Origin of the sequence: Streptomyces sp. NPDC046876 (assembly GCF_040645035.1) — a bacterium.
GTDB lineage: Bacteria > Actinomycetota > Actinomycetes > Streptomycetales > Streptomycetaceae > Streptomyces.
The window spans coordinates 56843-102110 of the sequence record NZ_JBEYXK010000019.1 but is presented as its reverse complement, the minus strand read 5'-3'; the positions used below and the strand labels follow the sequence as shown (position 1 = coordinate 102110).

At 73.1% G+C, this 45268-nt stretch carries 31 protein-coding genes (1 of these 31 only partly in view); 12 read left to right on the top strand and 19 right to left on the bottom strand.

Annotated features, from left to right (window positions below; translation table 11 throughout):
• Window positions 1-142: 142 nt before the first annotated feature.
• From pyk to pta, 3 genes are all read right to left on the bottom strand, one after another.
• Window positions 143-1573 carry a pyruvate kinase gene (gene pyk / locus ABZ924_RS14165; RefSeq protein ID WP_361908068.1) on the bottom strand — a complete coding sequence of 477 codons (1431 nt, stop codon included), beginning with the start codon at window positions 1571-1573 and terminating at the stop codon, window positions 143-145.
• Between the two features lie 63 nt (window positions 1574-1636).
• On the bottom strand, window positions 1637-2854 hold the full coding sequence (locus ABZ924_RS14160; protein WP_361908065.1) for an acetate kinase: 1218 nt from the start codon (window positions 2852-2854) through the stop codon (window positions 1637-1639).
• A 73-nt stretch (window positions 2855-2927) separates the two neighbouring features.
• The gene (pta, locus tag ABZ924_RS14155; RefSeq protein WP_361908062.1) at window positions 2928-5024 is read right to left on the bottom strand and encodes a phosphate acetyltransferase; all 2097 of its coding nucleotides are present in this window, start codon (window positions 5022-5024) and stop codon (window positions 2928-2930) included.
• 225 nt (window positions 5025-5249) lie between these two features.
• Here pta and ABZ924_RS14150 point away from each other — a divergent pair, with 225 nt between their 5' ends.
• On the top strand, window positions 5250-6275 hold the full coding sequence (locus tag ABZ924_RS14150) for an ATP-dependent 6-phosphofructokinase (RefSeq protein WP_361908059.1): 1026 nt from the start codon (window positions 5250-5252) through the stop codon (window positions 6273-6275).
• Between the two features lie 25 nt (window positions 6276-6300).
• Here the strand turns inward: ABZ924_RS14150 and ABZ924_RS14145 are convergent, their stop codons facing one another.
• Entirely contained in the window at window positions 6301-6924 is a 624-nt protein-coding gene (locus tag ABZ924_RS14145; protein ID WP_361908090.1) for a helix-turn-helix transcriptional regulator, read from the bottom strand.
• Between the two features lie 399 nt (window positions 6925-7323).
• Between ABZ924_RS14145 and ABZ924_RS14140 the strand changes: the two genes are divergently transcribed.
• Window positions 7324-7743 carry a MerR family transcriptional regulator gene (locus ABZ924_RS14140; RefSeq protein ID WP_361908056.1) on the top strand — a complete coding sequence of 140 codons (420 nt, stop codon included), beginning with the start codon at window positions 7324-7326 and terminating at the stop codon, window positions 7741-7743.
• Entirely contained in the window at window positions 7740-8105 is a 366-nt protein-coding gene (trxA, locus tag ABZ924_RS14135; protein ID WP_361908053.1) for a thioredoxin, read from the top strand. The genes ABZ924_RS14140 and trxA overlap by 4 nt, the downstream gene beginning before the upstream one ends.
• On the opposite strand, the gene glgB is transcribed toward trxA, so the two are convergent.
• The 4 genes from glgB to ABZ924_RS14115 form a co-directional block, all read right to left on the bottom strand.
• On the bottom strand, window positions 8095-10422 hold the full coding sequence (gene glgB / locus ABZ924_RS14130) for a 1,4-alpha-glucan branching enzyme (protein WP_361908050.1): 2328 nt from the start codon (window positions 10420-10422) through the stop codon (window positions 8095-8097). The two genes, trxA and glgB, sit on opposite strands and share 11 nt — an antisense overlap.
• Complete coding sequence (locus ABZ924_RS14125; protein ID WP_361908047.1) at window positions 10419-11879, bottom strand: maltokinase; 1461 nt, start codon at window positions 11877-11879, stop codon at window positions 10419-10421. Before ABZ924_RS14125 ends, glgB begins: the two co-directional genes overlap by 4 nt.
• Window positions 11880-12079: 200 nt before the next feature.
• On the bottom strand, window positions 12080-13774 hold the full coding sequence (gene treS / locus ABZ924_RS14120) for a maltose alpha-D-glucosyltransferase (RefSeq protein WP_361908045.1): 1695 nt from the start codon (window positions 13772-13774) through the stop codon (window positions 12080-12082).
• On the bottom strand, window positions 13771-15765 hold the full coding sequence (locus ABZ924_RS14115) for an alpha-1,4-glucan--maltose-1-phosphate maltosyltransferase (RefSeq protein WP_361908042.1): 1995 nt from the start codon (window positions 15763-15765) through the stop codon (window positions 13771-13773). The genes treS and ABZ924_RS14115 overlap by 4 nt, the downstream gene beginning before the upstream one ends.
• A 548-nt stretch (window positions 15766-16313) precedes the next feature.
• On the opposite strand from ABZ924_RS14115, the gene glgP reads away from it, so the two are divergent.
• The gene (glgP, locus tag ABZ924_RS14110; RefSeq protein WP_361908039.1) at window positions 16314-18968 is read left to right on the top strand and encodes an alpha-glucan family phosphorylase; all 2655 of its coding nucleotides are present in this window, start codon (window positions 16314-16316) and stop codon (window positions 18966-18968) included.
• 54 nt (window positions 18969-19022) lie between these two features.
• Here glgP and ABZ924_RS14105 read toward each other — a convergent pair whose 3' ends face one another.
• Entirely contained in the window at window positions 19023-20036 is a 1014-nt protein-coding gene (locus ABZ924_RS14105) for an AsnC family transcriptional regulator (protein WP_361908036.1), read from the bottom strand.
• Between the two features lie 109 nt (window positions 20037-20145).
• Here ABZ924_RS14105 and ABZ924_RS14100 point away from each other — a divergent pair, with 109 nt between their 5' ends.
• Window positions 20146-21696, top strand: coding sequence for an MFS transporter (locus ABZ924_RS14100; protein WP_361908033.1), 1551 nt, complete (start codon window positions 20146-20148; stop codon window positions 21694-21696).
• A gap of 183 nt (window positions 21697-21879) precedes the next feature.
• Window positions 21880-22923 carry a hypothetical protein gene (locus tag ABZ924_RS14095; protein ID WP_361908030.1) on the top strand — a complete coding sequence of 348 codons (1044 nt, stop codon included), beginning with the start codon at window positions 21880-21882 and terminating at the stop codon, window positions 22921-22923.
• A gap of 99 nt (window positions 22924-23022) precedes the next feature.
• Here ABZ924_RS14095 and ABZ924_RS14090 read toward each other — a convergent pair whose 3' ends face one another.
• On the bottom strand, window positions 23023-25290 hold the full coding sequence (locus ABZ924_RS14090) for a M4 family metallopeptidase (RefSeq protein WP_361908027.1): 2268 nt from the start codon (window positions 25288-25290) through the stop codon (window positions 23023-23025).
• 383 nt (window positions 25291-25673) lie between these two features.
• On the opposite strand from ABZ924_RS14090, the gene ABZ924_RS14085 reads away from it, so the two are divergent.
• Entirely contained in the window at window positions 25674-27152 is a 1479-nt protein-coding gene (locus tag ABZ924_RS14085; RefSeq protein WP_361908024.1) for a sugar transferase, read from the top strand.
• Window positions 27153-27183: 31 nt separating this feature from the next.
• Here the strand turns inward: ABZ924_RS14085 and ABZ924_RS14080 are convergent, their stop codons facing one another.
• The gene (locus ABZ924_RS14080) at window positions 27184-28128 is read right to left on the bottom strand and encodes a GDP-L-fucose synthase (RefSeq protein WP_361908022.1); all 945 of its coding nucleotides are present in this window, start codon (window positions 28126-28128) and stop codon (window positions 27184-27186) included.
• A gap of 384 nt (window positions 28129-28512) precedes the next feature.
• Between ABZ924_RS14080 and gmd the strand changes: the two genes are divergently transcribed.
• The 3 genes from gmd (at window position 28513) to ABZ924_RS14065 (ending at window position 33285) form a co-directional block, all read left to right on the top strand.
• Entirely contained in the window at window positions 28513-29526 is a 1014-nt protein-coding gene (gene gmd / locus ABZ924_RS14075; protein WP_361908020.1) for a GDP-mannose 4,6-dehydratase, read from the top strand.
• Window positions 29527-29742: 216 nt separating this feature from the next.
• Window positions 29743-32520, top strand: a complete 2778-nt coding sequence (locus tag ABZ924_RS14070) for a LamG-like jellyroll fold domain-containing protein (RefSeq protein WP_361908017.1) — start codon at window positions 29743-29745, stop codon at window positions 32518-32520.
• A 90-nt stretch (window positions 32521-32610) separates the two neighbouring features.
• A complete protein-coding gene (locus ABZ924_RS14065) occupies window positions 32611-33285 on the top strand; it encodes a hypothetical protein (protein ID WP_361908015.1) in 675 nt (224 codons plus the stop codon).
• Between the two features lie 201 nt (window positions 33286-33486).
• Here the strand turns inward: ABZ924_RS14065 and ABZ924_RS14060 are convergent, their stop codons facing one another.
• The 4 genes from ABZ924_RS14060 to ABZ924_RS14045 form a co-directional block, all read right to left on the bottom strand.
• A complete protein-coding gene (locus ABZ924_RS14060) occupies window positions 33487-34866 on the bottom strand; it encodes a CoA transferase (RefSeq protein WP_361908012.1) in 1380 nt (459 codons plus the stop codon).
• Between the two features lie 559 nt (window positions 34867-35425).
• The gene (locus ABZ924_RS14055; protein WP_361908009.1) at window positions 35426-36073 is read right to left on the bottom strand and encodes a hypothetical protein; all 648 of its coding nucleotides are present in this window, start codon (window positions 36071-36073) and stop codon (window positions 35426-35428) included.
• Window positions 36074-36110: 37 nt separating this feature from the next.
• Window positions 36111-37232 carry a glycosyltransferase gene (locus ABZ924_RS14050; RefSeq protein ID WP_361908006.1) on the bottom strand — a complete coding sequence of 374 codons (1122 nt, stop codon included), beginning with the start codon at window positions 37230-37232 and terminating at the stop codon, window positions 36111-36113.
• Window positions 37229-37783, bottom strand: coding sequence for a WcaF family extracellular polysaccharide biosynthesis acetyltransferase (locus ABZ924_RS14045; protein ID WP_361908003.1), 555 nt, complete (start codon window positions 37781-37783; stop codon window positions 37229-37231). Before ABZ924_RS14045 ends, ABZ924_RS14050 begins: the two co-directional genes overlap by 4 nt.
• A gap of 203 nt (window positions 37784-37986) precedes the next feature.
• On the opposite strand from ABZ924_RS14045, the gene ABZ924_RS14040 reads away from it, so the two are divergent.
• Window positions 37987-39405 (top strand): hypothetical protein, encoded by a 1419-nt coding sequence (locus ABZ924_RS14040; RefSeq protein ID WP_361908087.1) that lies wholly within the window; start codon window positions 37987-37989, stop codon window positions 39403-39405.
• Between the two features lie 398 nt (window positions 39406-39803).
• On the opposite strand, the gene ABZ924_RS14035 is transcribed toward ABZ924_RS14040, so the two are convergent.
• From ABZ924_RS14035 to ABZ924_RS14025, 3 genes are read right to left on the bottom strand one after another with little or no spacing between them, the layout of a single operon-like run.
• Window positions 39804-41015 carry a hypothetical protein gene (locus tag ABZ924_RS14035; protein WP_361908000.1) on the bottom strand — a complete coding sequence of 404 codons (1212 nt, stop codon included), beginning with the start codon at window positions 41013-41015 and terminating at the stop codon, window positions 39804-39806.
• On the bottom strand, window positions 41012-42769 hold the full coding sequence (locus ABZ924_RS14030) for a lipopolysaccharide biosynthesis protein (protein WP_361907997.1): 1758 nt from the start codon (window positions 42767-42769) through the stop codon (window positions 41012-41014). The genes ABZ924_RS14035 and ABZ924_RS14030 overlap by 4 nt, the downstream gene beginning before the upstream one ends.
• A complete protein-coding gene (locus ABZ924_RS14025) occupies window positions 42766-43971 on the bottom strand; it encodes a glycosyltransferase (protein WP_361908084.1) in 1206 nt (401 codons plus the stop codon). The genes ABZ924_RS14030 and ABZ924_RS14025 overlap by 4 nt, the downstream gene beginning before the upstream one ends.
• 172 nt (window positions 43972-44143) lie before the next feature.
• Here ABZ924_RS14025 and ABZ924_RS14020 point away from each other — a divergent pair, with 172 nt between their 5' ends.
• Entirely contained in the window at window positions 44144-44629 is a 486-nt protein-coding gene (locus ABZ924_RS14020) for an adenylyltransferase/cytidyltransferase family protein (protein ID WP_361907994.1), read from the top strand.
• Here ABZ924_RS14020 and ABZ924_RS14015 read toward each other — a convergent pair.
• Window positions 44610-45268, bottom strand: the 3' portion of a protein-coding gene (locus ABZ924_RS14015) for a CDP-alcohol phosphatidyltransferase family protein (RefSeq protein ID WP_361907991.1). The gene runs 64 nt beyond the window's last position; the window shows 659 of its 723 coding nt (coding positions 65-723); its start codon lies beyond the right edge, outside the window; its stop codon occupies window positions 44610-44612. The genes ABZ924_RS14020 and ABZ924_RS14015 overlap by 20 nt on opposite strands.

Here is a 45268-nt window from a genome sequence, read left to right as displayed (position 1 = left end):
CGGGTGGGGGCGCCCGTCCGGGCCGGCTTTTACACCGCGGGCCCCTATCGGGGCGGCCCCCCCTCACCCCCCCGCGGGCGCCCCCCCGGATCCCCTTCAGGATCCGGGTGCCCGCCCTCGGTCTCTGTGCGGCAGAGTCGGGTCAGGAACCCGCGGTGCCGCCCAGGTGGTGCACCCGGACCATGTTGGTCGTGCCGGGGACGCCGGGGGGCGAGCCGGCCGTGATGACCAGGGTGTCGCCTGCGTCGTAGGCGCTCAGCTTCACCATCTCGGAGTCCACCAGCTCGACCATCGCGTCGGTGTTGTCCACGTGCGGGACGACGTACGACTCGACGCCCCAGCTCAGGGTGAGCTGGTTGCGGGTGTTGACATCGGTGGTGTACGCCACGATCGGCTGCGCCGCGCGGTAGCGCGAGAGCCGGCGGGCGGTGTCCCCGGACTGGGTGAAGGCGACCAGCGCCTTGCCGTCGAGGAAGTCGGCGATCTCGCAGGCCGCGCGGGCGACGGAGCCGCCCTGGGTACGGGGCTTCTTGCCCGGGACCAGCGGCTGCAGGCCCTTGGAGAGCAACTCCTCCTCGGCCGCGGTGACGATCTTCGACATCGTCTTGACGGCCTCGATCGGGTAGGCGCCGACCGAGGACTCGGCCGACAGCATGACCGCGTCCGCGCCGTCGAGGATGGCGTTGGCGACGTCGGAGGCCTCCGCGCGGGTCGGGCGGGAGTTGGTGATCATCGACTCCATCATCTGGGTGGCGACGATGACCGGCTTGGCGTTGCGGCGGCACATCTCGATGAGCCGCTTCTGCACCATCGGGACCTTCTCGAGCGGGTACTCGACGGCCAGGTCGCCGCGGGCCACCATGACCGCGTCGAAGGCCGCGACCACGGCCTCCATGTTCTCCACGGCCTGGGGCTTCTCGACCTTGGCGATGACCGGGACCCGGCGGCCCTCCTCGTCCATGACGCGGTGGACGTCCTTGACGTCGTTGGCGTCGCGGACGAAGGACAGCGCGACCATGTCGCAGCCCATCCGCAGGGCGAAGCGGAGGTCGTCGACGTCCTTCTCCGACAGGGCGGGGACGTTCACGGCGGCACCGGGCAGGTTGATGCCCTTGTGGTCCGAGATCACACCGCCCTCGATGACGATGGTCTTCACCCGCGGGCCCTCGACCTCGGTCACCCGCAGCTCGACGTTGCCGTCGTTGATCAGGACCTGGTCGCCCTTGGCGACGTCGCCCGGCAGCCCCTTGTAGGTGGTGCCGCAGACGGACTTGTCACCCGGGACGTCCTCGGTGGTGATGGTGAACTCGTCACCGCGCACCAGCTCGACCGGGCCCTCGGCGAAGGTCTCGAGACGGATCTTCGGACCCTGGAGGTCGGCGAGGACGCCGACCGCGCGCCCGGTGTCCGCGGAGACCTTCCGGACGCGGTCGTACCGCTCCTGGTGTTCTGCCTGGGATCCGTGGCTGAAGTTGAAACGGGCCACGTTCATACCTGCCTCGATGAGTGCTTTCAGCTGCTCATACGAGTCGACGGCGGGGCCCAGCGTGCAGACGATTTTGGAACGGCGCATGGAGCGGATCCTATCGGGTTTGTTTCGAAGCGGAATATTCCGTCTGGTGGAAACCACAAGTGACTACTGGGTAACCAGCGCGTACGCCTGCGCGGCGATCTCCAGCTCCTCGTCGGTCGGGACCACGGCCACGGCCACCCGCGAGTGCTCCGCGGAGACCAGCCGCGCCTGCGGCGAGCGCACGGCATTGGCCTCGGGGTCCAGCACGAGGCCCAGCTCCGCCAGGCCGTCGATCGCGGCCTCGCGCACCGGGTGGGCGTTCTCGCCGACCCCGGCCGTGAAGGCCACCGCGTCCACCCGGCCCAGCACCGCCGCGTACGCGCCGATGTACTTCTTCAGGCGGTGGACGTACGCCGCGAAGGCGAGCCGCGCCGCCTCGTCGCCCTCGCCCGCGCGCCGCAGCACCTCGCGCATGTCGTTGTCGCCGCACAGCCCCAGCAGACCGCTCTTCTTGTTCAGGAGCGAATCGATCTCATCCACCGAGAAGCCGCCCACCCGCGCCAGGTGGAAGATGACCGCCGGGTCCAGGTCGCCCGAACGGGTGCCCATGACCAGGCCCTCCAGCGGGGTCAGTCCCATCGAGGTCTCCACGCACACCCCGCCCCGCACGGCCGAGGCCGAGGCCCCGTTGCCCAGGTGCAGCACGATCACGTTGACCTCCTCGACCGGCCTGCCCAGCAGCGCGGCCGTGGCCCGCGAGACGTAGGCGTGCGAGGTGCCGTGGAAGCCGTAGCGCCGGATCGCGTACTTCTCCGCGGTCGCGGCGTCGATCGCGTACCGGGCCACGTGCTCGGGCATCGTCGCGTGGAAGGCCGTGTCGAAGACCGCCACCTGCGGGACGTCGGGGCGCAGGTGGTGGGCCACCTCGATGCCGGTCACGTTCGCCGGGTTGTGCAGCGGGGCCAGCGGGATCAGGCTGCGGATCTCCGCCAGCACCTCGTCGTCGATGACCGTCGGGGCGGTGAACCGGGTCCCGCCGTGCACCACGCGGTGCCCGACGGCGGCCAGCTCGGGGGAGTCCAGGCCCATCCCGTCGGCGGCGAGCTCCTGCGCGACCGCCTGCAGCGCGGCCTCGTGGTCGGCGATCGCGCCCACCCGCTCCCGCCGGCCGCCCGCGGCGCCCGGGCCGGCCAGCGGCTCGTGCACCAGCCGCGAGGTCGTCTCGCCGATCCGCTCCACCAGGCCGACGGCCAGGCGGGAGGAGTCCGCCATGTCGAGCAGCTGGTACTTCACCGACGAGGAGCCGGAGTTGAGGACGAGGACGCGCGATGCGGTGGTCACGGTGGGAGGTCTTTCCTTCGGGTGGGTGACGTGGGGTGAGGGGGAGCGGGAGGGCGTACGGGACGGCGTCGGGTCAGGCGCCGGGGGCCGGCGCCGGTGCGCCCCCGCCCTGCGCCTGGATCGCGGTGATCGCCACGGTGGTGACGATGTCCTGCACCAGGGCGCCGCGCGAGAGGTCGTTGACCGGCTTGCGCAGGCCCTGGAGCACCGGGCCGACCGCGACGGCGCCCGCCGAGCGCTGCACGGCCTTGTAGGTGTTGTTGCCCGTGTTGAGGTCGGGGAAGATCAGCACGGTCGCCCGGCCGGCCACGTCCGACCCGGGGAGCTTGGTCGCGGCGACCGACGGCTCGACGGCGGCGTCGTACTGGATCGGGCCCTCGACCGGCAGGTCGGGCCGCCGGGAGCGGATGATCTCGGTGGCCTTGCGGACCTTGTCCACGTCCGCGCCGCTGCCCGAGGTGCCGGTCGAGTACGACAGCATCGCGATCCGCGGCTCGACGCCGAAGGCGGCCGCGGTCGCCGCCGACTGCACGGCGATGTCGGCGAGTTGCTCGGCGTTCGGGTCGGGGTTGACCGCGCAGTCGCCGTACACGAGCACCTGGTCGGCCAGGCACATGAAGAAGACGGAGGAGACGATCGAGGCCTCCGGCTTCGTCTTGATGATCTCGAAGGCCGGGCGGATGGTGGCCGCGGTGGAGTGCACCGAGCCGGAGACCATGCCGTCGGCCAGGCCCTCCTGGACCATCAGGGTGCCGAAGTAGTTGGCGTCGGTGACCACGTCGGCCGCCAGGTCGACCGTCATGCCCTTGTGGGCGCGGGCCCGGGCGTAGAACTCGGCGAACCGCTCGCGCAGCGGCGAGGTCGCCGGGTCGATCAGCTGCGCCGCCGAGATGTCGACGCCCAGGTCGGCGGCCTTCTTCAGGATCGCCTGCTCCTCGCCCAGCAGGGTCAGCTCGCACACCCCGCGGCGCAGCACCACGTCCGCGGCGCGCAGCACGCGCTCCTCGGTGCCCTCGGGCAGGACGACGCGGCGCCGGTCGGAGCGGGCCCGCTCCAGCAGCTCGTGCTCGAACATCATCGGGGTCACCCGCTCGGAGCGGGCCACCGACAGCAGCCTGCGCAGCTCGGCGGTGTCCACGTGCCGCTCGAACAGGCCGAGCGCGGTCTCGAGCTTGCGCGGGGTCGCGGTGTTCAGCCGGCTCTGCAGAGAGAAGAGCTCGGCAGCGGTCGGGAAGCTGTTGCCGGACACCGACACCACGGGCGTGCCCGGCGCCAGCTTCGAGGCGAGGGTCAGGACCTCCTGGCTCGGCCGCTCGTTCAGGGTCAGCAGGACGCCCGCGATCGGCGGCGTGCCCGAGGTGTGCGCGGCGAGCGCGCCGACGACCAGGTCGGAGCGGTCGCCGGGGGTGACGACCAGGCAGCCGGGGGTCAGGGCGTTCAGGAAGTTCGGCAGCATGGCGCCGCCGAAGACGAAGTCGAGGGCGTCGCGGGCCAGTCCGGCGTCGTCGCCGAGGAGCACCTCGCCGCCGAGCGCCCTGGTGATCTGGGCGACGGTCGGGGCGGAGAGCGACTTGTCCTCCGGCAGCACGTAGCAGGGCACGGGCAGCCGGGCGGCAAGCCGCTCGGCTATGCGGTCGCGGTCCTCGGCGGCCACCCGGTTGACCACCATCGCCACGACGTGGCAGCCCAGGCTCTCGAAGGCCCGGTGGGCACTGCGGGCCTCGGCGCCCACCGCCTCGGCGGGTGCCTTGGCGCCGCCGACGACGGGTACGACGACGGCCCCCAGCTCGTTGGCGATGCGGGCGTTGAGCGCCAGCTCGTCGGGGAGGTTGGTGTCGGCGTAGTCGGTGCCGAGGACGAGCATGACCTCGTAGTCGCGGGCCGCGCGGTGGTAGCGGTCGACGAGCCGGGAGACGAGCTCGTCCGTGCCCTTCTCGGCCAGGATGGCCGAGGCCTCCCGGTACTCCATGCCGTACGCCGTAGAGGCGTCCTGGTCCAGGCGGTAGCGGGACCGCAGCAGCTCGAAGAGCCGGTCGGGTGCGTCGTGCAGCAGCGGCCGGTAGACGCCGACGCGCGCCGTCTGGCGGGTCAGCAGCTCCATGATCCCCAGCTCGACGACCTGCCGGCCGTCCCCCCGCTCGATACCGGTCACATACACGCTGCGCGTCACGCGGGCTCTCCGTCCGTCGTCCTCGTCGATTTTCCCCGATAGGGTGGTCTTTCCCTCTTGACAATACCCCCGCGGATGGATAGGGCGCCCCCCGGGAAAAGGGCCTTTCGGGGCGGGACGAAAGGCCCGGTAGGGGGTGCGTGGCGCCGCGGGCGCGTGGAACAAGTGGATACAAGTGGAAGAATCAGACACGCTTCACCAACCAGGAGCAGGAGACACAGGACGATGCGCATCGGAGTTCTCACAGCGGGCGGCGACTGCCCCGGCCTGAACGCCGTCATCCGGTCGGTCGTGCACCGTGCCCTGGTCGGGCACGGCGACGAGGTCATCGGCTTCGAGGACGGCTTCAAGGGCCTCCTGGACGGCCACTACCGCCCCCTCGACATCAACGCGGTCAGCGGGATCCTGGCCCGCGGCGGCACCATCCTCGGCTCGGCCCGCATGGAGCGCGCCCGCCTCCACGAAGCCGCCGAGAACGCCCGGGAACTGGCGACGCGGTACGGCCTGGACGCCCTCATCCCGATCGGCGGCGAGGGCACCCTGACCGCCTCCCGGATGCTGTCCGACGCCGGGATGCCGGTGGTCGGCGTCCCGAAGACCATCGACAACGACATCTCCGCCACCGACCGCACCTTCGGCTTCGACACCGCCGTCACCGTGGCCACCGAGGCCATAGACCGCCTGAAGACGACCGCCGAGTCGCACCAGCGCGTGATGGTCGTCGAGGTCATGGGCCGGCACGCGGGCTGGATCGCCCTGGAGTCCGGCATGGCCGGCGGCGCCCACGGGATCTGCCTGCCGGAGCGCCGCTTCGAGGTGGACGCGCTGGTGAAGATGGTGGAGGAACGCTTCGCCCGCGGCAAGAAGTTCGCGGTCATCTGCGTCGCGGAGGGTGCGCACCCGGCCGAGGGCTCCATGCCGTACGAGAAGGGCGAGATCGACGCGTACGGACACGAGCGCTTCGCCGGCATCGGCAACCGGCTCGCGGTCGAGCTGGAGCACCGCCTCGGCAAGGAGGCCCGCCCGGTCATCCTCGGCCACGTCCAGCGCGGCGGCGTCCCCACCGCGTACGACCGCGTCCTCGCCACCCGCTTCGGCTGGCACGCCGTGGAGGCCGTGCACCGCGGCGACTTCGGCAACATGACGGCCCTGCGCGGCACCGACATCGTCATGGCCCCGCTCGCCTCGGCCATCACCGAACTGAAGCGGGTCCCGGAGAACCGCATGTACGAGGCCGAGTCGGTCTTCTGACGCCCGTCCGGCCGTGGTGCGGGGTCTACTCCGCGCCCGAGGCGGAGGACCAGAAGCGGGTCACGATGTCCGCGAGGAACTCGCGGCCCGCGTCGCCCGTGGCGGCCTCGCCGGCGGCCCCGCCCCAGCTGAGGGTGGCCACCATCGTGGACTGGTACTCGGTGTGCAGCCGCTCCAGCACCGGCTCCAGGTGCTGCCGGGGCACCGGCAGCAGCTTGGCGAGCGGCTTGACGTACGCCTGCCAGCGCGTGGTGGCCGCGCTGCGCAGGATCTCGGCGAGCTCCTCCTGCTTGCCGGTGGCCGCCACGAACTGCGCCAGCGTCAGGCCGAGGACCTGGGCCAGGGCGACGGACTGCCGCTCGTTGCCCTTCCAGCGTCCGCTGTCCTCCATCTTCTGGTAGGAGCCCGTGTCCAGCCCGATGCGCCGGGCCAGTTCGTCCGCGGCGAGCCCCCGGGCCATCCGGTGCTCCCGCAGTGTCACCGGCTCGGCGAGCAGCTCCCCGGGCGCGCACCACAGCACGCCGGCGAGCGCGGTCAGCTCGGCGGAGCTCGGCGATGCCTCGCCGCGCTCCCAGGCCATCACGGTCTCGGGATCGACGGCCAGGCCGTACTGCGCGCGCAGGCCGTAGGCGACGTGGCCGGGTGCCATGCCCAGGGCCGCGCGCAGTCGGCGCGCGGCGGGGGCATTGAAGGGTGGGCTGGATTGCACACGGCACACCGTAGGAGTGGCCAAGGGGTGGCGACTACAGACCGTTCAAACAAGGACAGAACTCGTAGGAAACTCCTATGGAGTTCCGTGCATTCGTCCGGTTTCCCGGCGACTGTCCGGTAATCGGTGCCCCTCTAGATCCACTTCAGAGCGTACGGTTCCGGCCGCCCGCTGCGATACCCCTGTGCGCGATCTTCACCGATCCCGCGCACACTCCCCGTGAACCCGTGGCCCATTCCCTACGTGATCCATACCGGGGCCCTCGCATACGGGGGTGGCGAGGGCCCCGCCCCTCCTCGCCCTTGCCTTGACGTCCGCGTCAAGGATTACGGTCGCTGCATGCGCATCGGCGAACTGGCGGAGCGGGCCGGGACCAGCACCCGGACCCTGCGGTACTACGAGTCGCGCGGCCTGCTGCCCGCGCGGCGGGCGGCGAACGGCTACCGCAGCTACGACGAGGAGGACCTGCGCCTGCTGCGCCAGATCCGCATCCTCCAGGACTTCGGCTTCGACCTGGAGGAGACCCGTCCGTTCGTCGACTGCCTGCGCGCCGGCCACCCCGCCGGGGACTCCTGCCCGGCGTCCCTGGCCGTCTACCGGCGCAAGCTCGCCGAGCTCGACGCGCTGATCGGCCGACTGGCCGACGTACGCGAGCAGGTGGCGCACCAGCTCGCGGAGGCCGAGCAGGCCGCCGGGGAGGCCGCCGTGCCGCGCTGCGAAATGACCGTCCACACGACCGAGGGAAGAGGGAAGACATGATCCACGCCGCTGGTGTTGCGGAAGTGACCGACGCCGACTTCGAGGCGGAGGTGCTCGGCGAGCGCGGCCGGCCCGTGCTCGTCGAGTTCACCGCGGACTGGTGCGGGCCCTGCCGGCAGCTCGCCCCCGTGCTCTCCGCCGTGGCCGCCGAGCAGGCCGACCGGCTCAAGGTCGTCCAGATCGACGCGGACACCAACCCCGACACCGTCACCCGCTACGGGGTGCTGTCCATGCCGACCCTGATCGTCTTCCGCGACGGCGAGCCCGTGCAGCAGATGGTCGGGGCCCGGCCCAAGCGCCGCCTGCTCCAGGAGCTCGAAGCGGTGACGGCGCCGGGCCCGGCGGTGGCGGCTACGGCCTGAACCAGACCGTGGCCAGCGGCGGCAGCGTCAGGCGCAGGCTCGCCGGGCGGCCCTGCGCCGGCACCGGCTCGGGCCGCAGCGGCTGCGCATGGCGCACACCGCTGCCGCCGTAGAGCTCCAGGTCCGTGTTGAGGACCTCCCGCCACAGCGGCACCTCCTCCGGGACGCCGATCCGGTAGCCGTGCCGCACCACCGGCGAGAAGTTCGACACGCACAGCAGCTGCGAACCGTCGTGCGCGTACCGCAGGAAGGCGAAGACGTTGTCGTCCGCCGCGTCCGCGTCGACCCACGCGAAGCCCTCCGGCACGGTGTCCCGCTCCCACAGGGCGGGCGCCGCCGCGTAGGTCCGGTTCAGGTCGCGCACCAGGGTCCGCACGCCCTGGTGGTCGCCGGCCGCCGAATACGCGGGGTCCAGCAGCCACCAGTCCGGCCCGCCGGCCTCCGACCACTCGCTGCCCTGGGCGAACTCCTGCCCCATGAACAGCAGTTGCTTGCCCGGATGGGCCCACATGAAGCCCAGGTACGCCCGGTGCGAGGCCCGCTGCTGCCACCAGTCCCCGGGCATCCTCGACACCAGCGAGCCCTTGCCGTGCACCACCTCGTCGTGCGAGATCGGCAGCACGTAGTTCTCGCTGTACGCGTACACCATCCCGAAGGTCATGTCGTGGTGGTGGTACTTGCGGTGCACCGAGTCCTTCGACACGTACCGCAGCGTGTCGTGCATCCAGCCCATGTTCCACTTCAGCCCGAAGCCGAGCCCGCCCACGTCCGTCGGCCGGGTCACGCCCTCCCACGCCGTGGACTCCTCCGCGATCGTCACCACGCCCGGGCAGCGCCGGTAGACGACCGCGTTCATCTCCTTCAGCAGCGCCACCGCGTCCAGGTTCTCCCGCCCGCCGTGCTCGTTGGGCGCCCACTCGCCCTCGCCGCGCGAGTAGTCCAGGTAGAGCATGGAGGCCACCGCATCCACCCGCAGCCCGTCCACGTGGAACTCCTGGCACCAGTACACGGCGTTGGCGACGAGGAAGTTGCGGACCTCCTTGCGGCCGTAGTCGAACTCCAGCGTCCCCCAGTCGGGGTGCGCCGCCCGCCGCGGGTCCTGGGGCTCGTACAGCGGCCGCCCGTCGAACTCGGCGAGCGCCCAGTCGTCGCGCGGGAAGTGCGCCGGCACCCAGTCGACGATCACCCCGATCCCCGCCAGGTGCAGCGCGTCCACCAGCGCCCGGAAGTCGTCCGGGCCGCCCATCCGCGAGGTCGGCGCGTAGTAGCCGGTGACCTGGTAGCCCCACGAGCCGCCGAAGGGGTGCTCGGCGATCGGCATCAGCTCCACGTGCGTGAAGCCGAGCTCCTTGACGTACGCGGGCAGCTGCTCGGCCAGCTCCCGGTACGACAGCCCCGGGCGCCAGGAGCCCAGGTGCACCTCGTACACCGAGAACGGGGCCTGGTGCACCGGGCGGGCGCCGCGGGTCGCCATCCACTCCTCGTCGCGCCAGCGGTAGTGCGAGGCCGTGACGATCGAGGCGGTGGCCGGCGGGACCTCCGCGCGCTGCGCCATCGGGTCGGCCCGCAGGGTGTGGCTGCCGTCCGGGCGCGTGATGTCGTACTTGTACAGCGTGCCCTCGCCCACCCCCGGCAGGAACAGCTCCCACACCCCCGAGGAGCCGAGCGAGCGCATCGGCTGGCCCACCGGGTCCCAGTAGGAGAAGTCCCCGGTGACCCGGACGCCCTGCGCGTTCGGCGCCCACACCGTGAAGCGGGTGCCGGCCACCCCCTGGTGCTCCATCGGCCGGGCGCCGAGCGCCGTCCACAGCTCCTCGTGCCGGCCCTCGCCGATCAGGTGCAGGTCCAGCTCGCCGAGCGCGGGCAGGAAGCGGTACGGGTCGTGCACCTCGATCTCGTCGCCGTCGTACGCCACGAGCAGCCGGTAGTCCGGCACCTCGGCCAGCGGCAGCAGCCCCGAGAACAGCCCGTCGCCGTCGTCGTGGAGCCCGGCCCGAAGGCCCTTGGCGATGACGGTGACGGCCTTGGCGAACGGGCGCAGGACCCGGATGGCCACCCCGCCCCGCTGGGTCCGGGCCCCGAGCACCGCGTGCGGATCGTGGTGGCGGCCCTCCAGCAGCCGGGCTCGTTCCCCGTCGTCGAGCGCGGGCGCCGGCCGCACCCCGTGCGGCGGCGCGGCGGTCCGGCGGGCCCGGGGCGTACGGGGCGTACGGGCGGTGCGCGCGGGCGCGGGGGCGGACTCGGCTGCGTCCGGGGGCGCGGCCGCGGGTGCGGCCTCGGCGCGGACGGTCGGTGACGGCTGTCGTGCGGCGCTCACGAGAGCGGCCTCCTCGGGGGCTTCGGGTGGGGGTGGGGGGCGGGACTGCCGGGGGGCGGGGGCGGCGGCACGCGGTGGGCCGGGCGCTCCCGTTCGGCGAGGCGGCGGATGGCCGCCATCGGGACGTGCAGCCAGTCGGGGCGGTGCCGGGACTCGTAGCGGGCCTCGTACACCGCCTTGTCGGTCTCGTACGCGCGCAGCAGGACCGGGTCCTCGCGCGGGTCGCGGCCGGTGGTGCGGGCGTAGCCCTCGCAGAACGCGGCCCGGCAGGCGTCCGCCCAGGCCGGGGCGAAGGGGCGGTGGGAGCGGGCCGCGTAGTCGAACGAGCGCAGTATCCCGGCGATGTCGCGCACGGCGGGTTCGGGCCGGCGGCGGTCTGCGAGCGGCCGGGCCGGCTCGCCCTCGAAGTCGATCAGGGCCCAGCTGCCGTCGGCGGTGCGCAGGGTCTGGCCCAGGTGCAGGTCGCCGTGGATCCGCTGGGCGGGCACCCCGCTCCCGCGGGAGGCGGCCAGGGCGTCGAAGGCGCCCCGCAGCCCGTCCTCGTACGGCCGCAGCGCCGGCACCTCGCGGACGGTGGCCGCGAGCCGGGCCGTCATCCCGGCGGCGAGCCGGGCGGTCTGCTCCGGGCCCAGCGCGAGGGTGGGCAGGGCAGTGGCGAGCGCGCTGTGCACCTCGGCGGTGGCCCGGCCCAGGGCGTGCGCCTCGGCGGTGAAGTCGGCGCCCGCGCCGAGCCGGCGCAGCGCCAGCTGCCAGCCGTCGTCGGACCCGCGCAGGTAGGGCTGGAGCACGCCCAGGGTCAGCGGCTCGGCGCCGGCCAGCTCGGCCTCGTACCAGGCGACCGGCGCGGGAACGCGGGTGCAGCCGGCGGCGGCGAGTGCTCTGGGCAGCTCCAGGTCCGGGTTGACGCCGGGCCCGACCCGGCGGAAGACCTTCAGGATGTACGAATCCCCGTAGATCAGCGAGGAGTTGGTCTGCTCGCCGGACAGCGGCCGCGGGGTGCTCCCGTCGGGGATCAGGGCGGCCGGGTCCCGGTCGAAGCGGAGCGGTCCGTGGCTGCCGGGGGTGCGCAACCGTTCCAGCATCAGCGCGGCGAGCCGCGGGTCTCCGAGCCCCTCGTAGACGGCGTGGCCGGCGTACGGGCCCTGCTCGGCGTGGCCGATGAGGGCGGGCGCCAGGGCCGGCGGGAGCGGCGCGGGGCGCACCCCGAGCAGCAGCTGGTAGCAGTCCGCGGCCCCGTCGGCGCAGTCGACGCCGACGAGCAGGTGCAGCAGCCCGGGGGTGGTCCCGGGCGGCAGCAGCTCGACGGCGCTGACCAGGCGGAGCCGGGTGATCGCGCGCCCCTTGCCGGCGAACCAGCGCTGCCCGGGGAGCCAGGCCCGCAGCATGGCCTCCAGCGGTTTGAGCGGGACGGCGGCCAGGCTGCCCTGGCGGCTCCGGGCGGATGCAGCCTCCGACATGGCGTCGTCCTTTCCCCGGGCCGTCACAGAATGCGCAGAGTGTCCCGGATGGCGAGGGTTGCTGTCCGGTGGTGGGTGAGTGTCGGGTCAGGATGATCCGTACAGGGGCGGGCCGTTGACCCGTTCGTGTTGCCCGCCCCCTGTGGCGTGCGGCGCCGGTCCGTTCCCGCGGCGGTGCGCGTGCCGGCCGGCGCCCGCGCCTACTCGCCCCGCAGGCGGAACCAGTAGAAGCCGTGCCCCGCGAGGGTGAGCAGGTACGGCCACTCGCCGATCGGCGGGAAGCGCACGTCACCGGTGAGCTCCACCGGGACCCGCCCGTTGAACGACCGCAGGTCCAGCTCGGTGGGCTGGGCGAAGCGGGAGAAGTTGTGCACGCACAGCACGAGGTCGTCCCCGTACTCGCGCAGGAACGCCAGCACCGCCGGGTTGGACGACGGCAGTTCGGTGTACGAGCCGAGGCCGAAGGCCGGGTTCGCCTTGCGGACCTCGATGAGCCTGCGGGTCCAGTGCAGCAGGGAGGACGGCGAGGACATCGCCGCCTCGACGTTGGTGACCGTGTACCCGTAGACCGGGTCCATGATGACGGGCAGGTTCAGCCTGCCCGGATCGCAGGAGGAGAAACCCGCGTTGCGGTCGGGGGTCCACTGCATCGGGGTGCGGACCCCGTCGCGGTCGCCGAGCCAGATGTTGTCTCCCATGCCGATCTCGTCGCCGTAGTAGAGGATCGGCGAGCCGGGCAGGGACAGCAGCAGGGCGGTGAACAGCTCGATCTGGTGCCGGTCGTTGTCGAGCAGCGGGGCGAGCCGGCGCCGGATGCCGATGTTGGCCCGCATGCGCGGGTCCTTGGCGTACTCGGCGTACATGTAGTCGCGCTCTTCGTCCGTGACCATCTCGAGCGTCAGCTCGTCGTGGTTGCGCAGGAAGATGCCCCACTGGCAGCGGTCCGGGATCTCGGGGGTCTTGGCCAGGATCTCGGAGACCGGGTAGCGGGACTCTCTTCGCACGGCCATGAAGATGCGCGGCATGACGGGGAAGTGGAACGCCATGTGGCATTCGTCCCCGCCGGCGGCGTAGCTCCCGAAGTAGTCGACGACGTCCTCGGGCCACTGGTTGGCCTCGGCGAGCAGGACGGTGTCGGGGTAGTGCGCGTCGATCTCGGTGCGCACTCTCTTGAGGAACTCGTGGGTGCGGGGGAGGTTCTCGCAGTTGGTGCCCTCCTCGGCGAAGAGGTAGGGCACGGCGTCGAGCCGGAAGCCGTCGATGCCGAGGTCCAGCCAGAAGCGCAGGGCGGAGATGATCTCCTCCTGGACGGCCGGGTTCTCGTAGTTGAGGTCGGGCTGGTGCGAGAAGAACCGGTGCCAGTAGTACTGCTTGCGGACCGGGTCGTAGGTCCAGTTCGACGTCTCGGTGTCGACGAAGATGATGCGGGCGTCCTGGTACTGCTTGTCGTTGTCCGCCCACATGTAGTAGTCCCCGTACGGCCCGTCCGGGTCCTTGCGGGACTGCTGGAACCACTCGTGCTGGTCGCTCGTGTGGTTCATGACGAAGTCGATGATCACCCGCATGCCCCGCTGGTGCGCGGCGTCCACGAACTCCACGAAGTCGGCGAGATCGCCGAACTCGGGCAGCACGGAGGTGTAGTCGGAGACGTCGTAGCCCCCGTCCCGCAGGGGCGAGGCGAAGAACGGCGGCAGCCAGAGGCAGTCGACGCCCAGCCACTGCAGGTAGTCCAGCTTCTGCGTGAGCCCCTTGAGGTCCCCGACGCCGTCGCCGTTGCTGTCGTGGAAGGAGCGGACCAGGACCTCGTAGAAGACGGCCCGCTTGAACCAGTCGGGGTCGCGGTCCTTGGCTGGGGTGTCCTCGAAGGTGTCGTGGACGGGATCGTTGATCATCATGTGGTGGGTGACCCTCCGGTGGGCGGGGACGGTCGCAGAGCGGCCAGTACGTGCGCGGGTGTGCGGCCCGGCTCTAGGCGCACGTAGTTCGCCCTGCCCCAGTGATAGGTCTCGCCGGTGAGCTCGTCGCGCACCGCGAGGGACCCGTGCCAGTCGAGGCCGAGTGCCGGCATGTCCAACGAGACGGTCGCCTCCTGGGTGTGGTGCGGATCGAGGTTGACGACCACCAGTACGGAATTGGTGCCCGCCCGCTTCGAATAGGCGATCACCTGGTCGTTGTCGGTCGAGTGGAAATGGATGTCGCGCAGCTGCTGCAGGGCGGCGTTGCGCCGGCGCACCCGGTTCAGCGTGGTGATCAGCGGGGCGATGGTCGTGCCGTCGCGGTCGGCTGCGGCCCAGTCGCGGGGCCGCAGCTCGTACTTCTCGGAGTGCATGTACTCCTCGCTGCCCTCGCGGACCGGGGTGTTCTCGCACAGCTCGTAGCCGGCGTAGACGCCCCAGGTGGGGGAGAGGGTGGCGGCGAGGACGGCGCGGACCTCGAAGGCGGGGCGGCCGCCGTGCTGGAGGTAGGCGTGCAGGATGTCCGGCGTGTTGACGAAGAAGTTCGGCCGCATGACGGACGCCGAGCGGTCGTCGGAGAGCTCGGTCAGGTACTCGGTCAGCTCGGCCTTGGTGTTGCGCCAGGTGAAGTACGTGTAGGACTGCTGGAAGCCGATCGCGGCGAGTGCGCGCATCATGGCGGGCCGGGTGAAGGCCTCGGCCAGGAAGATCACGTCCGGATCCGTCTTGTTGATGTCCGCGATCACCTTCTGCCAGAAGACGACCGGCTTGGTGTGCGGATTGTCCACCCGGAAGATGCGGACGCCGTGGTTCATCCAGTGCCGCAGGATGCGGACGGTCTCCTCGACGATGCCGGCCATGTCGGTGTCGAAGTGGATCGGGTAGATGTCCTGGTACTTCTTCGGCGGGTTCTCGGCGTACGCGATCGTGCCGTCGGCGCGGTGGCGGAACCACTCGGGGTGCTTCTCCACCCACGGGTGGTCGGGCGAGCACTGGAGCGCGAAGTCCAGCGCGACCTCCAGCTGGAGCTCGCGGGCCCGGGCGACGAAGGCGTCGAAGTCCTCCAGCGTGCCCAGCTCGGGGTGGACGGCGTCGTGGCCGCCCTCGGTGGAGCCGATGGCCCACGGCACCCCCGGATCCCAACTTCCCGCCGAGAGTGTGTTGTTCGGGCCCTTGCGGTACGTGCTCCCGATCGGGTGGATCGGCGGCAGGTACACCACGTCGAAGCCCATCGCGGCGATGGCCGGAAGGCGCTCGGCCGCGGTGGCGAACGTTCCGCTCACCGGCGCGGCGCCGGGCTCGACGACGGCCCCCTCGGACCGCGGGAACATCTCGTACCAGGAGCCGAACAGCGCCCGCTTGCGCTCCACGAGCAGCGGCAGGCCCTTGGCGGCCGTGACCAGCTCCCGGTACGGGCGCCGGGCGAGCGCCTCCTCGGCCAGGGGCTCGAGGGCGGCCTCGTACCGCTCGGAGACCGGCCGGTCCTCGTCGCGCATCGCCTCGGCGGCGGCCAGGACGTGCGCCCGCCCGTCCCGCTTGGGGATCCTCGCGGCGGCCCGCTCGTACAGCTCGGCCCCCTCCAGCAGCGTCAGCCCCGGGTCGATCCCGGCGGGGATCTTCACCGCGGCGTGCGCCCGCCAGGTGGCCAGCGGATCGCTCCAGGCCTCGACGGTGTACGTCCACCTCCCCTCGACGTCGGCGGAGACCCGGGCCCCCCACCGGTCGGTGCCGGGGGCGAGCTCGCGCATCGGCACCGGCGGCCGCAGCTTGCCGCTCGGGTCCCGGAGCACGACGTGGGCGGCGACGGCGTCGTGGCCCTCGCGGAACACGGTGGCGGAGATCTCGAAGACCTCGTCCACCACCGCCTTGGCGGGTCTGGCACCGCAGTCGACGGCGGGGCGGACGTCCAGGACGGGAATGCGACCGATCATGATGGGATCACCTGGGGGCAGTTCGCAGGGCTCGGTGTCAACAGCCCGGCCGGGACGACGCCGGCCGGTAGTGCACGCTCTGTTCGCTCTGTTTCTAGCCGCTCGGAAGACGGCTCGGCTGCGGGCATGGCCGCTCCTGTCCGCGTTCACTCGGGTGGCGGGAGAGGGTTGGGCGAGGTGTGCCGTGCAGGTACGCGGGGAGCCCTTCCCACTCTCGACGCGCCCAATCCGCGCACTTGGTTAACTACTCGTACGTAGTCCTGAGGCCTCCACCAAGCCCTTGGCCGACTTCCGGCCAGGCTCCGTCAAGTCCATCGGGACTACCGGAGGTACGCCGGGAAAGCCCCCCGCATGCGCCGGGAACACAACCCGTCCCAGGGGCCACCGGAACCACACGAAGGAGCGAGCCTCGCAATGCGGTCGAGGGCCGCCCGAGGCGCCGTGGCAGCAGGACCGCGGCCGCGGCTAGCCTTCCGGGGGTGTTGTTGCGCGGGCGCACAGCGTGGTGCGGCCGCTCCTGTCCGCCATTGCCTGCGAAGGTGGAACGCGTGAAGGCTATCCGTCGATTCACCGTACGCCCCGTACTCCCCGAACCCCTGCTGCCGCTCGCCGACCTCGCACGCAACCTGCGCTGGTCGTGGCACACGGAGACCCGCGAACTCTTCCAATCCGTCGACCCCGAGGGCTGGCACGCAGCGGGCGGCGACCCCGTCCGGCTGCTCGGCTCCGCATCCGCCTCCCGGCTCGACGAGCTGGCCGGCGACCGGCGGTTCCTGCGCCGCCTCGCCGTCGCCGCCGCCGACCTCGACGACTACGTCCACGGCGCCCGCTGGTACCAGACCCACCAGGACGCCGCCGGCCTGCCCGCCGCCATCGCCTACTTCTCGCCCGAGTTCGGGATCACCGCCGCCCTGCCCCAGTACTCCGGCGGCCTCGGGATCCTGGCCGGCGACCACCTCAAGGCCGCCAGCGACCTCGGCGTCCCCCTCATCGGCGTCGGACTGCTGTACCGGCACGGCTACTTCCGCCAGTCCCTGTCCCGCGACGGCTGGCAGCAGGAGCACTACCCCGTCCTCGACCCCAACGAGCTCCCCCTGTCCCTGCTGCGCGACGGCGAGGGCACACCCGCCCGGGTGTCCCTGAGCCTGCCCGGCGGCCGGGCCCTGCACGCCCACGTCTGGCAGGCCCGCGTCGGCCGGGTCCCGCTGCTCCTGCTCGACTCGGACGTCGAGGACAACGACGCCGCCGCCCGCGAGGTGACCGACCGGCTCTACGGCGGCGGCAGCGACCACCGCCTGCTCCAGGAGATGCTGCTCGGCATCGGAGGCGTGCGCGCGGTGCGCACGTACTGCACCCTGACGGGGCACCCCGCCCCCGAGGTGTTCCACACCAACGAGGGACACGCGGGCTTCCTCGGGCTCGAGCGCATAAGGGAACTCGACGGGGAGCACGGCCTCGGCTTCGACGCGGCCGTCGAGGCCGTCCGGGCCGGCACCGTCTTCACCACCCACACCCCCGTCCCCGCCGGCATCGACCGCTTCGACCGGGCGCTGGTCGCCCGCCACTTCGGCACCGGCGCCGAGCTGGCCGGCCTGCCCGTCGACCGGATCCTCGACCTGGGCGCCGAGACCTACCCCGGGGGCGACCCGGGCGTGTTCAACATGGCCGTGATGGGACTGCGCCTGGCCCAGCGCGCCAACGGCGTCTCCACCCTGCACGGCGCCGTCAGCCGCGGCATGTTCGCCGGGCTGTGGCCGGGATTCGACCCGGCCGACGTCCCCATCACCTCCATCACCAACGGCGTCCACGCGCCGACCTGGGTGGCCCCCGAGGTCGTCCGGCTCGGGGCGCGCCAGATCGGCGCGGGCCGGACCGAGGACGCCCTCTCCGTGGGCGGCTCCCAGCGCTGGGACGCCGTCGCGGACATCGCCGACCAGGACATCTGGGACCTGCGCCGGGGACTGCGCGAGCAATTGGTGCTGGAGGTACGGGAGCGGCTGCGGGCCTCCTGGCGCCAGCGCGGGGCCGCCGACGCCGAACTCGGCTGGGTGGACGACGTCCTCGACCCGGACGTCCTCACCATCGGCTTCGCCCGCCGCGTGCCCTCGTACAAGCGGCTCACGCTGATGCTGCGCGACCCCGAGCGGCTGCGCGGCCTGCTGCTGGACCCCGACCGGCCCGTGCAGATCGTCGTCGCGGGCAAGGCGCACCCGGCCGACGACGGCGGAAAGCGGCTCGTGCAGGAGCTGGTCCGCTTCGCCGACGACCCGCGGGTGCGCCACCGCATCGTCTTCCTGCCCGACTACGGCATGGCCATGGCACAGAAGCTCTACCCGGGCTGCGACGTCTGGCTGAACAACCCGCTGCGCCCGCTGGAGGCCTGCGGTACGAGCGGGATGAAGGCCGCCCTCAACGGCTGCCTCAACCTGTCGGTCCTGGACGGCTGGTGGGACGAGTGGTTCGAGCCGGACTTCGGCTGGGCCATCCCCACCGCCGACGGGCTCGGCCGGGACGAGGACCGGCGCGACGACCTGGAGGCCGCCGCCCTCTACGAGCTGATCGAGCAGCGGGTCGCGCCCCGGTTCTACGACCGCACGGGCCGCACCGGACTGCCCGTGCGCTGGATCGAGATGGTCCGGCGCACCCTGGTCTCCCTCGGCCCCAAGGTCCTCGCCGGGCGGATGGTGCGCGAGTACGTGGAGCGGCTGTACGCGCCGGCCGCGCGCGCCCACCGGGCGCTGAACCCGGCGGCGGCCCGGGACCTGGCCTGGTGGAAGGGCCGGGTCCGGGCGGCCTGGCCGCAGCTCGCCGTCGAGCACGTGGAGGCGCTGGCCGCGGCTCCCGTGAACGGCACCGCCGAACTCGGCGCCACCCTCACGCTGCGGGTGCGGGTGGCGCTCGACGCGCTGGCGCCCGAGGACGTGGAGGTGCAGGCCGTCGCGGGCCGGGTGGACGCGCAGGACGTGATCCAGGGCGGGCGGCCGTTCCCGCTCAAGCCGGCCGCCGGACCGGACCTGGAGGGCCGCTGGACGTACGAGGGCCCGCTCGCCCTCGACCGCACCGGGCCCTTCGGCTACACCGTCCGGATCCTGCCCGCCCACCCGCTGCTGGCCTCCCCGGCCGAACTGGGGCTGGTCGCGGCCCCGGCGGACGCCGGCGCGGCCGGTGACGCGGGCGCGCAGGACGGCGTACTGCTGCGCTAGCCGGCACCGGCTCCGGCTGTAGCTCCGGTTGTGGCTGCGGCCTGGGCCGCGGTGTCAGGGGGCGGGCGGCGGGTCCACCAGCCGCCCGCCCTCCACCAGCATCCCGGCCCGCTTGACCGTCCGCAGGGTCGGGATCACCTCCACCTGCTGGATGCCGGGCACCGAGCCGATCCGCTCGGTCAGGTACGTGTACAGCGCGTCGGTGTCCCGGCACACCAGCGAGACCTTCAGGTTCGTCGCCCCCGTCACGGCCGCGGCGAACGCCACCTCCGGATGCCCGGCGAGGGCCTCGCCCACCTCCGCCAGCCGGGCCGGGGCCGCGGTCAGCATCAGCGAGGCCTCGGTCTCGTACCCGAACACCGCCGGGATCAGCTCCACGTCCAGGTACAGCGCGCCCTCCTCCCGCAGCCGCTCCAGCCGGCGCCGTACGGTCGACTCCGACAGGCCGGTGGCGCGCGCCAGTTCGGCGTGGCCCGTCCGGCCGTCCTGGCCCAGGACCGCCAGCAGCGCGAGCTCCTCCGCGTCCAGGGCGTACCGCTCGGACGAGGGCTGCGGAGCGGGCGGCTCCAGCGCGGCGACCTGGTCGGGCCGCAGCACGTCCAGGCCCTTCCAGCACGAGGCGCCGCCGCGGAAGACCCGCAGGATGGTCTGGGCGCTGACCCCGGTCACCCGCCGCGTGCGCGGCAGCTTCTCCAGCAGCAGCAGGTCGCGGTCCTGGCTGGTCCGCGCCTTGGTGAGGCAGTGGATCTCGGTGCCGCCGGAGGTGAGCTTCACCCAGGCGCTGTCCGGCCGCCGGGCCAGCGCCTCGGCGACGGCGACCGCGGCGTCGGGCGCGCACTGCACCCTCAGCCAGGACTCGAACAGCCCGACCCGGCGGCCCACCGGCAGCCCCACCACCCGTATCACGCCGGACGTCCGCAGCCGGCGGTAGCGCCGCACCACCGTCTGGTCGGAGACCTCCAGCACCTGGGCGATCCGGCGGAAGGAGGCCCGGCCGTCGACCATCAGAGCCTGGATCAGGGCTTGGTCGAGGACATCGAACTGCGCGGGATTCATGGTTTCCATCATGACAGGGCTCCTCGTGCGCGAAATCCGCCGGCGAGCGGGCCGCGGGTGGGTGATCCGGGGCGGCGCCCGCGAGGCTGGAGTCCTTCCCGTCCCACCCGAGGAGATCCGCATGCGCAAATGGCTGCCCCTGGCGGCGGTGTGCCTCGGAGCGTTCATGCTCCTGGTCGACGTCACGATCGTCACCGTCGCCCTGCCCGACATGGCCTCCGACATGGAAACCGGCTTCGCCGCCCTGCAATGGGTCATGGACGGCTACGCCCTGGCCCTCGCCGCCCTCCTGCTCGGCGCAGGCTCCCTCGCCGACCGGATCGGCCGGCGCTCCGTCTACCTGGGCGGGCTCGCCCTGTTCGCCGTCTCCTCGCTCGCCTGCGGACTGGCCGAGGGGCCCGGCGCCCTGATCGCCTTCCGCGCCGTCCAGGGCGTCGGAGCCGCCGCGATGTTCGCCACCACCATGGCCCTGCTCAGCCAGGCCTACCAGGGCCGCGACCGCGGCGTCGCCTTCGGCGTCTGGGGCGCGGTCAGCGGCGCGGCCGCCGCGGCCGGGCCGATCCTCGGCGGGCTGCTGACCGAGCAGTTCGGCTGGCGCTGGATCTTCTTCGTCAACCTCCCCGTCTGCGCGCTCGCCGTGTACGTCACCCTCAAGGCGGTCGCCGAGTCCCGCGCCCCGCACACCCAGGGCCTGGACCTGCCCGGCATGGCCGCCTTCACCGCGGGCGCGGGCCTGGTCACGTACGCGCTGATCCGGGCCGGGGAGGACGGCTGGAGCGCTCCCGTCACGCTCGTGCTGTTCGGCCTGGGCGCCGCCGCCTTCGCCGTCTTCACCGTCGCCGAACTGCGCAGCCCCCACCCGATGCTGGACCTCTCGCTGTTCCGCGACCGGACCTTCACCGGGGTCATGGCGGCGGCCCTGCTGCTGTCCGGCGCCGCGTTCTCGTACCTCATGTACGTGTCCCTGTGGCTGCAGTCCGTCGAGGGGATGGGCCCCGTGGGCGCCGGACTGGTGCTGGTGCCGCTCAGCCTGGCCGCGTTCCTCGTCTCCGCGGCGGCCGGGCGGCTGCTGCAAGGGGTCCCGGCCCGGCTGACCATCGGCGGCGGCCTGCTCCTCATCGGGGCGGGCGCACTGCTCCAGGGCTGGATGCTGGACGCGGGCGACGGCTGGCCGGCCCTGGTCCCCGGCCTGGTGCTGACCGGCGTGGGGGTCGGGGCGGCGCTCCCGCCGCTGGCCGCCACCGTGATGGGCTCCGTGGCCCCGGCCCGGGCGGGCATGGCCGGCGGTGCGCTGAACGCCGCGCGCCAGCTCGGCATGGCCTTCGGCGTCGCGGTCCTCGGCTCCCTCTTCCACACCGGGCTGGCCGACGGGCTCGCGGGCTCCGGCCAGGCCGACGGCACTGCCGAGGTGCTCGCCTCCGGCGGGGCGGGTCGGCTGCTGGCCGCGGCCCCCGCCGCGCGGTCCTGGATCGAGGAGGCCTTCGCGTCCGGGCTGCGGGACACCTTCACGGCCTCGGGCGTGATGGGTCTGCTCGGTGCGCTGGCCGTGGTCCTGCTCGTCCGCCCGCGGCCGGCGAACGGGGCCGGGGCCGGGGCGGCGCAGGGCGCCGGCGGTGCCGTGTCCGGGGCGCGGGAAGCGGCGGCCCAGGCGGGCGAACGCGCCGCCGCCTGACGGGCCGTACGGCCGATCGGGCGCGCCCCGGGCTGCCGTATGGGCCCATGGGGCGCGCCGGGCGGGTGAACCTGCGAACGCCTGCGCATGCCGAACCGATTTCGCGGTGGGCCGCGCTCCTACGCTGCCCGCTGGATGCCACCGGACCGGCATCCAGTGCCCACCAGAACGGATCGCCTCCCCATGCGCCTTCGCCCTACTGCCGTTGCGTTCCTCGGAGCCCTCAGCCTCGTCCTTCCCACAGCCGGCACCGCACTGGCCGGCGGTGACGACGGCCGCATCGCGGGCCGGCTGGAGTACATCGTCGACGACGGATTCCGGGAATACCGCGAGCTCCGTCCGGCGGACCACGACACCTGCTACGAGCTGAACGGCACCTCGCGCGAGCACCCCGCCACGGCGGTGCGCAACGATACGAACGCGATCGCGGTGCTCTACCGGGAGCGCGGCTGCAACGAGCGGTCGACGCGGACGCTGGAGCCGGGCGACGAGGTCCACAACGTGGCGGTCCGCTCGGTGTTCTTCCAGCCGCGCCACGTCGACGAAGACCGCCGCGACGACTACCGCTGGGACGACCGGTACGACGACCGGGGCGACGGCCTCTACGGCGACTACCGCAGCCGCGTGGCCCGGGTGAGCCCGGACTACCGCCCCGCGGGCATGGCGACGAAGATCATCGCAAAGGACGATGACGACGAGCCGCGCGAGGAGCACCAGGGCCAGGACCAGCCCCAGGGCCAGGACGACCAGCAGCGCCCGGAGGACCAGCAGGGCCGCGACGAGCAGCAGGGCTCCGAGGAGCAGCAGGGCTCCGAGGACCAGCAGGGCCGCGACGAGCAGCAGGCCCCGGAGGACCAGCAGGGCCGGGACGAGCAGATGGGCCCGGAGGACCAGCAGGGCCAGGACGAGCAGCAGGCCCCGGAGGACCAGCAGGGCTCGGACGAGCAGCAGGGCCAGGACGAGCAGCAGGGCCAGGACGAGCAGCAGGGCTCCGAGGAGCAGCAGGGCCGCGACGAGCAGATGCGCCCGGAGGACCAGCAGGGCTCGGACGAGCAGATGGCCTCGGAGGACCAGCAGGGCCAGGACGAGCAGCAGGCCCCGGAGGACCAGCAGGGCCGGGACGAGGAGCAGGGCTCCGAGGAGCACATGGGTCAGGACGAGCAGCAGGGTCCTGAGGAGGAGCACGAGGGCGACATGTTCGACTCGATCTTCAAGGCGATGCCCTGACGGTCGGCGTCCCACCGCATGGAACAGGGCCGTCCGGGAGGTTCCCTCCCGGACGGCCCCGCGTTGTGTCAGCCGTCAGGCCTCACCAGCCCCGAGGGGTCAGAAGGTGAGCTTCCAGCTGTTGATGTAGCCGGTGTCGAGGCTGGCGAGGTCCGCCACCCGCAGCTTCCAGACGCCGTTCGCGACCTCGGAGGAGGCGTTCACGGTGAAGCTCTGGACGATGTTGTCCGCGCTGCCGCCCGTGCGGTTGCGCAGATTGTACACGGTGCCGTCGGGGGCGACGAGGTCGACCCGGAGGTCACCGACGTAGGTGTGGACGATGTTCACGTCCACCTTGAGGGTGCTCGGGGCGTTGCCCGAACGCGACACGGTGATCGGCGACTCGACGGTGGAGTTGTCGTTGATCGTGTAGTCGTTCGTGTTCTCGAACACGTTCTGCTCGTTGGTGCTGACCGTCCAGGTGAAGGACGACGTGCCGGACTTGCCGGCGGAGTCGGTCACCGTCACGGTCACGTTGGACGTGCCCGTGGTGGTCGGCGTGCCCGAGATCAGGCCCGTCGAGGAGTTGATGGACAGGCCGGCCGGCAGGCCGCTCGCCGCGTAGCTCAGGGCGCCCGGGTTGGTGCTGGTCGCCTGGACCTGCAGGCTCACCGCGGTGTTGACCTTGGTGGTCTGGTTGCCGATCTGGGTGACCGTGACGCCGTCGTTGATGCGCGGGCCGACGGCGATGGCCGCCCACGCGTTCGCCGCGTTGTTGTACGTGGCCGAGCCGGCGCCGTACAGGTCGGCGGCGGCCTGGAGGGTCGCCGTACGGGCGGCCGCGTAGTTCGTGTTGGACTTGAAGTAGCCCACCGTCAGCGCGCGGAACCAGATCTTGGCGGCGGCGTCGCGGCCTATGCCGGTGACCGGCAGGCCGTCGGAGGTCGGCGAGTTGTAGCTCACGCCGTTGATGACCTTGGCGCCGGAGCCCTCGGAGGCCAGGTAGAACCAGTGGTTGGCCGGGCCCGAGGAGTAGTGGACGTCGATGCTGCCGATGCCGGAGTACCACGAGTCCTTCGACCCGCCGTCCTTGCTCGGCTTGTCCATGTAGCGCAGCGGGGTGCCGTCGCCGTTGATGTCGATCTTCTCGCCGACGAGGTAGTCGCCGACGTCCTGCGGGTTGTTGGCGTAGAACTCGACGGCCGCCGCCATGATGTCGGAGGTCGCCTCGTTCAGGCCGCCGGGCTCACCGCTGTAGGTCATGTTGCCGGTGACCGAGGTCAGGCCGTGGGTCATCTCGTGGGCGGCCACGTCGATGGACGTCAGCGGGTGGGTGTTGCTCGTGCCGTCGCCGTACGTCATGCAGAAGCAGGAGTCGTCCCAGAACGCGTTGACGTAGGCGTTGCCGTAGTGGACCCGGCTGTAGGGGGCCACGCCGTCGTTGCGCAGGCCGTTGCGGCCGTGGACGTTCTTGTAGTAGTCCCACGTCAGCTGGGCGCCGTAGTGGGCGTCCGCGCCGGCGGTCTCCTTGTTGGAGGCGCTGCCGTTGCCCCAGACGTCGGTGCTGTTGGTGAACAGCGTGCCGGTGCCGGAGGAGCCGCCGTTGAGGTTGTACGTCTTGTGGCCGCCGCGGCCGGCGTCGGTCAGCGTGAAGCTGCTGCCCGAGCCGGAGGTGCCCATCTGGACCTGGCCGCTGTACATGGTGTTGCCGGTGCCGGTCTCGATGGCCTGCCACTGGGTGATCTTCGCGCCGGTCTTGGCGTCGGTGACCACGTGCAGCTCGCTCGGGGTGCCGTCGTCCTGGAGGCCGCTGACGACGGTCTCGTAGGCGAGGACGGGCGCGCCCTCGGCCGCCCAGATCACCTTGCGGGCGCCCTTGGCGGGCTTGGACTGCTTGGAGCCGGCGGAGTTCGCCGCGGAGACCGCCTGGCCCTCGGCCGAGGCCGGGGTGACGGAGGCGTCGGTGTCCGCGACCTTGATCTCGTGCTGGGTGGCCTTGGTGACGCTCTTGGTCACGCCGCCCTTGGCGTGGACCGTCAGGTCGCCGCCGAGTACGGGCAGGCCGGCGTAGGTCCGCTCGTACGTGGTGTGGGTGGTGCCGTCCGCGTCCTTGACCACGTCGCGCACGACGAGCTTCTCCTGGCCGCCGAGGCCGAGGGCCTTGGCCGCCGCGGCGGTCGTCGAGTTCGCCTCGGTGATGAGCGTCGCACGCTCGGAGGGGCTCAGCTGGTACGGGGCCGCGCCCGGGTTGGACTTGGCGGAGGTCAGGCCCTGCGACGCGGTGGCGTCGGCGGAGGCGGTGCCGGCCTGGATGCCGACGGCGAGCAGCGCGGCCGCGGCGACGAGTGCGCCGGCCGCCTGGGCACGCCTGTGGGGGGTGGGACTCAACGCAGACTCCTTCTGCAAGGGGGGTTCCGGACGGCTGGGTGGGCCTCCGGGCAGAGCAGGGCTGGTGCGATGAACGGATCGAAGAGTGCCACCTGTCGGCTGCGATGTCAGGGCCGCGTCAAAAGATTGGCCGGAAAGGGTTCGTTGACCGTGCAGACGTATCCGGTATCCGAACCATTCACCTTCGTGTGGGAGCTTCCGCCGTCGAAATCCGGAACAACTGGTACCGGTTGTCGACGCCTGAGCAACAGGGGCACCCGTTCGGGCAATCGGTACATGGCGTAAGTCTGTTTGTCGTACTGTTTCCCGGTGCGCCATCAGCCCGGGCCAGGGGAAGCCACGGGCATGCGCCACCGTCACATGACCACGTGCCAGGGGGGCCCATGAGGCATGTCCATTTTCCTGCGCAAAGAGTGGCCGGAGCGGCGGCTGAGCCTGCTGCTGCCCCGGTGCGGCGAATCGGCGACAAGGCCCGCTGGTACCTGCCCGCCGCCGTCGCCGCCGACATCCTCGGCGCGGCCGTGCCCGTGGGGCTCGTCTTCCAGGCTGCGCAGCAGGTCCGGCCGTTGTACTGCGCCCTCGGCGCCGCCCTGGCGTGGACCGGTGTGCAGACCGTGCGCCGCCGCTACGCGAACCGGGCGCTCGGCGAGTCCCGCGGAGTGCTGCCGGTCCTCCACGACTGGCTGATTCTGATCGGTGTCCTGGCCGTCGCCCGCGTGGTCACCGGCGAGAGCACGCCACGGCTGGCCGCCCTCGGCGCCCTCGTGCCCGCCCTGCTCATCACCGTGGCCTGCCACAAACTGACCTACCGCCACCTCTCCGCGGCCCGCCGCGAGGCCCAGGCCGTCAGCCGGGTGCTGGTGATAGGGGAGCCTGCGGCCGCCGGATCCGTCATCTCCCACCTCGCCGCCCGCACCGACCACCCGTACGTCGTCGTCGGCGTCGTCCCGGTGGGCCCCGGCCCCCTCGACAGCGGCGTGCCCGTCGCGGCCCGGCTCCCCGCCCAGGCGCCCGGCGCCCCGGCCGCCGACGCCGACGCCGTGCTCGGCGCCGTCCGCAGCCACCACGCCGACCTCGTCCTCGTGGCCCCCGGTGCACGGATCGCGGGGGAGCGGCTGCGCCGGGTGGCGTGGGCGCTGCACGACGCGGGGCTGGACCTGGCCGTCTTCCCCGGCCTCGTGGAGGTCTCCGTCAAGCGGCTGGAGACCCTCTCCGCGGGCGGGCTCGCCGTCCTGCGCGTGGTGCCGCCGGTCAGCCGCGGCGTCCAGACCGTGCTCAAGTCCGCCCTGGACCGGGTCGGAGCCGCCCTCGGGCTGCTGCTGCTCTCCCCGCTCTTCCTCGCGATCGTGCTCGCGATCCGCTTCGGCTCCCGCGGCCCGGCGTTCTACCGCCAGCAGCGCATCGGCCGCGACGGCACCCCCTTCACCATGTGGAAGTTCCGCACCATGGTCGTCGACGCGGACCGGCTCAAGGACGAGCTCACCGGGGCCAACGAGAACGACGGCCTGATGTTCAAGATCCGGCGCGACCCCCGGGTGACCCGGGTCGGCCGGCTCCTGCGCCGCACCTCCCTGGACGAACTGCCGCAGCTGTTCAACGTGCTGACGGGGCACATGTCGCTGGTCGGGCCGCGTCCGCCGCTGCCGGAGGAGGTGGCCCGGTACGACGAGGTCGAGCTGCGCCGGCTGACCGTCCGGCCGGGCATGACCGGGCTGTGGCAGATCAGCGGCCGCTCCGACCTGTCCTGGGACGAGACGATCCAGCTCGACCTGCAGTACGTCGACAACTGGTCCTTCACCAGCGACATGGACGTCATGGGCCGTACGATCCGCGCCGTCGTCGACGGACGCGGAGCGTACTGAGGGCCACCGCCCGGTGCGTCCCGCCCCGCGCTCAGCCCTGCTCGCGCCACCACCGGTAGGTGGCGGCGATGCCGTCCCGCAGGGCGATCCGCGGCTTCCAGCCCAGCGCGGTGAGGCGGCCGACGTCCAGGAGCTTGCGCGGGGTGCCGTCCGGCTTGGAGGTGTCCCAGGCCAGGCGCCCCGCGAAGCCGGTCACCTCGGCGACGGTCTCGGCCAGCTCCCGGATCGTCAGGTCCTCGCCGCAGCCGATGTTGACCGGCTCGTCGCCGTCGTAGCCGTTCAGCAGCACCGCGCAGGCGTCCGCCAGGTCGTCCACGTGCAGGAACTCGCGGCGCGGGGTGCCGCTGCCCCACAGGGTGACCTCCTCGCGCCCCTCGGCGGCCGCCTCGTGGAAGCGCCGGATCAGCGCGGGCAGCACGTGCGAGGACTCGAGGTCGAAGTTGTCGCCCGGGCCGTAGAGATTGGTGGGCATCGCCGAGATGTACGAGGCCCCGTACTGCTTGCGGTACGACTGGACCTGGACGATGCCGGCGATCTTCGCCACGGCGTACGCCTCGTTGGTCGGCTCCAGCGGTCCGGTCAGCAGGGCGTCCTCGCCGATGGGCTGCGGGGCGTGCTTGGGGTAGATGCAGGAGGAGCCCAGGAACAGCAGCCGGCCGACCCCGGCGGCGTGCGCACCGCCGATGACGCTGAGCTGGATCTTGAGGTTGTCCTCCAGGAACTGCACCGGATAGGTGCTGTTGGCCATGATCCCGCCGACCTTGGCGGCGGCCAGCACCACCGCATCGGGGCGGACGTCCCGCAGGAATGCCCCGGTCGCGGCGGCGTCGCGCAGGTCGAGGTCGGCGCGGCCCCGGGTGAGCACCTCGTGCCCGTCGGCGGTCAGGCGGCGGGCGACCGCGGACCCCACGAGGCCGCGGTGGCCCGCGACGAAGACGCGGGCGTTCGGGGGCAGCAGCGGCAGCGAACTTGTCATACCGCCGATGATGCCAGTCCGCCGCCGCGGTTGATCCAAGCCCGCGCGGCGTTTGAGCGTTCCGGGCGCGAAGCGCCCGGAACGGGGGGACCGGAGCGGGGACCGGGGGCGGAGCCCCGCGGTTTCTGGGGGCACCTCCCAGCGGTAGCCGGGGGAGAAGGGGCGGGGAGGGGCGGCGGCCCCGCGCAGCGGCACCGCCCGAAGGCCGTGGCGCGGGGACGTGTACGGTACGCATCCAGCCCACGGGGCCGGGCCAACGGCCTTGTGCCCGACCGCGAGACCAGGCGGTACGGCGGTCCCGGCCTGCCGGACCGGAACCCGCCGGCCTCGAGGCGCCGCAGCCTCAGAACCACACATAGCAACGATCCCAAGGGGGGACCCCACATGGGCAAGACCGCACTGATCACCGGCGTCACCGGGCAGGACGGCTCCTACCTCTCCGAGCTCCTGCTGTCCAAGGGCTACACGGTGCACGGGCTCGTGCGGCGGTCCTCCAGCTTCAACACCGAGCGGATCGACCACATCTACCAGGACCCGCAGACGGCCAACCGGTCCTTCGTCCTGCACCACGCCGACCTGTCCGACGGCGTCGCGCTCGTGAACCTGCTCCGGGAGATCCAGCCCGACGAGGTCTACAACCTGGGCGCCCAGTCGCACGTGCGCGTCTCCTTCGACGCCCCCCTCTACACCGGCGACGTGACCGGCCTCGGGGCGCTGCGGCTGCTGGAGGCCATCCGCGCGAGCGGTGTGGACACCCGCATCTACCAGGCCTCGTCCTCGGAGATGTTCGGCTCCACCCCGCCCCCGCAGAACGAGGACACCCCGTTCCACCCGCGCAGCCCGTACGGCGCCGCGAAGGTCTTCGCGTACTGGACCACGGTCAACTACCGCGAGGCGTACGACATGTTCGCCGTCAACGGGATCCTGTTCAACCACGAGTCCCCGCGCCGCGGCGAGACCTTCGTGACCCGCAAGATCACCCGCGCCGTCGCCCGGATCAAGGCCGGCCTCCAGGAGCACCTCTACCTCGGCAACCTCGACGCCGTCCGCGACTGGGGCTACGCGCCCGAGTACGTGGACGCCATGTGGCGGATGCTCCAGCAGGACGAGCCGACCGACTACGTCGTCGCCACCGGGGTCGCCGCCACCGTGCGCGAGTTCGTCGAGTCCTCCTTCGCCCACGCGGGCCTGGACTGGACCGAGCACGTGCGCTACGACGCCAAGTACGAGCGCCCCAGCGAGGTCGACGCCCTCATCGGCGACGCCTCCAAGGCGCAGGAGCTGCTTGGCTGGAAGCCGACGGTCCTGGTGGCCGAACTGGCCCGGATCATGGTCGACGCCGACATCCGCCAGGTCGAGGACCAACTGGCCGGTGCAACCGTCCGTATCGACCGCTGAAGCCTTATATTTCGCCTACGATTTGCCGTGTCCCGGTCATCGTCACAGGTCTTCGCGTGCGTGACCGGGCCAAACCTGCCGTATGTCCGCAGTGCGCCCTCCCTGCCGGGGACGGGGGAGGTGACCGGGCTTCGCGTGAGCCGTAGTCTGCGCCAGTACATATGGCTGTTCGGATAGTTCCAGCCATCAGAACCGGGCGACAGCCCTGGGGGGTTCATGCGTAGATCCAGAGGGCTGACAGCTGCCCTCGTCCTGTCACTCGCCGGTGCCGGCACCGGGCTGGGCGTGGTGCTGATGCCCCAGGCCTCCGCCATCACCCCGCCCGTGGCGTTCACCGCCGACAGCCTGCCCACCTGGCAGCCCAACGGGGTCGTCTGGGCGATGGCCCAGGCGAACGGGACCGTCTTCGCGGGCGGCACCTTCTCGGCGGTCCGGCCGCCGGCCGGCGGCTCCGGCACCGAGCAGGAGGCGGTCAACTTCGTCGCGCTCGACGCCGCGACGGGCAACCCGACCCCCTGCAAGCTCGCCTTCACCATCGGCGACGGCACCGCCACCGTGCGCGCGCTGGCCGTGTCGAAGGACAAGAAGACCCTCTACGCAGGCGGCTACTTCGGCGCCGTCAACGGCACCCCGGTCTCCAGCGTCGCCGCGATCGACATCGAGAGCTGCACCCCCAAGGCCTCCTTCCACCCGGCCTTCCCCGCCACCGTACGGGCGCTCGCCGTCTCCGACGACACCCTCTACGCGGCCGGCGACTTCGGCACCGTCGAGGGCCAGACCCGCGAGCGGTTCGCCGCGGTCGACGCCGCCACCGGCGCGATCAAGCCCTTCACCGCCAACGCCGACGAGCCCGGCCGCGCGGTCACGCTCACCCCGGACGGCAAGAACGTCCTGCTCGGCGGCGACTTCTTCTCCGTCAACGGCTCCAACACCCACGCGCTCGCCGTGGTGGACGCCGCCACCGGCAAGGTCGCCAAGACCTACTCCACCATCCCGTCGAACTCGGTCGTCAAGTCGATCGCCACCGACGACGGCGGCTTCTACACCGCCAACGAGGGCTCCGGCGGCGGCGTCTTCGACGGCCGCATCGGCCTGCGCCTGAGCGACTTCACCGAGAAGTGGCGCGACCGCTGCCTCGGCGCCACCCAGTTCGTCCTGCCGTACGACGGGGTGCTCTACAGCTCCTCGCACGCGCACGACTGCTCCACCGAGCTGGAGTACCCCGACGGCAAGCGCCACCACCTGCTGGCCCAGCCGACCGACCACACCGGCGCCGCGCCCGCCCCCGTGGACGGCTTCGTGCGCGGCCCGCGCAAGCTCGGCTGGTTCCCCGACACCAACGACGGCCTCGGCGAGGGCATCGGCCCGCGCGTCATGGCCGTCGCGGAGAAGGGCGACACGAAGTACATGTGGGTCGGCGGTGAGTTCACCACCGTCAACGGCGCCGAGCAGCAGGCCCTGACCCGCTTCGCCTCCAGCGGCGACGTCGGCGCCCCGACCACCCCCGTCGCCAGCGCCGCCAGCGTCAAGCCCGGCGAGGTCCAGGTGCGCTGGCGCACCAGCTACGACGCGGACGACAGCAAGCTGACCTACCGCATCTACCGCAACGGCTCGTCCACGCCGATCCAGACGATGACCGCCGACTCCCTGGAGTTCGAGCGGCCGCAGGCCTCCTGGACCGACACCACCGTCAAGGCCGGCCAGACCTACACCTACCGGGTGACCGCCACCGACGGCGCGGGCAACACCAGCGCCCTGTCGGCCACCGCCTCCGTGACGGTGCCGGCCTCGGCGCAGGCGTACCCGAACCAGGTCCGCGCGGACGGCGCCCAGCTGTACTGGCGCTACGACGACACCTCCAGTCCGTACGTGGCCGACTCCTCGGACGGCGGCAACACCAGCGGCGTCCAGGTGAACGCCCCGGCACTGCGCCAGACGCCCGGCGCGGTCACCGGTGCCGGCACGGCCATGGGCTTCAACGGCACCAGCCAGCAGGTGTACAGCGACCACCGCCAGACGGTGGGCAGCAGCTACACCCTCGAGACCTGGTTCAAGACGAACACCACGCGCGGCGGCAAGCTGATCGGCTTCGGCAACAACACCACGCGCAACAGCACCTCGTACGACAAGCAGATCTACATGACCAACACCGGCCGTCTGGTGTTCGGCGTGTACAGCGGTTCGACCCGGACCGTCTCCACGGGCCTGCTCGACACGTACAACGACGACAAGTGGCACCACGTCGTCGCCACCCAGGGCCCGGCCGGCATGGCGCTGTACGTCGACGGCCAGAGCAAGGGCACCGCCGGCTACACCGACTCGGCGTCGTACGCGGGCTACTGGCACGTCGGCGGCGACAACCTCAGCACCTGGCCGACCAAGCCCACCAGCAACTTCTTCGCCGGGCAGATCGACGAGACCGCCGTCTACGGCAAGGTGCTCACCGCCGCCCAGGTCAAGAACCACTTCGACCTGGCCAAGGCCCCCGCCGACACGGTCTCCAAGGTCTCCCCGACCGAGGACACCTACGTCAACCAGGGCGCCCCGAGCGCCGCCAACGGCGCCGCCACCTCGCTCGCCGTCCGCGGCAACCCGGCGTACGAGACGTACCTGCGCTTCAACCTGCCGGCCGCACCGGCCGGCCAGGTCCTGAAGTCCGCCGCCCTCCAGGTCAAGACCACCACCCAGACGGGGGCCGGCACCGCCGACACCGTGTCCGTGGTCCCGGTCACCGGCACCTGGAGCGGCACGGGGACGTCCTTCACCACCAAGCCGACGCTCGGCACCACGCCGCTCGGCACGTTCGCGGCCATCCCGGACGGCTCGGCGGTCCAGAGCACCCAGCTCGACACCGCCGCGCTCTCCGCGGTCCTGGGCGGGAGCTACAGCATGGCCCTGACCAGCACCGGCACCGACCCGCTGTGGATCTGGTCCGCGGAGGCGACGGCGGCGGACGCGGCCCCGCAGCTCGTCCTCACCTTCGGCCCGAAGTAACCGCCCGACGGCACTGCGGGGCCCGGCCGCCCCTTCCGGGCCGGGCCCCGCACCGCCGTCACCCCACCGGCCCGTACGGGAGCCCCACTGATGTACCGACGCCCCGCCGCGGCTGCTGTCCTGCTGGCCGCAGCCCTGACCCTCACCGCCTGCAGCTCGGGCAGCGGCTCGTCCGACGACGCCGCCGCCAAGCCGAAGCCGCCGGCCTCCTCCTCGGCCCCCGACCCGGCGGACGCCTCCGCGGCGCCCGCGACGCCCGCGGCGAAGCCGACCGGGCCCGTCCTCCCGGACGCGAAGCTCACCCCGAAGACGGGCAGCTTCAAGCCGAACGAGAAGCAGTACCTCAGCGGGCGGGTCCCCGAGAAGATGGACCCGGCGGCGGTCCTGCAGACCGGGCAGGAGTCCTGCCAGCGGGTGGAGCGCACCGCCAAGCGGGACAAGGACGCGGCGACCGGGGCCGTCATCGCCGGGGAGATCCCGGGCGCGAAGGACGCCATCCCGTACCTGTGCCCGGAGCAGAAGCCGATCCTGGACGCGGCGGCGAAGGGCTTCCCCGACGGCACCCGCCCGGCCCCCGCCCCCGGCACCTACCGGGCGCTGACCCAGAGCCCCGCCTGCACCTGGGAGGCCAAGGGCAAGGACGGCGCGGTCCTGGCCTCGGGCCCGGAAACCACCCCGAAGCCGGGCGACAGGATCACGGCCACCATCCCGGCGGGCGCCACGGACTTCACCTCCACGGGCTGCTACGCCTGGCTCCCGGCGTAACGCCCATCCAGCCTCGCCGGCGTTTGAGGCTGGGGGTACCCCCAGCGGTAGCTGGGGGAGGGTCCGGGGCGGAGCCCCGGTCTTTGAGCCGCGCCGGCGATTGAGGCAGGCGGGGGCCGGGGCCGCAGGACCCGCCCGCGGCGAAGCCGCCATGGGACACAGCGGGAAGGGGCCGGGTGGGGAACCGGAAGGCACCGGCCGTCAGGCCGGGAGCCAGCGGGGCTCGTCCGTGCCCCAGCGGGACGGGCCCGTCGGCCAGTCGGCGGGGCCCACGGCCAAGGGCGGGGCGGCGTGGCGGAGCCTGCCGTACCCCGAATCCGCCTCCCGCAGCCACCGCTCCGCGTCGTACGCCCCGGACCCGGCGGCGGCGGAATCGGCCCCGGCCTCCCGCGGGATGTCGCGGACCAGCCAGGAGGCCGTACCCGCGAGGGAGAACCGGAGCACGCGGCCCCCGCCCTCCGCCAGCGCCCGCAGCACCCCGCCGGCCAGCAGATACCCGGTGCCGTGGTCCAGCGCCTGCGCGGGCAGTACCCCGGGCACCCCGTCGGTCCCGGCCTCGGCCGCCGCGATCCCGTACCCGGCCTGCACCAGCGAGTCGAAGCCGCGCCGCCCCGCCCACGGGCCGTGCCACCCCCAGGCGCACACCTGCGCGACGACCAGACCCGGCCGGTCCGCGACCAGCTCCTCGGCGGTCAGCCCGAACCGGTCCAGCGCCCCCGGCCGGTAGCCCGAGACCACCACGTCGGCCCCGGCCAGCAGCTCCCGGAACACCTCCCGGTCCGCCCGGTCGGCAAGGTCCAGCCGCGCCGAGCGCTTGCCGAAGCCGGTGTCCGCGTGCGCGTCGTCCGCCTCCGGCAGGCCGGGCGGGTCCACCCGCAGGACGTCGGCGCCGAGCAGCCCGAGCGTGCGGGTGGCCACCGGCCCGGCGATGACCCGGGTCAGGTCGAGCACCCGCACCCCCGAAGCGGGCAGCGCACCCGGGCCCAGCGCCCGCCCGCGCCCGCCCGTCTCCCGGATCTCCACCAGCGGTTGCGGCGCCCCGAACCCGTCCGCGACGGCCACGGCCAGCCCGCCCGCCGCGTACACCGCCTCCTGCACCTCCACCGTGGCCCGCCCGGCGAGCTCCGCCCGCAGCGCCTCCGGGGTCAGTTCCCCGCCGGTCGCACCGAGCGCCCGCTCCAACGCCGCGCGGTGGTGAGGATAGTTGGCATGCGTACGGAGCCAGCCGTCGCCGGTGCGCCAGAACCCCGACAGCGGTGCGAAGCTCACCGGGGCCCGCCCCTGCACCCGCAGATGCCGCTCGCTGACGAACGCCGTCGACACGGCCCCCTCGTCGACCACCAGCGGCGGCAGGTCCGCCGCGAGGGACCCCGGGCTGCCGCCGGCCCGTACGGTCGCCAGCTCGGCGGCGGCCAGGGAGCAGACCCCGACCGTCGCCCGGGCCAACTCCGCCACGGGCAGCCGGCCCGTACCGAGCACCCCGGTCCCCGTGTACCCCACCCGCCCGGCCGCCCCGGCCGCTCCGCCGATCGCCGCCCACGCCTGCCGCGTCGCCGCGTCCCCACCACTGTCGATGATCATCCGCCCATTTTGCGCCGCCCCGCTGGACGGGATCGAACCGCCAGGCCGGTGAGCCGCCCAGCGACCCCCTCCCGCCGCGCGGAGCCGCTCCCCTCCCCGCCCCTTCCCGCCCCTTCCCGAAACCGGGTCCTGCGGCCCTGGCCCCCGCCCGCCTCAAACGCCGGCGGGGCTGGGATGGGCCCGGCGGGAGCCGGAAGACCCGGCCGCTCCGCGCCCGGTGCGCTCAAACGCCGCGCGGGCCGGATTGTGCCGCTCGCGGGCTGCATGGTGCCGCTGCGCGACGATTCCAGCCCGCCGGCAGTATCCAGCGCGTCGGCACTACTCAGCTCGCTGGCACCATCCAGCGCCGCCCGGCCAAAAATCCAGCCTCGCCGGCGTTTGAGGCGCGGGGTCCGGGGCGGAGCCCCGTTCTTTGAGCCGCGCCGGCGATTGAGGCGAGCGGGTCCGGGGCCGCAGGCCACGGTTTCGGGAAGGGGCGGGGCGGGGGAACGGCTCCGCGCAGCGGAAGGCACGGCCGGGCCGCGGAGCCCGCCGCCCCCTGTGGCAAACGGCCGTGGCGTCAGCCGTAGGCGATGGGGCAGCCGCGCCGCAGAGCGTGCTCGGCGGCACCCAGGTAGAGGGCGGTGAAGTACGCCGCGTCCGGCTGCTCGACCCACGCCCCCGGCCACCGCCCCGCGGCCTCCCGTACGGCCGGCCCGGAGAACCAGTTCGTGAGGGCGAGGTTCCCGCCGTCCCGCGGCACCGCATCCGGCAGGTCGAGGGCAGCGGCCAACTCCCGCCCGGCCTCGGCGGCGCGGTGCGCACTGCGGACCCGGGCCGGGCCCCCGTCGAGCTCGGCCGGCACGGGCAGGACGAGCACGCCGTCGAAGTCGACGGGTATCAGCAGCTCCCAGTCGAGCAGCGCGTCATGGCACCGCTGCCCGTCGGGCCGGTCCCGGCACAACGCCTCGAAGGCGTCGTACGGCCGGTTCACCTTCTCCTCGAAGGCCGTGGCAGCCCCGAGCCCCTTGACCCGGGCGCGGCGGCCGAACGGCGTGGCCCACCAGGGCCGGCCAGGCCGATCCGCACCCCGGACTCCCCGCGCCGGCGGCGTGAACCCCCCCAGCCCCCGCCGCGCCAACTCCTCGCGGAGCGCAGCCGCGAGCGGCCCGCGGACCTCGCCCTCGGCCCAGTCCTCGGCCGCCACGTCGACCACGTAGATCCCCACGGACCGAGGCTACGGCGGCCCACCGACAGCGCCCGGCTCAGCGCCGCAGCGCCGCCTCGTACACGGGCAGCAGGGTGTCCAGGACGGCGTCCATGGAGAAGGACTGCGCGGCCAGGGTGCGCGCCGCCGCGGACGCGGCCGTGTTGGCCGTGGGGTCCAGTAGCTCCAGGACGGCCGCGGCCACCCCCGCCGGGCCCGGTTCGACGGCTCGGCCGGCCCCGGCGGTGGCGATGTCCCGGGCCAGGCCGTTGGAGTGCGTCACCACCGACGGCACGCCCACGGCGAGGGCCTCCAGCACCGACATCGGGAACGGCTCGTCCACCGACGGCAGTACGTACACGTGCGCCCGCCGCAGCTCGTCCTGCACCCCGTCGCCGGACAGGGGGCCGGGGACGGTGAAGCGGTCCGTCAGGCCCAGTTCCGCGATCCGGGCCAGGACCGAGGCCCGTTCGCCCTCGTCGGGGCCGGCCACCACGAACTCCGCGTCCGGGTGCGCCTCCAGGACCGCCGGGGCCGCGTCCACGAAGTCCACCGGGCGCTTGCGGGCCTGGAGCCGCGCCGAGTACAGGATCCGCGGCGGGCCGGCCACGGCCGGGCGGCCGTCCTTCACCGCCGGGGTGCCGTTGACCAGCCGGACCGCCGCCGGCAGCGGCGCGCCCACGACGGCGTCGAGGCCGGCGCGCTCGTGCGGGGTCAGGTACAGCACGCGGTCCGCGCCGCGCAGCACCCGGCGTACGGCCACCGCGTCGAGCACCTTGGCCAGGAGCCTCCCGCTCGGGTCCACCATGCCGTGGGTCTGGAGCACCAGCGGCCGCCCGGCCCGCAGCGCGGCCAGCGCCACCGGCAGGGTCACCAGGTCCCGGGCCAGGTGGACGTGGACCACGTCCGCCTCCCGTACGAGCCGGCCCGCCGAGGCCAGAAGGGCCGGCGAGGCGATGCCGCTGAAGCCCAGGGGGAGCAGCCGGCGCGCCGGGAACAGCTTCGCTGGGACCCCTTCGACGGAGGTCGGCCAGGGCTCGCCGAAGCCCTCGCCGAGGGCCACCAGCCCCGCTTCGTGGCCGCGGGCCCGCAGCCCCTTCACCAGGTTCAGCGCGACCCGTACCGGCCCGCCGAACGCGTGCGAGGGGGAGTGCAGCGTGACCGCGTGCAGGACTCTCACTTGGGCTCCTCGGCCTTGGGCTCCTCGACGGGACGGCGCCGCCCGTCCATGGTCTGCAGGGTCAGTGCAGGAAGGTTTCTGTGGACCACGGAGCCGGCCCCGGCCACCGCGCAGCGGCCCACCGTCACCCCGGCCAGCACCGTCGCCCGGACCGCCACCCACGCCCCGTCCTCGACGGTGACCGGCGCGTTGCGGTAGCGGAAGTCGGCGGCCCGGTGGTCGTGGGAGCCCGTGCACAGCATGGCCTCCTGCGAGATGCACACGTGGGAACCGATGGTCACCGGCTCCAGGTTCAGCAGCCAGGCGCCCTCGCCGATCCACGTGTGGTCCCCGACGGTCAGCTTCCACGGCCACAGCACCCGCACCCGGTGCCGGATCAGCACGCCCTCGCCGATCCGCGCGCCGAACGCGCGCAGCAGCGCCACCCGCAGCCGGGCCGGGCAGAACCACGCCATGAAGAGCGTGTTCATCACGGCGAACCAGAGCGCCTGCACCAGCAGCCCGCGCCCCTTGTCGTACCCGGTCAGCGTGAAGGAAGGAAGATCACGCAACGCTCGCTCGCCCCTCGTCGTTCGCCCCCGGCCGCGCCTCCCCGGGGGCCGCCCGCTCAGACTAGACTGCGCGCGGATCAGGCACAGGGGTGGGGGCAGCAGTGGCAACGGACATACGCAAACCCCTTGCCGCCGCCTTCCGGTCCGGCCCGCCCGACGGCGAGGACCCCGACCGCTGGGGCCGCGTCACCACCCCGCGCACCCTGCTCTCGAGGGCCCTGTCCGTCCCGCTGATCCTCGGATTCACCGTCTTCCTCCCGCTGTTCGTCGCCGGACAGTCCGGCGACGGCCAGCGCGACGCCGCCTTCTGGCTGCAGCTGCTGCTCACCATGTACGCGGGTGCCCGGCTCTCCGCGATGGTGCTGACCAGCCGCCGCAAACTCCTGCAGGGCTCCTTCTGGCTGTTCGTCTACATGGCGATGGGCGTCGCCCCGCTCGCCCAGGCCGTCCTGGGCCGGGTCCCGACCCCGGTGGTCGGCCCCCGCTCCGACCTCACCGTCGCAATCGGGCTGGTCCTGCTCGGCTGCACCGCGTACGACGTCGGCGTGCTGCTGGCCCGCCACCGGCCGGCCGGGCGCGCCGGGGGCTCCCGCAAGGAGCGCCGGCCCGTCATGGCGCACCGGCGCCGGCTGCAACTCCTCACCGTGCTGGCGTTCTTGTGCAGTGCGGCGTTCATCGTGAAGCTCGGCGGCCCGGCGGTGTTCTTCTCCAGCCGGCAGGAGATCATCGCCGGCATCCAGGAGGCGGGCGTCTCCAACGGCGACGGCCAGGCCGGGCAGGCCTTGCTGCGCGGCTTCGGCACCGTGCCGGCGCTGCTCGCCTGGCTGCTGTACACCCGGTGGCTGATCACCTCGAAGTACGCCCGCCGCAAGGTGTCGATCCTGCTCACGTGGGCGGCGCTGTGCGGGCTGAACCTGGTGGTCAACAACCCGATCTCGAACCCGCGCTACTGGTTCCTGACGGTCATGTTCGCGATGCTGTTCACCGTCTTCCCGGTGAGCGCGGCGATGTACCGGGTGGCCCTGTCGATGGCCGTGGTCGTGGCCCTGCTCGTCTTCCCGTTCGCGGACCGCTTCCGCTACGACGAGAAGAACTACAAGCCGGTGGAGACCACGTCGTTCCTGGAGCCGCTGGCCCTGAAGGACTACGACCAGATCGGCATGTTCGCCAACACCATCACCTTCTCGAACTCCGGCCCCGGCCACTTCTACGGCCGCCAGCTGGCCGGATCCGTGCTCTTCGCGGTGCCGCGCTCGGTGTGGCCGGGCAAGCCGCGGGACACGGGCGTGATGGTGGGCCAGTGGATGGGCACGGTCAACACCAACCTCTCGTCGCCGGTCTGGGCCGAACTGTGGCTCGACTTCGGCCCCCTGGGCATGGGGGCCGGCCTCCTGGCCATCGGCTACGGGTCGGCCCGCGTCGACCGCCGCTACGCCAAACGCGCGACCCGCCGCTCGCCTCCGGGCAGCCTGATCTCGGTGGTCGTCCCGCTGGTGGCCGGCTACTCGTTCATCCTTCTGCGCGGCCCGCTGCTCCAGGCCTCCGGCCGCGTGGCGATAGCCGCCCTCTGCCTGGCCCTGATCGCCACCCACCGCACGGACCGCGCCACCACCCTCCGCTGAGCCGAGCCCGCGCCGCGTGGAGGCGCGGGGGGTGCGGCTCGTCGGGTGCGGCGCTGTTGCGGGGGCGCTGCCCCCGAGCCCCCGCGCCTCAAACGCCGGCGGGGCTGGAGGGGCCGGGCGGCGTGACGGCCGTGGTCGGGGGTGATCAAGCCGCCCGGCGATGGAGGTGCGGGCGGTGCGGTTCGTCGTGTGCGGCGCCGTTGCCCCTGAGCCTGCGCCTCAAACGCCGGCGGGGCTGGAGGGGCCGGGCGGCGTGACGGCCGTGGTCGGGGGTGATCAAGCCTCGCCGGCGATTGAGGCGCGGGGGTGCGGGGGCGGAGCCCCTGCGCGGGGGCCGGGGCTGCGTCCCGGGATACGGAGAAAGGGCGGGGCGGGGAGGGGCTCCGCGCAGCGGGAGTTCATGGGACGGGCTGGGCCGCGGGAGCGGGGAGGCGGGATACGCGGGTCCAGGCGGCGGCGGCCTTCAGGGCCGAGCCCAGGGCCAGGCCCCAGGCCGCGCCCCCGACGCCGAACAGGGCGTAGCCGCCGAGGAGGAGGCCCACCGAGAGCAGGGAGAAGGTGAGCTGGAGGGAGAGGGTGGCCTTCGGGGCCAGCACCCGCAGGGTGAGCAGGGCGCAGGTGCCCAGGCCCATCACCGCGTACTGCGCGCCCGTGGCCGGCAGCAGGATCGTGACGGCCCCCCACGTGTCCCCGAGCAGGGCCCGCCCCGCCCCCGCCGGCAGCGCGTACAGCACCGCTGCCCACGCCCCGCCGACCACCGCCAGCGCCGCGCCCATCGCGGCCGTCAGCCGGACGACCCCCCGCTTGTCGTCGGCCCGCCCCACCACCGGCGGCCCGAACGCGTTCGCCGAGTTGAACAGCACGTTCAGCGGCCCGAACACCGTGGTCGCGCCGCGCAGCGCACCGACCGCGAGCGGCGTCGCGAAGACGCCGAGCCCGAGCACGGCCAGCTGGCTGGAGCCGTTGCCGACGGCGAACTCCACCACGAACCGCTGCCCGAGGTGCCCCCGCCGCAGGTACGGCCCCAGCTCGGCCCGCGCCCCGCGCACGTACGGCCGCAGCAGCACCAGGCCCAGCGCGAGCGCGGGCACCGCGGACAGGCCCCACACCAGCACCAGCCGCCCGGGCGGGGCCCCTTCGGGCTGCACGGCGAGCGCAGCGACCGCGCACGCGAGCCGCAGCGCATCGGCGGCCAGTGCCCGCTCGGGCCGGCGCAGCGCGGAGAAGCAGTACCGCAGCCCGTCCTGGACGAGCACCAGCGGCAGTACGAGCCCCAGCGCGAGGAAGGCCCACCCGCCGGCCCCGGGCAGCACCAGGCCGACGAGGGCCAGGCCGGCCCCGGCGGCGGCGGAGGCGGCGGCGGTGAAGGTGAGCCCCGAGCGGCACGCCCCGCCCAGCCGCGTCCCGTCCTTCTCCAGCACCACCGTCTGGCCGACGTACGCCATGTTCAGCCCGAGCAGCACGCTGAAGGCCACGTACACCATCGAGAAGTCGGCGAACCCGGCCGCCGTGGACAGCCGGGCGGCCAGCACCAGCACCAGGATGTTGGTGGCGCTGGAGGCGGCCTGGTCCAGGACCGAGGCGACGGCGGCGAGACCGCGCCGGCTCATCTGCGGCCCGTGCGGACCGTGCGCAGCGCGACGGTGTCGGTGCCGTCGCCCGGTATGTGCTGCTGCTGCGCCGGCGGCGGGACCGGACGCTGCCGCTCCGGCTGCGGCGCGGCGGAAGCACCCTTCGGCTTGTCCTTGTCCCTGCCCTTGCCCTTGCCGCGGCCCGGCTTCTCGTCCGGCAGCGGCCCGTGCACCACCGCACCCAGCACGGTGCCCCCGGCGCCGGTGATGAGCTCGCGGATCCGGGACAGGTCGGTGCGGTGGACGGCGCGCGGGTCGCAGACGACGAGGACGCCGTCGACGCGGTCGACGAGCGCGAGCGCGTCGGCGTACGAGAGCACCGGCGGGGCGAGCACCACGACGGTGGAGTTGGGGGAGTCGGCCTCGGAGATCAGCCGGGTGGCGCGCGGCGAGGTCAGCGCGCGGGCCACGTTGCGGACCCGGTCGCCGGGGATCAGGTCGAAGGCGCCGGACTCCCCGGCGTCCACGACGAGCTGGCGCCCGTCCGGCCAGTCGGACTCGCCGCCCGGGGCACCGGTCGCCGGCCTCTCGTGCCCTGCGCCCCCCGCCGTACGGCTCCACCGCGGCCGCCCGCCCGCGTCGGTGGGCAGCTGGCTGGCCAGCACCGGCGTGCGCAGGTCGGCCTCGATGAGCAGGACGTCCTTGCCGGTCTCCGCGAAGGAGGCAGCCAGGTTCACGGCCACGGCGGCGGCGATCTCGCTGCTGCCGCGCGGGGCGACCACGAGCAGCCGGCGCCGGTCGGCGAAGCGGGAGTCGTAGGCGAGCCGGAAGGCCACCGAGCGGAACTCCTCGGCGAGCCGCGGGTCCTCCTCGCCGGCCGCGAGCAGCGGCCCGCCGGCGCTCTTGTCCCGCGGCAGCGAGCCGAGCACGGGGGCGCGCAGGGCCCGGGCGACGTCGCCCTCGGAGCGCGGGGCGGGGTCGAAGACGAGCCGGACCCAGGCGGCGAGCAGGCCGAGTGCGAGGCCCACGGCAGCGCCGAGCGCGAGCGACATCGGGATGCCGGGGCCGTCCGCACGGCTCGGCGGGGTGGCGGCGCTGGTGACCCGGCCCGGGGTCATGTCCAGGGCCTGGAGCTTGGCGATGTTGCTGTTGAGCGTGTTGACCTTGCCCTGGAGGTCGGTCTTGGAGTTGTACGCGGCGTCGCGCGCCGGACCGGCCGGCATCGCGTTGATCTGCTTGACCAGTTCGTCGAGGTTCTTGGCGACGGGGTCGCGCTGCTCCTGGTAGCCCTTGACCATCTTGTCGCGGGTGACGTCGAGGGACTCCTGCCGCTTGAGCAGGTAGGCGTCGGTCATGGCGTTGGCGCGCTTCGCGGCCTGGCCGGGCGAGGAGGCGGTGTAGGTGAAGCGGAGCACCATGGTCTGCGGCGGGTTGGTCACCTGCAGGCCGCTGCGCAGGCCGGCGAGGTCCTTCGCGGGGACGCCGAGCTTCTTGGCGGCCTCCTCGGCTATGGAGCTGGAGAGGGCGACCTGCCGCTCGGAGCCGATGTTGATGGCCTTGTCGGGGGCGAGGCTGGGGTTGAACGGGTCGTCGGTGGGCGCGCGCAGCACGACGTCCGCGGTCGCGACGTAGGTGTCGGCCGTGTCGATGCCGAGGTAGACACCGCCGAGCAGGCCGATTCCGATGCCTGCGCCGAGGAGCCGTCGGTAGCGCAGGAGCTGGCGGAACTGGTCCCTGAGGAGGTCGGGTTCGTCCTCGGCCGGGACCGCTGCGGGGCGGTTCGTCTCGATCACGGCTGCGGACCCCCAAGTGCTTCGTCTATCAGTGCGTCGATGCGGGCCAGGCCCGCGTCGCGGCTCAGGTGGGCCGCCACGTGGCGGGGCCCGGCCGCCCCCAGTGCGTCCGCGCCCTCGGGGTCCTCGGCCAGGATCCGCACGGCCTTCAGCAGGGCCTCGGGGTCCTCCGGCGGTACGAGCACCCCCGCGCCCGAACGTTCCACCTCCTGGGCGGTGCCGCCTTCCGCCGCGACGGAGGCGACGACGGGCCGGCCGGCCTGGAAGTAGGAGGTCAGCTTGGACGGCACGCTCATGTCGAGCACGGCCGCGTGCTGCGTCACGGCGAGGACGTCCGCCGCCGCGAGGATATCCGGGAACTCTCCGTCGGCGGCAGGGGGGATGATGTCCAGGTTCGGCACGTCCGCGGACAGGGACTCGAGCGCCGTGCGCTGGCTGCCGTCGCCCATGAGGACGAAGCGGACGGCCGGGTCGAGCCGGGCGGCGCCGACGAGCACCTCCAGGCCCTGCTTGAGGCCCATGTTGCCGGAGTGCAGAACGACGGTCTGGCCGGGGGCCCAGCCGAGGTGGCGCCGGGTCTCGCCGCGCGGCCGTGTCGGCTGGGGTACGTGGGACCAGTTGGGCACGAGGCGGATGCGCTTCGGGTCGACGCCCATGCCGACGACGCGGTCGACGAAGGTCTCGTGGATGACGCCGACGAGGGCGGCCCGCTTGAGGGCGTACGCCTCCGCGCGTCCGGCGATCGCGGCCGCCTTGTCGCCGCCGCTGATGCCGCTCTGCGCAGCGGCGGCGCCCATCAGGTCCTGTACGACCGGGATGAAGGGCACCTTCCACTTGGCCGCGAGGCGGGCGGCGAGGACCCCGCCGGCCAGGCTGGGCATCTGCGCCATGACCGCGTGGGGGCGCCGCATCCGGGGCGGCGCCACGGCACCGTGCAGCAGAATCGATCCTTCGAACAGGGCCCGCTTCACGGCGGTCTGGCGGGGCGGCACCGTGTGCGCGCGCCGGTGCACGATGACCCCCGCGCGCCGCTCCGTTCGCTGCAGCGCCCCCCTGTACTCCGGCTCCAGCGACCACGATGGGTAGTGCGGCATGCCGGCGAGGACGTGCGTCTCATGGCCGAGTTCCGCCCAGTGCTCCGCGATCTGGGTGGCGTACGGGCCGATCCCCGCGTGCTCGGGAGCGTAATTGGTGGAAACCAGCAGCAAGCGCCGGTGGCCGGATGTGGACACGTGAGGTCCCCTTCTCCCCAGGATGATGCGCACGTCACCCTATTCGTTCACCGGCACGCCAGTGAACGTGCACGCTATTGTCTGCTAATCCACCACACCGGGGGGTGTGGTTGCTGGGGGGTAACACATGACGGAGCGGGACTTGACCGAGCTCGCCGCGCGGCCGCGCAGACCGTACCGGGTGGGCTATGCGCCCGGCGCCTACGACCTGTTCCACATCGGACACCTCAACATCCTTCGGCACGCCCGCAGCCAGTGCGACTACCTGGTGGCCGGGGTCGTCTCCGACGAGATGGCCGAACTCGCCAAGGGGCGCCGCCCGATGATCCCGCTCGTCGAGCGGCTGGAGATCGTCCGCAGCGTGAAGTACGTCGACGCCGCGTTCGTCGAGACGGTCCCCGACAAGGTGGAGACCTGGAAGCAGGTCCGCTTCGACGTCATCTTCAAGGGCGACGACTGGCGGGGCACCGCCAAGGGCGACAAGCTGGAGCGGGACTTCGCCGCCGTCGGCGTCGACGTCGTCTACTTCCCCTACACCGTGCACACCTCCAGCACCCAGCTGCGCCGGGCACTGGACGCACTGGCCGCGCCGCCGGCGGAGCAGCCGCTCACCGCGGAACGGCGCTGAGCTCCCGGAACCACTTCACGAGGAACGCCACCAGGAACAGCGCGGCGACCGCCCCCAGGCCCGCGTAGGCCCAGCGGAACATCCCGCCGCCGCCCAGCAGCAGGAACACCAGGCAGAACACCCCGTAGTCCACGGGCAGCAGCGCCACCGCGCGCAGCGTCGACGGCGTCGCGGCCGGGCTCCCCGGAGCGGGCCTGGGCTTGAGCTTCTCGGTCAGCAGCCCCCCGAAGAAGGTGACGACCGCGGCGAACTGGAAGCCCAGCGGCACCAGCAGCCAGCCGGCCGAGCCCGTCCCGTACGCCTCGGGGAAGCGGTGGAAGGCGATCAGCACACAGGTGTGCAGGGCGGTCAGCTTCGCGCAGTCCACGACGTGGTCGAGCCATTCGCCGGCCGCACTGCCGCCCCCGCGCAGCCGCGCCAGCTGCCCGTCGGCGGAGTCGAAGGCGAAGCCGACGGCGAGCGCGGCCCACACCGCTGCCCCCAGCCCCCAGGAGGGCTCGGCGAGGGCCACGGCGGCCACGGCGGCGAAGCTGAAGACGGCGCTGACCAGCGTCACCTGGTTCGGGGTCAGCCCGAGCCCGTACGAGCCGGCCGCCAGGTACCGCCCGGCGGGCCGGTTGACGTAGCGCGAGTAGAGCG

Coding starts and splice junctions, on each gene's coding strand:
- pyk (WP_361908068.1), bottom strand. CDS start 1,573: ATGCGCCGTTCCAAAATCGTCTGCACGCTGGGCCCCGCCGTCGACTCG.
- ABZ924_RS14150 (WP_361908059.1), top strand. CDS start 5,250: ATGCGCATCGGAGTTCTCACAGCGGGCGGCGACTGCCCCGGCCTGAAC.
- ABZ924_RS14145 (WP_361908090.1), bottom strand. CDS start 6,924: ATGGCACCCGGCCACGTCGCCTACGGCCTGCGCGCGCAGTACGGCCTG.
- ABZ924_RS14140 (WP_361908056.1), top strand. CDS start 7,324: ATGCGCATCGGCGAACTGGCGGAGCGGGCCGGGACCAGCACCCGGACC.
- trxA (WP_361908053.1), top strand. CDS start 7,740: ATGATCCACGCCGCTGGTGTTGCGGAAGTGACCGACGCCGACTTCGAG.
- ABZ924_RS14125 (WP_361908047.1), bottom strand. CDS start 11,879: ATGTCGGAGGCTGCATCCGCCCGGAGCCGCCAGGGCAGCCTGGCCGCC.
- treS (WP_361908045.1), bottom strand. CDS start 13,774: ATGATGATCAACGATCCCGTCCACGACACCTTCGAGGACACCCCAGCC.
- ABZ924_RS14115 (WP_361908042.1), bottom strand. CDS start 15,765: ATGATCGGTCGCATTCCCGTCCTGGACGTCCGCCCCGCCGTCGACTGC.
- ABZ924_RS14105 (WP_361908036.1), bottom strand. CDS start 20,036: ATGATGGAAACCATGAATCCCGCGCAGTTCGATGTCCTCGACCAAGCC.
- ABZ924_RS14100 (WP_361908033.1), top strand. CDS start 20,146: ATGCGCAAATGGCTGCCCCTGGCGGCGGTGTGCCTCGGAGCGTTCATG.
- ABZ924_RS14095 (WP_361908030.1), top strand. CDS start 21,880: ATGCGCCTTCGCCCTACTGCCGTTGCGTTCCTCGGAGCCCTCAGCCTC.
- ABZ924_RS14085 (WP_361908024.1), top strand. CDS start 25,674: ATGAGGCATGTCCATTTTCCTGCGCAAAGAGTGGCCGGAGCGGCGGCT.
- ABZ924_RS14080 (WP_361908022.1), bottom strand. CDS start 28,128: ATGACAAGTTCGCTGCCGCTGCTGCCCCCGAACGCCCGCGTCTTCGTC.
- gmd (WP_361908020.1), top strand. CDS start 28,513: ATGGGCAAGACCGCACTGATCACCGGCGTCACCGGGCAGGACGGCTCC.
- ABZ924_RS14070 (WP_361908017.1), top strand. CDS start 29,743: ATGCGTAGATCCAGAGGGCTGACAGCTGCCCTCGTCCTGTCACTCGCC.
- ABZ924_RS14065 (WP_361908015.1), top strand. CDS start 32,611: ATGTACCGACGCCCCGCCGCGGCTGCTGTCCTGCTGGCCGCAGCCCTG.
- ABZ924_RS14060 (WP_361908012.1), bottom strand. CDS start 34,866: ATGATCATCGACAGTGGTGGGGACGCGGCGACGCGGCAGGCGTGGGCG.
- ABZ924_RS14035 (WP_361908000.1), bottom strand. CDS start 41,015: ATGAGCCGGCGCGGTCTCGCCGCCGTCGCCTCGGTCCTGGACCAGGCC.